Annotated in this window: 28 protein-coding genes, 1 tRNA gene and 2 pseudogenes; 17 read left to right on the top strand and 14 right to left on the bottom strand. The window is 37.9% G+C overall.

Annotated elements, in window-relative coordinates:
* Nucleotides 1-583: 583 nt before the first annotated feature.
* The 5 genes and pseudogenes from FJR38_RS01160 to FJR38_RS01140 form a co-directional block, all read right to left on the bottom strand.
* On the bottom strand, nt 584-916 hold the full coding sequence (locus tag FJR38_RS01160; protein ID WP_168493398.1) for a hypothetical protein: 333 nt from the start codon (nt 914-916) through the stop codon (nt 584-586).
* Nucleotides 917-967: 51 nt separating this feature from the next.
* Nucleotides 968-3,136, bottom strand: coding sequence for a peptidase domain-containing ABC transporter (locus tag FJR38_RS01155; protein WP_168534950.1), 2,169 nt, complete (start codon nt 3,134-3,136; stop codon nt 968-970).
* Between the two features lie 64 nt (nt 3,137-3,200).
* Nucleotides 3,201-4,710 (bottom strand): annotated as a pseudogene (locus FJR38_RS01150) (HlyD family efflux transporter periplasmic adaptor subunit).
* 829 nt (nt 4,711-5,539) lie between these two features.
* The gene (locus tag FJR38_RS01145; protein ID WP_217359962.1) at nt 5,540-5,905 is read right to left on the bottom strand and encodes a CTB family bacteriocin; all 366 of its coding nucleotides are present in this window, start codon (nt 5,903-5,905) and stop codon (nt 5,540-5,542) included.
* Between the two features lie 290 nt (nt 5,906-6,195).
* Nucleotides 6,196-6,903: a diacylglycerol/polyprenol kinase family protein gene (locus tag FJR38_RS01140; protein ID WP_168534948.1), complete on the bottom strand. Its 708-nt coding sequence runs from the start codon at nt 6,901-6,903 to the stop codon at nt 6,196-6,198.
* A gap of 52 nt (nt 6,904-6,955) precedes the next feature.
* Here FJR38_RS01140 and yidD (FJR38_RS01135) point away from each other — a divergent pair, with 52 nt between their 5' ends.
* The 3 genes from yidD (FJR38_RS01135) to FJR38_RS01125 all read left to right on the top strand — a co-directional run bounded on the left by yidD (FJR38_RS01135) (nt 6,956) and on the right by FJR38_RS01125 (nt 8,752).
* Nucleotides 6,956-7,201 carry a membrane protein insertion efficiency factor YidD gene (yidD, locus tag FJR38_RS01135; protein WP_168493404.1) on the top strand — a complete coding sequence of 82 codons (246 nt, stop codon included), beginning with the start codon at nt 6,956-6,958 and terminating at the stop codon, nt 7,199-7,201.
* Nucleotides 7,202-7,481: 280 nt separating this feature from the next.
* The gene (locus tag FJR38_RS01130; RefSeq protein ID WP_168493405.1) at nt 7,482-8,012 is read left to right on the top strand and encodes a TIGR02281 family clan AA aspartic protease; all 531 of its coding nucleotides are present in this window, start codon (nt 7,482-7,484) and stop codon (nt 8,010-8,012) included.
* A 23-nt stretch (nt 8,013-8,035) separates the two neighbouring features.
* Nucleotides 8,036-8,752 (top strand): M15 family metallopeptidase, encoded by a 717-nt coding sequence (locus FJR38_RS01125; protein ID WP_168534946.1) that lies wholly within the window; start codon nt 8,036-8,038, stop codon nt 8,750-8,752.
* On the opposite strand, the gene FJR38_RS01120 is transcribed toward FJR38_RS01125, so the two are convergent.
* A complete protein-coding gene (locus tag FJR38_RS01120; protein WP_168534944.1) occupies nt 8,713-9,294 on the bottom strand; it encodes a Uma2 family endonuclease in 582 nt (193 codons plus the stop codon). The two genes, FJR38_RS01125 and FJR38_RS01120, sit on opposite strands and share 40 nt — an antisense overlap.
* Before the next feature lie 94 nt (nt 9,295-9,388).
* On the opposite strand from FJR38_RS01120, the gene FJR38_RS01115 reads away from it, so the two are divergent.
* Nucleotides 9,389-9,473 (top strand) — tRNA-Ser (locus tag FJR38_RS01115).
* Nucleotides 9,474-9,495: 22 nt separating this feature from the next.
* Here FJR38_RS01115 and FJR38_RS01110 read toward each other — a convergent pair.
* Nucleotides 9,496-11,115, bottom strand: a complete 1,620-nt coding sequence (locus tag FJR38_RS01110; protein ID WP_168534942.1) for a serine/threonine-protein kinase — start codon at nt 11,113-11,115, stop codon at nt 9,496-9,498.
* Between the two features lie 687 nt (nt 11,116-11,802).
* Between FJR38_RS01110 and FJR38_RS28950 the strand changes: the two genes are divergently transcribed.
* Nucleotides 11,803-11,931 carry a hypothetical protein gene (locus tag FJR38_RS28950; protein WP_256366790.1) on the top strand — a complete coding sequence of 43 codons (129 nt, stop codon included), beginning with the start codon at nt 11,803-11,805 and terminating at the stop codon, nt 11,929-11,931.
* A gap of 248 nt (nt 11,932-12,179) precedes the next feature.
* Here FJR38_RS28950 and FJR38_RS01105 read toward each other — a convergent pair whose 3' ends face one another.
* The 6 genes and pseudogenes from FJR38_RS01105 to FJR38_RS01080 all read right to left on the bottom strand — a co-directional run bounded on the left by FJR38_RS01105 (nt 12,180) and on the right by FJR38_RS01080 (nt 19,185).
* Nucleotides 12,180-13,436, bottom strand: coding sequence for a glycosyltransferase (locus FJR38_RS01105; protein WP_168535579.1), 1,257 nt, complete (start codon nt 13,434-13,436; stop codon nt 12,180-12,182).
* An 89-nt stretch (nt 13,437-13,525) separates the two neighbouring features.
* Nucleotides 13,526-14,786 (bottom strand): annotated as a pseudogene (locus FJR38_RS01100) (glycosyltransferase family 2 protein).
* 211 nt (nt 14,787-14,997) lie between these two features.
* Complete coding sequence (locus FJR38_RS01095) at nt 14,998-15,456, bottom strand: DUF2141 domain-containing protein (RefSeq protein WP_168493415.1); 459 nt, start codon at nt 15,454-15,456, stop codon at nt 14,998-15,000.
* Nucleotides 15,457-15,491: 35 nt separating this feature from the next.
* Entirely contained in the window at nt 15,492-16,496 is a 1,005-nt protein-coding gene (locus FJR38_RS01090; protein ID WP_168534940.1) for an NAD(P)-dependent oxidoreductase, read from the bottom strand.
* A gap of 240 nt (nt 16,497-16,736) precedes the next feature.
* Nucleotides 16,737-17,915 carry an ABC transporter permease DevC gene (devC, locus tag FJR38_RS01085; protein WP_168493419.1) on the bottom strand — a complete coding sequence of 393 codons (1,179 nt, stop codon included), beginning with the start codon at nt 17,913-17,915 and terminating at the stop codon, nt 16,737-16,739.
* A gap of 58 nt (nt 17,916-17,973) precedes the next feature.
* A complete protein-coding gene (locus FJR38_RS01080; RefSeq protein WP_168493422.1) occupies nt 17,974-19,185 on the bottom strand; it encodes an ABC exporter membrane fusion protein in 1,212 nt (403 codons plus the stop codon).
* Nucleotides 19,186-21,619: 2,434 nt separating this feature from the next.
* Here FJR38_RS01080 and FJR38_RS01075 point away from each other — a divergent pair.
* From FJR38_RS01075 to FJR38_RS01040, 8 genes are all read left to right on the top strand, one after another.
* Complete coding sequence (locus tag FJR38_RS01075; RefSeq protein ID WP_168534938.1) at nt 21,620-26,143, top strand: type I polyketide synthase; 4,524 nt, start codon at nt 21,620-21,622, stop codon at nt 26,141-26,143.
* Nucleotides 26,118-26,969 carry a hypothetical protein gene (locus FJR38_RS29200; RefSeq protein WP_168534936.1) on the top strand — a complete coding sequence of 284 codons (852 nt, stop codon included), beginning with the start codon at nt 26,118-26,120 and terminating at the stop codon, nt 26,967-26,969. Before FJR38_RS01075 ends, FJR38_RS29200 begins: the two co-directional genes overlap by 26 nt.
* A 74-nt stretch (nt 26,970-27,043) precedes the next feature.
* Nucleotides 27,044-28,774, top strand: coding sequence for an SDR family NAD(P)-dependent oxidoreductase (locus FJR38_RS01065; protein ID WP_168534934.1), 1,731 nt, complete (start codon nt 27,044-27,046; stop codon nt 28,772-28,774).
* 199 nt (nt 28,775-28,973) lie between these two features.
* Nucleotides 28,974-30,326, top strand: coding sequence for a polyketide synthase (locus FJR38_RS01060; RefSeq protein WP_168534932.1), 1,353 nt, complete (start codon nt 28,974-28,976; stop codon nt 30,324-30,326).
* 4 nt (nt 30,327-30,330) lie between these two features.
* A complete protein-coding gene (locus FJR38_RS01055) occupies nt 30,331-33,687 on the top strand; it encodes a type I polyketide synthase (protein WP_168534930.1) in 3,357 nt (1,118 codons plus the stop codon).
* Between the two features lie 109 nt (nt 33,688-33,796).
* Nucleotides 33,797-35,467 carry a PfaD family polyunsaturated fatty acid/polyketide biosynthesis protein gene (locus FJR38_RS01050; RefSeq protein WP_168534928.1) on the top strand — a complete coding sequence of 557 codons (1,671 nt, stop codon included), beginning with the start codon at nt 33,797-33,799 and terminating at the stop codon, nt 35,465-35,467.
* A gap of 2 nt (nt 35,468-35,469) precedes the next feature.
* A complete protein-coding gene (locus FJR38_RS01045) occupies nt 35,470-36,987 on the top strand; it encodes a thioester reductase domain-containing protein (protein WP_168493440.1) in 1,518 nt (505 codons plus the stop codon).
* A 53-nt stretch (nt 36,988-37,040) separates the two neighbouring features.
* Nucleotides 37,041-37,832, top strand: a complete 792-nt coding sequence (locus FJR38_RS01040; protein WP_168534926.1) for an SDR family oxidoreductase — start codon at nt 37,041-37,043, stop codon at nt 37,830-37,832.
* A 96-nt stretch (nt 37,833-37,928) separates the two neighbouring features.
* Here the strand turns inward: FJR38_RS01040 and yidD (FJR38_RS01035) are convergent, their stop codons facing one another.
* Nucleotides 37,929-38,435: a membrane protein insertion efficiency factor YidD gene (gene yidD, locus FJR38_RS01035; protein WP_168534924.1), complete on the bottom strand. Its 507-nt coding sequence runs from the start codon at nt 38,433-38,435 to the stop codon at nt 37,929-37,931.
* 190 nt (nt 38,436-38,625) lie between these two features.
* Between yidD (FJR38_RS01035) and chlP the strand changes: the two genes are divergently transcribed.
* The 4 genes from chlP to FJR38_RS01015 all read left to right on the top strand — a co-directional run.
* Nucleotides 38,626-39,846 carry a geranylgeranyl reductase gene (gene chlP, locus FJR38_RS01030; protein ID WP_168493446.1) on the top strand — a complete coding sequence of 407 codons (1,221 nt, stop codon included), beginning with the start codon at nt 38,626-38,628 and terminating at the stop codon, nt 39,844-39,846.
* Between the two features lie 436 nt (nt 39,847-40,282).
* Nucleotides 40,283-42,121, top strand: coding sequence for a fatty acyl-AMP ligase (locus FJR38_RS01025; RefSeq protein WP_254449308.1), 1,839 nt, complete (start codon nt 40,283-40,285; stop codon nt 42,119-42,121).
* A gap of 10 nt (nt 42,122-42,131) precedes the next feature.
* Complete coding sequence (locus FJR38_RS01020; protein WP_168534922.1) at nt 42,132-43,940, top strand: acyl-CoA dehydrogenase family protein; 1,809 nt, start codon at nt 42,132-42,134, stop codon at nt 43,938-43,940.
* A partial coding sequence (locus FJR38_RS01015; protein WP_254449307.1) for an acyl carrier protein occupies nt 43,906-44,272 on the top strand: 367 nt, incomplete at its 3' end. The genes FJR38_RS01020 and FJR38_RS01015, both read left to right, overlap by 35 nt.

Here is a 44,272-nt window from a genome sequence, read left to right as displayed (position 1 = left end):
TTTGACATTCATCATCATCATCATCATCAGAGGAAGAAGAACCGTTAAATCTACCCCCATTAAATTTACCGTTTTCTTCTTCATGAGAAGGACTATAGCGCCCTCCAGTTAATATCTCTTGTTCATCTGTTGATAAGTCAACAATTAAATCCGATTGCATGACTTGATGTGACATGATCATTAACCTCATTATTGATTTATAAAGGTGAAAAACACCTTTAACTTTATTTATAAATATAAAGTCTAAATATTTAATTCACCTAAAGACATAATATCTTATGCCAAAAAATCAACCTGATTTACTACTCCATGAATATCCTCATATTTTCTACCATGCTCAATAATTCTCAATTGGGCATTAACTACAACCTAAAACAACGGTTCTAGCGACCAAAATACATAGAAATGGTGAAAATATGATAAGTAGGTAGATGCTAATCAACCCAACTATGTAACGAACTGTAAATTACCCAAAACTCTTGGGATTGCTGCGTTCCACTCCGTTCCACTCGCAATGACATAGTTATAAGTTTTCCCACCTACCTACTTACTTTACATCGAGAGGGAGTTAAAAAACAACTAACTAAGAGAATAAATATTTAAATAAAAGCATTAAATTATTATTCTGTTTGTTAGTATCAATATTATTTAATTGTCCCATTCCCAAGTTCATAGGAATAATCATGGTGATTTGGGAAAGTTTATATTTAGTATTTTCTGAACTAGAATCACCTGCTGCAAGATTTAAATTATTGTTACCTTCGGTTTCGATATCAGTTTTCTGGAAAAATAAATTTCCCTCATCTAATCCTTCCCCGAACATAGAGGATATTTGTCCACCAACGAGAGATTCTTGTTCTGCTTCAGACAGAGATATGAATAATTGAGGTTGATTGAGTTGAGTATTGTAAAACATATTGTTATGGGTTGAAATAATCAGTAAATAAAGAACTTAATAACTATTGATTTATACAGTTAAAAACTGTAGATGTTCTCCCGGTTTTGATAAAAATGTATCAGGAGTTCCTTGAATTTGTACTTGACCTTTTTCTATCAATACAATCCAATTAGCGCGATGGATAACACTCGGACGATGGGTAATTAAAATTGTGGTTTTTCCTGCACGATATTCCAAAAGACGATCTAGAACATGAGCCTCACTCATAGGATCTAGTCCGGCTGTAGCTTCATCTAAAATGAGTATAGGTGGATTTGTGAGAATTCCGCGAGCGATCGCTAATCTTTGTCTTTGTCCACCAGAAAGATTTGCTCCAAATTCTCCTAATATAGTTTGATATTTATTAGGTAATTGACTAATAAAGCCATCTGCATCAGCAATATCACAAGCTCGAACAACTTCTTCAAAAGAAATAGAAGGTGTTCCTAATTGGAAGTTTTCTAAAATTGAACGACTCCAAAAATGAGGTTCTTGGGGAACATAAACTACTTGTTGTCGTAAACAATCTAAAGCGATATCTTGCATATTAAAAAAACCGATGCGAATATTACCAGAATCTGGTTGATATAACCCACCTAATAATTTAGCTAACGTGCTTTTACCACAGCCTGATTTACCAATTAAAGCAATTACTTTTCCACCAGGAAGCTGAAGAGAAAAATCATCTAATAAATCAACCCTTCCGGGGTGATGAAACTTGAGATGGGAAAAACTAATATCTGCATGACTAGAAATTTGGGCGATGGGTTTTTGACTACCTCCTACTACTTCTGGTGTCGCATCAATAACTTCTAATAATCGAGAAACTGCGGTTTGAGAGCGAAAATATTCATCGACAAAGCCAACTAATGAGCTAATTAAAACTAAAACATTAATTTGTAAAGCATTAAAAGCTAACATTTGTCCAATACTTAAATTACCTCGAATGACTAAAATACTTCCAAATCCTAGTAAGACTACACCACCAACTGTAGATAAAAGTTTAGCCACAGTCCCGTTAATAATTGCTAATTGAATTGTACTAAAAGTCAGATTCGCTAGACGACCAAAACGACTTTGAAATTCATCCCAAAATTGAGGAGCAGCATTTGTAGTTTTGATGACCTGTGCGCCTTTAAATGTTTCTACTAAAACCCCTTGATTTTCTGCTCCTAACACTAAAAGACTGCGAGTTTTTTGTTGGAGAATGGGTAAGAAAGGCAAAGTAGATAAAGTCATTAAAGCAGCAATTAATAGAACTGCTATCGTTAATTGCCAGCTATAAAATAACATTAAGCCTAAAGAGATAACAGCAATAAAAAACTGGCTGGGTAACACAATCACAATTTGTGATACTAATTGATTAATTTCACTAATATCTCTCAATCGGCTAGTGATTTCCCCACTCCGTCGGGATTCATAATAATTTAGTGGTAATTGGAGAAGTTTTCGCCCAAATTCTAGAACTAAACCTAATTGTAATCTTTGTCCAAAATGAGAAATCATTAAAGATTGAAATACTTGTAAACCTCCACTAAATAAACTCATGACGACAACGGCAGAAACCACAACTGTCAGTAACTGTACATCACCCCGAACAAGAACATCATCTGTTAATAATTGAATCAAAACAGGAGTTCCCAAAGCTAGTAAGCCAAGAACAATATTGATCATTAAAACCTGAGTTAGTAAGCCACGATAGGGTAGAATGCGGCGAAAAAAGCGCATTATTCCACCTTTCGATTCTTCTTGAGGTTGATCAAAAAATCGCTCTGGATCTGGCTCTAATAAGAGCATTACTCCATTCCAAGCAGTAGTTAGTTCTTGTTTGGATAGATAACGAATTCCGACAGCAGGATCGGCAATCACGTATTTTCTGCCTTTTTTACCATATAAAACGACCCAATGATAGCCTTGCCAATGAATAATTGCCGGTAATGTAATTTCTGTGATTCTGTCTATAATTTCTGGGGAAGCTTTGACAGCTCTAGCATTAAAACCAAGATTTTCCGAGCCTCGTTTTAACCCTAATAAAGTTGTTCCTAGTTGTCCAGTTCCTACTGCATCACGGCTTTTATTCATACTTAAAAAGCGCCCGTAATGCTTGGTAATCGAAACGAGACAAGCTGCCCCACAGTCTTCTTCACTTAACTGTAAAGTACACTTATAATTTTGAGGACGTTTGAAGATATTGGACATAAATATTAAAGATTTACCATGAATAAAACTGGTGAGAATATTGGATTGTGCTGTTGCTTAATTCCTATAAATCCGTGATTAATCTGCCTTTTCTCAGCATAAATCTCATGACAGTTTCGCTCCGGGAAATAATATCAGCGCGTCCTTCCATACCAGATTTAAGATGACACAAGCGATCGCCTTTCCCTAGATATATATTGTCTGGTTCAATATTTACTTCGTAAGTAGATGCTTGGGGTGTACTTGTAACTAAACTGTTTTGTATTGTGGCTACAGCATCTGGTGCAACTGTTTTCACAGTTCCATTGAGAGTTCCATACTCTGGATAGGGACAAGCGGAAACTTGCATTTTAACGGCTTGATTGACTTCAACTTTGTCAATATCTTTGGCAGAAACATGAGCTTTGATCACCAAAGGAGCATCAATAGGAGCAATTTGAGCGATCGCTTCACTGAGTTGCACTACCTGTTCAGAGTTGCGGAGTTTAAGTTGCAATAGTGTCCCCGTGCTGGGAGAACGAATTACACTTTTATTCAAGTCATTTTCTAGTTGTTGTAATTCTTGACGAGTGCGAATTTGTTGTTTTTGTAGTTCTAATCTTTGCTGAAATAATATTTCTCCTTCTTTTTGTAAAGCAGCTAAAGTAGCTTTACCTCTGGACTGTTCTTGTTTAATTCTTTCCGATGCTACTGTGACATTTGCATTACTAGGATTAATCGCAATTTTTGCTTTCTGTAGGCTTATTTTAGCTAATTTTACAGCTTGTTCTTTTTCTTCTTGGAGATTTTTAGAACTAGATTTAGCTTGTTCTAATTTGGCTTCAGCCGATTTTACAGCTTGTTCTTTTTCTTCTACTAAATTCCGAGATATTGCTCCTGATTTCACTATTTCTTGCAAGCGATCGCGCTGTAATTTAGCCAAATTTAAGCTTGATTCTGCCTCTTGTATAATGACTGCCAAAACCCTCTCTGTTTGTAATCTTTTGAGTTGTTCCCGCGCTAATTTCAAAGCTACTTCCGCTTGTCTCATTTCCGCATTAGCTTGAATGCTCTGATCTTTATAGTTGCGTTCACTACCAATTAACTCAGCTTGTGCAGCTATAATACTGCGTTCATTTAAATTAGTTTGAGCAAGTATTTGAGCATTAACTTGATTGATTTGAGCATCAATTTGTCTAATTTGTAATTGATTTTGCTCAATAGTATTTTGCAGTTGTTTTTTCTGAGATTGTAATTGGGAATCATCAAGATAAGCAATTATTTCTCCCTTATTGACAAACTGATTTTCCTTCACTGCAATCTTTCTCACCGTTCCCGTCATTGCAGATTCAACTAACCGTAATTCTCCCAATGGTCGAATAGTTGCAGGAACTTTAACTGTGACATTGTAATTGAGGACAGATGTGAGACTGACAGCAATTACAAAGATACTAATCATCACCCCCCCCACCAATATTGAGCCATTTACCAATATGGGGAAGAAACTCATTAGCTTGTAGTATGGGCAGATCCTCTGGAATCGTCTCATTTAAACGATTCCAAGAATTGTTGTCTTCACGCTGTAACGAGTTCACGGCATTGCACCTTATATTAGGACTAAAATATGCTGTTCTGAGATCTAAGCGACAAATATTATGGAATAAAAAAGTAACTATCCCAGGTAGTAAGTTATCAGAAATAAAAACCAGGAAATACCTGTATTCAGATTATTCACATTGTGGAAACTACTTTGATAATGGTTTATAATTAAAGAAGGGGTAGAGAAAGTTTTGCCAAGAAAATGTAAATTAACTTTCTCAAATCTTTAACGCATAAAAAGCGTTAAGAAAATAGAGGAGAACGCTCAAACTCTCTCAAAGGCCTCACTTACGTTGAGCGAGTTATTATCATCTCCTCTAACCCCTTTTTTATATTTCAAAACAGTTAGCCCAAAATTTACAGCTATTTTCAGGGAAATGAACCACATCTTGATTAAAATTTGGTAGCAAGGAGGAAAGAAGGCAAGAGATTAATTTTCAGTGTGGTCTAAATACATGAAAATTGCTGTCATCAAAACTTTGAGCCACAAGGTTATCTTGTCTACGAGATGATGATTTGAATAGACATGATTTTCAGATTGGTTTTCATTTGCATAAATAAAGATTCCAGAGACTGATTCAATCATGCAATCATCCCATAGGCATCCAGTTAGATGAATCGGGTTTTGCATTTATTGAACATAGCAGGAAAACTCTGGAATCTACTTTTTGCCTAATTACACTAGTCAGCGCGGCAAAAATAACTAACCATTAAAAATTAATAAACAGCTTGGGAAATCTGCTTTTTTAATTTCTAATTTCGCCCTGCGGTACTAGTTTAATCCTGCATTGAAATAGGGCAACTTCTAGCCTGAGAAGCCTATATCTAGATCACTAGTCCAGACTGAGTGGCATCTCCTTGATCTATACCTATAGTAGGTAAACCTGCGGGTGTAACGACTCCTCCCGTTCCTTCGCTTGGTAACACTGCTGGTCCTAAAGATCCGATACCAAGAGGAATATCTCCACCCAAACCTAAGAAGTCTTGTGCCGCAGTTACTATGGTATTAGCACGACCGGCGGAGGTTGCAGTGCTACCTTGTGGACCAGAGGTACTTGTTCCTAATAAAGCTGATCCTCTATTACCGTAATTACTAGCAGCTAGTTCAAAGTCAGCCCCACCAGTTACTATCTCTTGTTGTTCATCAGATAATGCAATCAACAAACTGGAAGTATTCATTTGATTTGACATAATTATTAGCCTCACTTACGTAAATAGGTGTTTGACCACCTAATAATTCAACTATAAGCATTGTTGCTTAGGAATTCATAAACCTACAGGTAGAAAGTAAAGTTTACAAATTTACCTCTATAAGTAGAGACAAAATAGTTTATGCTTACTAAAATAGGAGTATTATAAAAATAATTTTATTCTAGAAAATCTGTCTAATATTTATTTTTATAGAGAAGTCGGATTATATTGATTGATAAAAATTCTCCACTCCCTAAAAAATATAGACATCTCTAATTTTCCAAGCATATTCAGTAACTAGAAAGTAGCTGCGTTAACATATAAGCACAGATAGCACTACCGATAGGAACTGTCAAATTATCTACACCTAAAAAAGAAAATGCTTCTAAAATCGTAGCTATTAAGGCGATAATTAACGAGATTATCCAAGTTTGCCAAATATTTCCTTGGGTAAGGAGTAAAATAGTTACACAAATCAAATAACTAACTAAAGTGACGGTGAAAGAACCTTCCCAGCTTTTTTGAGAACCAAAAATTATATATTTATGTTTGCCAAAGCGTTTACCAATTAAAGCCGCTAATCCATCACCCCAAGCCATAATCATAATTCCTAAAACAGCATATTGTGGTTGCTGTAAATGCCAAAAACCAGCAACTAAAACACCAATACTCACAGCATAGAAAAATGTTCCCAAACTGTGACGACCAACGCTATTAATCCCCGGAAGAATGGGGAATTTATAAGATAATAAAGTGACAATACTGGCGAAAATCGAAGCTGTAATTCCCACAAATGGGGGAATATCTAACCACCAAGCGATAACAATAACGTTACCTGTGCCAATATGCACGATTTTACGGATAATTTCTGGTTCGCTATTAGGAAAACGACTAACCACCCACGCAACGCAAATAATAAATCCTACCCAAGCCGCCGCGGGGGCAATTTGCAGCGACAATGGGTAAAGGGTTTCTAAATTGAGAAATATATTAGACAATGATCCAACAGAGGTATTTTCAAGGTTTGATACTACTTTATTAGATTTGAGTATGAAAATATTATTGATTTGGCTAATTAAAGGTTATCGCTTATTCATTTCTCCCCTATTTTCCCCCACTTGTCGCTTTCAACCAACCTGTTCTATGTATGCTATTCAAGCTATTGAACGGTTTGGGGTGTTTCGTGGTAGCTGGATGGGTATAATGAGGATTTTACGCTGTCATCCTTTTCATCCAGGTGGTTATGATCCTGTTCCAGATGTAGAAAAAAAGTCTTGTTGTGAACATGAACACTGAACACAGATTAAAGAGATTAAAGGATTGCACAGATATTTTGTAGCGGTGCAGTTTTCTTGACTAGAAGAAGTTTGATTTTGATACAAATTTATCTGCGGTTAATTCCCTCTTCGGTGTACCTCACTTTAACTTATATCTTGCAGCAGTCCCAAACAGCGGAGATGAAGCATTAGCCGCAACGAGAGAATCTATTTATTAATGAAAAGTGAGTAATGTTAACTATAAAAATCGTATCTTAGTTGTATAATAATTTATAGCCATTGAGAATAAATTCAAGATAATGCAACCTTTTAAAAATAGCTGGATTGCAGTTACGTTGGGGTTAATTGTTGTCACCATACCATCGGTAGCAAAAGCTAATGATCCTGGACTTTGTTTCATGGTGACATCTTCCGGTAAAAAGATCAATTTAGGTCAACTGTGCCAAGTCACACAACCAACTGAAACTGTTTTGCGAATACCAATTAAACGCCGTCAGGCTAAAACCCCAATCATAGATGTTAACTTTAATGGTAATCAATTTTTTGAGATGGTTTTTGATACTGGTGCAAGTGGTATCTTAATTACTCAAGAAATGGCAAAAGCTTTAAAAATTAAATCAGCAGGAACAATCAAAGTCAGCATTGCTGATGGTAGTATAATAGAATTGCAAACTGGGACAATCCCATCTGTTGGTGTCGGTAGTTTGGTTGTGAATAATCCCAAAGTTGCAGTTGCTCCTAAAGCTCAAATTGGTTTACTAGGTCAGGCTTTTTTTGAGAATTATGATATTAAAATCTTAGATAAATACATAGAATTTCATCAGCGTTGAGAAGTTAAACATTATCAATTAAAATGCGACCATATCACCAAATCCCGATTATTGAATGTGGTGAACCTTTAGTTAAGATTCCTCTGGAATTGTTTGCGGTGGAATCTCCTCACCCGTATGAAAAATTAGGTGCTGATTATGAGGGACATTCACCTTATTATCTGCGCCAAAGTGTGATTGAAAACTTGATTCAGGCGCAAAATTATTTACAATTACTACATCCTGATTGGTATATTCAGATATTCGATGCTTATCGTCCTGTAGCTGTCCAGCAGTTTATGGTAGATTACAGCTTTGGGGAAGCATTGCGAGAAAGGGGTTGGAAAGAAGAGGAATTGTTACCCCAACAACGGGAAGAAGTATGGAAAGCGGTTTATGAAATTTGGGCTGTACCCAGTTTGGATCTGAATACCCCTCCCCCTCATAGTACAGGGGCTGCGGTGGATATTACACTGGTAAATGATCTTGGGGAAGTTGTGGATATGGGTTCACCAATTGATGAAATGTGCGATCGCTCACTTCCCGAATACTATATTAATAGTCATCAACTGTACAATAGCAATCGGCAATTATTACTAGATGTCATGCTAAAAGCCGGATTTCAACGCAATCCTAGAGAATGGTGGCATTTTTCCTTTGGTGATCAAATGTGGGCTTGGTTATATAATCAATCTCATCCTGAAACTATAATGACAGCACGTTATGGCAGGTTAACAGGTTCAAAACTGATATCTTCATAGACATCTGCAACCGCAAGCTGAAAATCTACACTGGTTAGATGTATATTTTCTCCTTGTCCATAACTATAAAACACCCATTGACCTTCTGCATTACGGCGGAAAACTTCTACATTTGTCCGATTTTGACTGACTAACACATATTCTTGCAGTGATTCTAATTGTCGATAATCTGCAAATTTATCACCTCTATCAAACGCTTCTGTCGTAGGAGATAAAACTTCGATAATTAAACAGGGATAACGCAAAAAGTTATTAAAGGCCTTATCCCTCTTATCACAACTAACTATCACATCAGGATAGTAATAGGTATCAATTAATTCAATATGTGCCTTAGTATCAGCAACGTAAGCTTGACATCCACTACCACGCAGATGATTTCTCAGCATAGCAAAGACATTGCCAGTAATAATAACATGAGTATTACTTGCTCCTGCCATTGCATAAACCTGTCCCTGTCTGTATTCATGTTTGATAGGGCTGGTTTCTTCCCCTTCGAGATATTCTGTAGGGGAAATATAGTCGTAACTGGGAGTTGCAATCATGAGTATGACCTAATGTAATTTATTGGATAAATATCTACAGTTGTGCTATAATTATAGATGCTACTTGTGAATTAAAAAATTCATAATCTGTTTTGGAGAGGTGTCCGAGTGGTTGATGGTGACGCACTCGAAATGCGTTTTGGGGAAACCCAACGGGGGTTCAAATCCCCCCCTCTCCGTTAAATTCAATCAAAACCTCAATTATTCTGGCGGCTTTTCTTCCTTTTGCTGCTTAACTTCTGGTGCTGGATTTTGATTTGTTTCTATGGTGGGAACTACCACAGAAGAAGAATTCACTGGCTGAGATTCCTTGGCTGGAATAACTACAGGATTAGATTCTTGGGAAGGTGGAGGTAACACCTGATTTTGATTAGAATCTGGTACAGTTTTTTCTGGGGGAGGGGAAGCCTTCTGAGATTCTTTAGCATCACGCAAGGTATCCATTAAAGATGGTGAAGGAGTAACAATCGGTGTTGATTTCTTGACTGTGGGATTACGAGGTAAAGTAGGTTGAGAATTATTTTTAGGTGCTTGTTCTTCAGAACTACCATTACTAGTAGGAGTTGGTTCGGGAGAAACAGGAGTATTTTTCCGGATTCTTCTCAAACTAGGGACTGGTGCAGATTCGTTCAAAGAGGATTTTTGAATCTTTGGAGTTGCAGATGATGGTGATATTTCCACAACAGGTTTAGGCGGATTAGATTCGTAAATAGGTTGTTCAACAACTGGTGTCGGTAATGATTGTAAATTAGATTTTGATAATATCCGCGTCATACTAAATCCGCCCGTAGCTGCAACCAAGGCGATACTAATACTAATAGCTGCCTTCGATACACCTGCTTTTTTTCCTATGTCGGCGGCTTTCTCTCTTCGTGAAGGTGTAGAAATGGGGTGAAGAAAAGCTTTTTTATGTAAATCTTCTGCTTTTAAATCTGATAAATTAATAGTAGGTACAGCTTGAGTCTGTATAACTGGTGATGTAACCTTGAGCGCATTTGCCGGTAGTAGTTGCAACCATTCGGCTACTGTCGTGGGACGAAACTGCTGTTCTACAGCCATTCCTTTCATAACTGCTTGATTAACAGCTTCACTGAGATGGGGTTGTAGTTCACGGGGAGAAGGCATTTGTTCCCGATTCCTCCGCAGCGCCTCGCTATCGCGCAATAATGCTGGTATAGGAACTTGTGCCGTTAGCAGTGCATATAACGTTGCTGCTAAACCATAAACATCTGTAGCTGTGCTTCGTGCAGCTTGAGTTAAATACTGTTCAATAGGTGCATAACCCTCGCTGACTAAACCTGTGTGTGTCTGTTTTGCTCCGTTATTAAATTCTCTAGCAATGCCAAAATCAATTAGCACTACTTCCTGAGTTCCTTGACGCAAAATAATATTATCTGGTTTTATATCTCGGTGCAGCAAACCATTATGATGTACCACCTGCAAAGCCGCGCCTATTTGACGAATATAATGAATAGCCGTAGCTTCAGGTAGAGGTATTCCTGGTAAGACAAATGCAGCGCCTAAAGTGTCTCCAGGAACGTATTCCATCACCATATAAGGTAGATTATCCTCCTCGAAAAAGTCGCTTACTCGGACAATATGAGGATGAACACAAGCGGCTAATCTTTTGGCTTCATCTTGAAATTGGCGCTGGAACTTAGGAAAATCGGGATGTTGCCGCAACCTCTCATTAATAGTTTTCATCACTACTTCTTGTCCTAAATAGTGATGTATGGCTTTAAAGGTAACACCAAATCCGCCCCGCCCTATTTCCTGGAGGATGGTATATTTTCCATTCTGCAAAATTGTGCCTGCTAACATAGGGTTTTTTGAGTCTTAGAATGAGCAGATAATTGACTTGGTTGTAACACTCTTACCTATTATGACAACGGTTTTTGATTCTGAATAAATATTAATTGTGAAATATCACCTATAAAGTTACAGCAGATTGCAGATACATGATGTACATGATTTAAGAACAAAGCCATATACCAAGAGACATTCAAACCAGTTGAGAGTTCCCTATTCCCTGTTCTCTGCTGTAATTAGTCATCATCATAATTGATCAGGGAAAAATTCTCGCATCAGTCTGAAAACAAATATTGATGTCAAGATCAATAGTATCTTCTAATACTATTGACATGGAAATAAAGAGGAATATTACTGAATATTCTGTTCACAAATCACAAATACAAGGTGATACAAATCACATAATTTCAGTATTTTCATCACTGTACAATTCCTAGAAATCACTGAATATCAATCTTGTAAGTTTATTTTTATAAAACTTATATAAATCCTGTATAAAGTTGCACCACATAAATACTATAGAGCCAAAAATCCCTACATAAGAGACTTTTTGAGTAAGCCTTATTTATACAACTTGATATGAACATCCAAACCATCACCCACAACGAAAATTCTCACCAGGAGCTTTCAACTCCTACACTTTATTTTGTTACGTACCGTCAAAAATTTGGCAGTTGTTTTATTTATAGAAATGAAATAATGATAGGTATTTCTTTAAATGCAGTCCGTAAACTAGCTGAATTATTACTACAACCCAATGAAATAATTAGCCATATTAAAGATATTTATCCATTACTACCAGCAGGTTTCAATTTAATAGACTTCTGATCAATAATTGAAAATATAAAAACCTCAGAAGTGATAACTTCTGAGGCATAAAGAGTTTTAGGAACGATTGAGGACAATAGCCATCTTGCGATTAATTGGAGTAGGCAATTTTAAAATTAATAACAAGATAGCCAAATTTGTCAGTGTCTCAAATTAAGAACCTAAAAGCCCACAGGTCAACTACTAAAATAGTGTAGCAGGAACATTTCTATCTCAGTAGCCAAATTGGCGTTTTTTTTGGATCTGATTTAGACATCTACCTTTTGAGAGATATTCACTAATTCGTAAAGCTTATCTTCAAACTTTTGCGTACAAGCTGACCAATCAAATTCCAGAATAGAAGGACGAGCTTGCTCAGTAATTTTGGCTTTGAGTTCAGGATTTTTAAGAATTGTAATCACATTTTCAGCAAAATCTTGAGGGTTATTCGGTTTAGATAAAAAGCCATTCACACCAGAAGATACTTGTTCAGTTGTGGAAGGTGCAAAAGCCGCTACTACAGGAGTTCCAGAAGCAAGAGCTTCGTTAGTTGTGGTACAGAAGTTTTCTGTAACTGAAGGGTTAACAAATATATCTGCTCTCGCAAACCAACCTAATAGTTCTTTACCATGAGATTCACCCCAAATAGTCACACCATGAGGGAACTTCTCAGCACGACGGCGAATTTCTGCATCTAAAGGACCACTACCAACAATTACTAAGTGAACATCAGGAATTTGAGCAGCAATTAGGGGATAGATATCTAAAAGTTGGGTAACATTTTTTTCGGCGGTAATGCGTCCTACAAAGAGAATAGTTGGCCGTTTATCATCCGGAATTGGATCATAACAAATATTGCGGGGATGAAATTTCTCGCAATCAATTCCTTGATAGGGTACATATTCGCAGCGTTGACATTGTAACTTTTTGTATTTCGCTAATTGTTCACGTGATGGAAATAAATTTACATCATAGGTTTCGCTAAATTGTTTAATAACAAATGGCAATATAGGACTGATTAAATTGAAGAAAATATCTCCCAGATAATATCGGATATAGGCGATAATATCAGTATGGAAAACTGATATAATTGGTGTTTTTGTTTGCTTTGCATATTCAGATCCAACAGAACGCCCATAACCTTGTAAGAAAAAAGCATACAAACCTTTCATTTGTGCTGCTTCTTCGACAATAATTACATCAGGCTGGAATTCCTTCAGTAATTTAGTATCATTCCAATGACGATGGTTTAAGGGTTGGGGTAAAGATTTATATAAAATTAGTGGTTCTGTAGGAAATGCAAAAGCAGAAAAATTAGGAAAAGGTTGTAGTTCACTAAGTCCCGACATGGGACGATTACCAACTTGTGGAGGATATTGATTATTAATTTCTGGGTGAACTAAAAAAACTTCATGTCCTTGTTTTAATAACCAGTGAACTCGCTGATGAACTGCAACAGAAACTCCTGTCAAAAATGGAGCATACAATCCAGTAAATAAGGCAATACGGAGAGGTTTATTTTTCATGGTGATATTGTTGACGCTATGGGTTTTAATAATTTTTTGCATGGGAACTGGGATGTTTTTGCGGCTGAATCTAAAATTTTCCCATTCCATTAAAGAGAAGCTTTTGGATCAATTGGTTGATCTAACCATTGATAAGGACGATATTCTACTAGACGGATATTTTCACGCCCTTGAACTCGATAAGTAAGTCCACGCCATGTAATGGTTGATGTCCATAAAGAAGATAGCATTACTAACCCATAAACCCACTGTGTTAAAGGGATAGCAATTAACATTTTGATAATTGTAAAAGGTGATAGTTTTGGGAGTTGTTCACCTTGATGAGAAAGGACTTTATGTACTCCTAATTCCATCAATAACATCAACAATAGTAAGCCCATTGTGTAGGAAACATAGGAAGCCAATAATAAAGCAGCAGCATACCATTGAGCCTGAAATAATAGCTGAAAAATGACGATGATCACTACATTGGGAATGAGGATGCTAGAAAATGCTTCACTAACTATAGCTAACCATTGGGGATGATAAAGTCTAGAACCAAGAATTAAGCGTTTGAGAGATTCTAGTAAATTTTGTAAATTACTTTCTTCCCGATTTAGCATTAATAAAGAAGGAACAAACTTAATCTGTAACTTATGTTGTTTGAGGAGTTTATGGAGGAGCATATCATCTGTTAAAACTTCTCCCCATTTATCCAAAAGTTCTATGCGGTTTAATACTTCTGTTTTGATAGCTAAAGTTCCACCCCAGGGAATTTGGAATAGAAACATTTGCACTACAGTAGAAACATTACCGGAGTAGCGAACTAATGAACCCCAATAATTACCTGTGGGAAGATACCAACGATTTCCTGTTGTGAGTCCAACTTTAGCATCCATGAGAGGAGTAACTAATTCTCGCAACCAATGAGGATGAACTATGGTATCAGCATCAATAAAAGCTATGACTTGATAAGCATTATCCAAATCGGAGACAGCTTGTAATAAAGCACTGCATTTGAGACTACAATTATGACGAACTGCTCTTAATGTGCTAATTTGGACGTTAGTTGCACCCAGTTCATTAATTGTTTCTGTGACAATTTTAAAAGCTGGATCTTCCTTACTATCAATAATCAGCTTTAAATCATATTGGGGGGTAGTTTTGTTTTAAAAGCGATCGCACACAATTAGGCAAAAATGGATCAGCACCCCGTAAACAAAGAATCACCGCAGTTTTAGGTAACTGTTCATCTGGTAATAACTTTGGTTTATGTGAATGCAAATACCATAGAAATACTAGCGTTAAACACGCCTGAATAATCAACCAACTCAGCAAAGACTGAGATAGAAATATCATTAAATCTGGCATTATCTCTGAATTGCTATAAGTCGGTAAGTAGGTTGGCGTTAAAAATTGTCGTGATGACAAGGGAACACTTCGACAAGCTCAGTGCATCGCAGGGAACAGGGAACAGGAAGAAGAAAGTGGGCGATTTTACTTTTCTTCGCACATTTTGGTTATCTCCTGTCCAACTACTTAATTTGTAATTACTACCCAATTCCTAATCCCCTAACTAAAATTAGGGATCAAGAGAATACTTCATGAAGATATTAATGCTAGTATTCTTGTTCACCTTAAAACTAACATTCTTGAAAGGAGGTGTACCAGTGCTAATGGAAACAGTAGGATTTTTAGAAAGTCCAAAACCCTCTTTAGGAATGCCAAAAAAATCTTTATTGAGTTTGCGATCGCCATTTTGATCATCAACTACAGCTACAGCATAAGTACCAGGTTTTAATCCAGTAAATACTTTCTTCACAGAACTACCTGTAATCTTAGTACAGCCACTTTTAACTTCACTTTTATCACTGTTAGGAAATCCTTTTTCAGAGTTAAAAACTCTCATACAAATTTCTCCAGTTTTGTTACGAATGCCGTTAACAACAACACTTAAAGATGTTGTCTGTTCAGCATTTGCTACATTAGTAAAGCTGAGACTTAATAAAGTAGCCATGAACAAATTTACAACTTTCACCATTAGTAAATACTTCCTTATTGTGAATGTAATTTGATTTATTTCATCAATTTCTGAATGTCAGTTTTTTGCAACCATTCATGAGTTCGACGCATTCCTTCTTGCAAATCAACCTTGGCTTGATAATTTAAAACACTTTCCGCTTTGGCGATAGAATAAGCATAAGGACGACTCATAAAATCAACTGATTCTGGGAGAATATCAGCTTTTTTCCGAAATAGTTTTTGTCCTTGTAATCGCACCCGCAGAAACAATTTCATTTCCTCTTTAGGTAAAGACATTGGTGCTGGTAAACCTTCCAACGAGGCTAAATGAATAAAATACTCCTTCCAGGAAGTTTCTTTACCATCGGTAATATTGAAAATCTCCCCATAAGCTGATTTTCCTATAGCTAAAAAGATGGCATCAATTAAATTATCTACATATAAATGATTCATCACACCTTTACCATCATTAGCATAGGCAAATAATTTCTGTCGCATCATGTGAACTGGGCGCACTATCCAAGGAATACTTCCCGGACCATAAACATCTCCAGCCCGAAGCACTATTACTCCAAAATCCGGGGCATTATTAAGTTTTAAAACCTCGATTTCTGCCTCAATTTTTGTTTGACAATAGGCATTATTCTCGCCAGAAAGTACACCTGATTCTGTAACATTTTCCGGGTAATCAAACCCATATACTAAAGCAGTAGAAAGATGTACAAATGTTTTTACACCAGCTTGTTTAGCAGCCTTGGCAATATTAACAGTACCACCAACATTTATTTCCCGGAAATGTTTAATATCACCAGCTTCTTCGGCAATTTGAGCATTGTGTAAAACTATATCTACTCCCTGACAAGCTTTCGAGCAAATTACAGGATCAGTAATATTACCAACGATAATTTCAATACCTAAATTCTGCGCTGTTTTATCCTTAACTTGGGAACTTTGTAGTCCTCTAACCTTCATTCCTTGAGCGATCGCTAACTCGGCTGCACGCAAACCAACAAATTCATCAATTCCAGTAATTAGCAGAGTTTTGTTTTGGAAGTTCATGTTGCGAAATAAATAAGTATTTTCTGGAAAATGCCAACAATCACACAAGTTGGTAAGATAATTTTAGTGTTGTTGATTACACTAAACTTCTATCTTTGGTTAGTGTTAATTTTCAAGGATATCTTGAAAATTCAGCAGTCTTAATCATAATAGAAATTACGAAATTGTCATTCTAGATGTTGCTTATCTGGTGCATCAAATATCGAAAATCTATTAATTGCATTGGTTTTACCTAAATTGCTAGAAAATATCAGCCGGATCAGCAGAACGCAATTTATTAATAGCTAGAGATCCCGAAGTGATGCAAATTAAAACAGTAGATGTCAAGACAATTAAAGCATTGTTGCTAGTCATAATTATTGGTAATTTAGTTACTTTCATAGCAAAATCATATAAAATTAAGGAAATTATAAAGCCTGGTATATAAGCGAATATTGCTAATACTATGGCTTGCTGAAAAACTACATTTAATAAATATCCATTGGCATAACCAATAGCTTTTAAAGTTGCATAGGCAATAAATTGAGTAGCAATATTGCTATACAAAATCTGGTAAACAATGACCACACCAACAACAGAAGCCATAATTAACATCAAATTGAGGATAAAACCAATTGGTGTTCTTGCTGACCAATATTGTTTTTCAAAATCAATAAAACCCTGACGAGTAAATATCTCTACATCTTCTGGTAAATTTGCTTTTAAGTTGGCTAGAATCTGTTTTGTATCAACGCCTGGTTTGAGTTTAATGACACCAATATCTATCTTGTCAACTGGGCGACTATTAGGATTAATTCTGAGAAAAGTTGAGTCACTCACAATTAAATTACCATCAACACCAAAGGAAGGTCCTAAACTAAATAAACCACCAATTCTTACCCGATAACCCTTAACAGCATCAAAGGGAAAAATTTCAATAGTCTGTGCAGTATTTCCTTGATTAAATAATTCTGCTATTGGACCAAATTCTGGACGGGAATCCCGATCAAATATCATGACATCAGGGATTTTGAGTTTATCTAAATTTTGCTTAACTTCGGGAATATCCAACACTGATTTTGCTGGATCAAAACCAATGACATATATAGAATATTTCTCACCACTGATGGGATTTTTCAATTTTGCAAATTGCATATAAATTGCACTGACTGAATCCACACCATCAAAACCTAGAGTCTGGTATAAACGAGTGCGAGAAAAACTTTGAATTGCTGTCAAAGATTTATATTGAGAACTAACTAAAAATAAATCACCGTGTAATCTTTGATGTACTGCTGTTGCACTAGAATAAAGTGCATCTTGAAAACCAAGTTGAATAAACATGAGCAGGACAATAAAACCAATTCCGGCTACAGCAATAACAAACCTCAGCTTTTGTTGGACAAGCTGTAGCCATGCTAAAGGAATTTTGATATTCATATATTTTTAGGTGTTAGTTGTCAGTGGTCAGTTGTTTAAAATAACTAATAACTAATCACTAAATTTGAATGGCAACATCTACTTGTAAATTAGTTAATCGAGATACTTTTTGACTATCGCTAGGACTATCAATAGATATTTTCACCGCAATTACTTTCCGGTCGGTATCAGAATTGGGATTAACACTAAAGATATTTTGTTTGTCAACTTGCCAACCAATTTCACGCACAGTTCCTTGCAATTTACCAGGAAATGTTGTGCTAGTAATGATAGCTTTTTGACCAATTTTGACTTTTTGAATATCAGTTTGATAGACTTCTGCCAGCACTTGCATTTGTGATGTATTACCAATTTCGGCAAAGCCAGAAGTAGCAATTACTTCTCCATTTCTGGCATGAATTCGCAAAATTGTCCCATCTATAGTAGATGTAATGTAAGTTAAATCATGGTCGGCTTTGGCTTGTTGAATTGCGGTTTCTGCACTTTTAACTTCACTTTTTGCTAACTCCACATCAACAACTCGTACTTCTTTAATGCTGTTAAGTTTGGATTTGCCTTCTTTAAGTTGATCCTGGAGAGTATCTTGAGTCCTTTTGAGAGTAGCCTCAGCCTCTTGGAGTTGCTGTTGTGTCGTTTTTAATGCTAAAGCTTTAGTATCAACAACAGAGGCAGAAACAGCACCATCTTTAAATAATTGCTGATACCGATTGCTCTCTTTCTGGGCATTTTCCACTTCAGCCCGAATGCGATTAATTGATGCTAATTGAACCGCAATTTCGCCTTTTAATTGGGAATTCAACCGAGTAATTGCGGCTTTTTGAGCATTGATATCGCCAATTTTAGCTCCAGCTTGTACCTGTGCAAGTTTAGATTTAGCAACTAACAATTTATCAAATGCTTGCTGAATAGCTGCTTTAGAACGATCATGGTCTTCTAGATAAGCTAATACTTGTCCTTTTTTGACATTATCTCCTTCTTTCACTAACAGGTTTTCTACTCGGACACCATTGATAGAATTAGGAGCAGATAAATAAGTAATTTTGTCTTTTGGTTGTAACCTTCCTAAAGCAGTGATAGCGACTTTAACAGGAGTGGGTTGAGAGGTACTCACTGGAGAAATAGAACGAGATTGAGTATGAGAATTTATCCTCAATTGATAAAAACTGTATAAAGATACTAATCCTGCCGCTAAAGTTAGAGAAGTTGCTAAAATTATCTTCCACTTTAGTCCAGAGAGTTTGAATAATTGGCGTTCTTTGTTTACTGCCATATTTTTATTCCAATGGTGTTATGCCAGAAAATACTCGTAATGGTTATATTAGTTGCAAGAATTCAGCCCTTAGCTGATGTCTAACCGCAGACTATACCAACAGCTATTAGCTCAGAATTTCTTTGTTGTTTTTTTACTCAATACCAGAAATTTTTACTGTGAATGGGTATTGGTTTACCGCTGAATACTTCCAAAAAAAGGGAACAGATAAGAAAAAGAAACTCAGTCAAAAAAAAGATGTTTTTTGAGATGTGTAGCACGAAAAAAACAGTGTCATTATTTCAATCTCATGTTTGAGTTAAACATGAGTCTTTTCTGTTCCCTCTGAATATCCGTAAACTTATCCTTTGTTGCTTTCATAGAAGGATAGGTTTCATTATTTATGTATGAATTGTTGCCAGCCTTTGAGCCGTTATAAATACCCACATTAGTGCTAGAATTAATAGGGCTTTTACTTTTGAGCATCTATGATTAACGCCACGCCATGCTATCAGTTCTATCTTGAATTGGCATTTAATTAAGTAGCCTAAAATACGATACCCCTATAGAGAAATAGAAATCTCAAATCCCCAATCAATGATGATAATAAATTAGGTAGAATTGCTAAACTCACTCTCAATTATCTCAAATAAATCCTATCTTGTCAACTCATTTTGAGTTATTAAACTAAGGTGAGACTTGATTTACTAATCTAGTAGCGCCAAGCGAAATTAAAAATTAATAATTAAAAACTTAAAAAGCAGATAATACAAGCTGCTTGCAAATTTTTAATGGTTGATTGACTGACGCTATTGTGTACTAGTTAATCACTCCTTTATTTTCAATACTTATACTCATAAATCAATTTTAAAATCTGTAATTGCTTTAGCAAAACCACGGACAATCAAGGACAAGTGTCCATATTTCATCACAATTGATATAGATACAGGTTAGTGATCAACATTGAAAAAATTAATGTTTGGTTTATAAATAACTAATTGCCTATAAAAGGTGAGTTATCTTATAAATTCATCAAAAATATAGGCTTGATTATGATAGTTTGCTGAAAAAAGACATGATTATGTTCAAATACTTCCTGTGTGTATTTATTGATTAGTAACTTAGGAGACAATTTATAGAGAAAGCTGATATCCTCAAGCTATTATTGATATCTCAACCGTAAATATCAGGTAGGTTTGATAGAGAAATCTAGTTTTAGATGATACTTGTCTACTTGGTTTATATTAAAAAAGGAGATAATTGCAGCTAGATTTTTCCTCAAAAATTACTAGAAATGAACTATTCCATTTTCATAAGTTGTGCTAGTCTTTTTATTAATTCAATATTTCTAAATCAAAAGGAAACTATTGATTTGATTGCAGGTAAAAAGAAGAAATACTAAAATCAACCAATTTATAACAGCAGAATTGCTGAAAAAAACAAAATCCATAGCTTGAGAAACTTAGGTTTTTGATCTTTATCAGTTACAAGCTGCTATACAATTCCCAAAAAGGTTAAGTATTTTTTCATTGTTCATAAATTCTGAAATGGATTGATGATATTTCTGTAACGGGTTTTGCAGCTTTTCTGGGTTAAATCAGCTAGAATAGATAAGCCTAGTACATAGCCACATCACTAAAATACCCATTACACAAATCGTCAAAAACTTGACTCAACCAAATTATTTCAGAATTCAAACTTCAGCCTGTATGGACTAGGATTTTAAACTAGCTAAGTAGAAAAGACAGAACAATTCAAAGTTTGTAGTGAGGACTTTAGTCCTAATTTAAGGGCTGTTCGCGTAGCGTTCCCGCAGGGTAGCCCTTACTACCAAATTATCTCAAGATTTTTACATTAGTTAATCTACTTTGATTTATTCTCGTCTACTTACTTATGGCATTTATCAACATACAAAATGTTGTCATTAATACTAATTACATTGCCATAAAGCAAATAGAGTATTTAACTGGTAAAGGGAAAGTAAAGATTGTATCTTCAGTTCAAGTAGATAATTTTACCAGTTAGGACAACAATGTAATCAACAAATTTGCAATATCAAGAGTCTAGTATTTATTCACAAACACAAGGTTCTAAAATTGCTTCAAAACAGTCAAAACACCAACAATTTAGAGACAAAAATCAGGCAGTATATATCCTGTGGTGTTGATTTAGAGTCAAGCATTGAGTTTTACCTGCTTGCGAGTAAACAGTCAGACAACAAAAGTCAGAATTTTTAGTTATAGCAACAGAAAAGGTGGTTAGGACATCAACTAATCCTCAAATTTAGACAATAAAAGGCTTCTAGCACTGTCACCTGTCACCTGTTCCCTGTCACCTGCTATAGATTCTGGACTCAATTTATCTGCAATATGTTGTAGCTTTGATTATTCAGAAGTGAGAAAAATTACTGTAGCTGCACCCACCATTCACGGTACTCACAATTAATCTATGTCCTATGTCTGCTAATTCAATTAATCCTGCCTTGGCGGAATTAGAAGCCCAAATTAATAGTTGTGAACAGGCTTTGCTTAGGTTTATAGAGGAAAAAAAAATGAACATAACTAACGCCACACCATCAGAAAATTCCATGTCAACTAACACAATTAACAGAAAACTGCACACTACCCCTATAGCAATTATTGGTATGGCATCCTTAATGCCTCAATCCAGAACTTTACGGGATTACTGGCGCAATATCGTTAATAAAATTGACTGTATTACTGATGTTCCTTCTACTCATTGGAGTGTAGAAGACTATTACGATCCTAATCCCCGCACACCAGAAGATAAAACATATTGTAAACGTGGTGGTTTTATTCCCGAAGTTGATTTTAACCCCATGGAATTTGGGATTCCTCCCAGCATTTTAGAAGTTACAGATGTTTCTCAACTATTAAGTTTAGTAGTTGCTAAAGAAGCAATGGAAGATGCTGGTTATGGTGATTCTCGTGAATTTAGCCGTGAGAATATCGGGGTAATTTTGGGTGTAGCAATGGGCAAACAATTGGGAATGCCATTAGCTGCCAGATTAGAATATCCAATTTGGGAAAAAGTTCTGAAAAGTAGTGGTTTATCTGACGAAGACACCAAAAAAATCGTTGATAAAATCAAATCTGCTTATGTGAAATGGGATGAAAATGCCTTCCCTGGGATGTTAGCAAATGTGGTTGCTGGCAGAATTGCTAACCGCTTCAATTTTGGGGGAACAAACTGTGTAGTTGACGCAGCTTGTGCTAGTTCATTCGGGGCATTAAAAATGGCCATTAGTGAATTAGTTGAACATCGTAGTGATATGATGCTAACTGGTGGAGTTGATACCGACAACACCATCATGGCTTATATTTCCTTCAGTAAAACTCCAGCGGTTACTCCCAGCGAGAACGTGAAACCATTTGATGCTAAATCTGATGGAATGATGTTAGGTGAAGGCATTGGCATGATTCTCCTGAAACGCTTAGAAGATGCCCAAAAAGATGGGGATAAAATCTATGCAGTAATTAAGGGAATTGGTACTTCTAGCGATGGGCGTTACAAGAGTATTTATGCACCCAGAAAAGAAGGACAAGTTAAAGCTTTAGCAAGGGCTTATGATGATGCTGGATTTTCTCCTGCAACTGTGGGTTTAATGGAAGCACATGGTACAGGAACAATGGCAGGAGATCCGATAGAATTTAGTTCTTTAAGGGATTTCTTTGGTCAATATGATACCCAAAAACAACATATTGCTTTGGGTAGTGTAAAATCTCAAATTGGACATACAAAAGCCGCAGCAGGTACAGCTAGTTTAATTAAAACTGCCCTGGCATTGCATCACAAAATATTACCAGCAACCATCAATATTAACGAACCAAATCCCAAATTAGATATTGAAAATTCATCCTTTTATCTCAACACACAAACCAGACCTTGGATAAAGGCAGAAGGTGAAACTCCTAGACGTGCGGGTGTAAGTGCTTTTGGTTTTGGTGGCACAAATTACCACGTTGTTTTAGAAGAATACGAACCAGAACAACAAAGTTCTTATCGGTTACATGGTGCTGCGGGTGAATTGTTATTATTTGGTGCTACTCACGCTGAATTAATTAGTAAGTTAGAAGCAACTTTTCATAATTTGCAAGCTAACGATGGGGAAAGATACTATTCTCAATTACTGTTAGAGTGTCAATCTTTAGCTATTCCGAAAACTGCGGCTAGAATTGGGTTTGTAGCGGAAAGTTTACAAGAAGCTTGTAAGTTGCTGCAAGTTAGTATTGATTTACTAAAAAATAAGCCTTCCGTCACAGCTTGGGAACATCCTCAAGGGATTTATTACCGTTCTTGCGGGATAGATTTAGGTGGAAAAGTTGTGGCTTTATTCTCTGGACAAGGTTCTCAATACCTGGAAATGGGCAGAGAAGCGGTGATGAATTTCCCCATGTTACGATCGCTGTATGGGAAAATGGACAAGTTGTTCAAGCAAGATAATTTGCAACCAGTTTCTGAAATTGTTTTCCCTCATTCCAGTTTTGATGAAGCTGAGAAAAAAGCCCAAATTGCTGCTTTGCAAAGAACCGAATATGCACAACCAGGAATTGGAGTATTTAGTGCAGGGTTGTATTCTATTTTGCAGCAAGCTGGGTTTAAAGCAGATTTTACTGCGGGACATAGTTTTGGTGAATTAACGGCGTTGTGGGCGGCTGGAGTATTGAGTGAAGATGATTATTTGTTCCTAGTGAAAGCTAGAGGACAAGCCATGGCTGCACCAAAAGATCCAGATCATGATGCTGGAACAATGTTAGCGGTGAAGGAAGATATCAGCAAAATTGAGCCAGTGCTGAAGCAATTTCCGAAAGTAAGTATTGCTAACTTTAATTCTCCTACACAGATCGTTTTAGCAGGTCCGACAGCAGAAATTCACAAAATCCGCGATCGCTTTCAACAACTAGGATATGGTGCGGTTTTATTACCCGTGTCTGCGGCGTTCCATACACCATTAATAGCATTTGCTCAGAAATCCTTTGCGATCGCTACCAAATCTGTAACTTTCCAAAATCCCCAAATTCCCGTTTTCAGCAACGTCACCGGCAAACATTATCCCCAAGATACAGCAGCGATTCAAAAGAACTTAGAAAGCCATTTAGCTAGTTCCGTGCTGTTTAAGCAAGAAATTGAAAACATCTATGCCGCTGGTGGTTACTGCTTTGTAGAATTTGGACCCAAACGGGTGTTGAGTAACTTAGTCAAAGATATCTTAGGCGATCGCCCCCATCTTACCGTATCTCTGAATCCCAGTACACAGAAAAATAGCGATCGCTCACTCAGAGAAGCCGTAGTTCAGTTGCGTGTCATCGGCATGAATCTTAGCAACCTTGACCCCTACCAACTCCAGCCCGTATTACCACCCATTGCCACCAAAAAGACCCTCAGCGTCAAATTAACCGGCATCAACTACATTTCTGAAAAAACTAAAAACGCCTTTACTCAAAGCTTGCAGAACGGACATCAAGTAGCCATAACAGGCACGAGTCCCACCATCTCAGAACTGCCCGCACCCAAGATTCCAGAAATTGAGAATTCTGTAATTGCCAAAATTCCCACAACTAACGGACATAACGGTAACGGTAACGGCCACGGACATAAAAAAACCACCCCATTACAGCCCCAGATGACTCCTGCAACCATTACAAAACAAGCCCCAGAATTTTTAGGGCAGCAACCCGGAGGGAAGATGCAAACACCAGATAAACTTGTAGATTGCCAACAAATTCTCACCAGCTTAGAACAACTCCTCAACCAGTTCCAGCAAAACCAAAGCGAGAATTTACAAATTCACGGCACATATCTCAACCATCAGATGGAATATGCAAAAACCTTCTTCCAACTGATGCAACAGCAAAACGCCTTATTTGCTAATGCTAAATCTTCCGCTGATGCTGCTCAAATTAAGCAAATAGTAATGGAAACATTAGAGCGGAGCATGATGCAGTTTCATTCCCAACAAGGTGATACTCTTCGCATTCATGAACAATATCTGCGGGAACAGGTGGAATATAGCAAAAACTTTTTCCAACTCATCCAACAAGAATATTCTCAACTGATCTCTGATACCCAAGCAGCAACAACTTCTATCCCTGTAACTGCTCCTGAAGAAGCACCAGTAGCTCCTACAGTTAACATTATCGCCCCCCAGCCATTACCAGTAATTGAGCCAACCGTTCAATTCCTAGAAGCACCTGTTTCCACTGTAGTTAAAGTTGCAGAACCTGTAATTACTGCACCAGTAGCAGTTCCCACTCCTCAGCCCCTAGTTGCATTCACACCAGAACCCGCACCCGTAAGCAACAGCGTTAATCTGGATGACTTAGCTAACAACCTATTAAGCATCACCAGCGAAAAAACTGGTTATCCTATCGAAATGCTAGAACTCGATATGGATATGGAAGCCGACTTAGGCATTGATTCCATCAAACGAGTCGAAATTCTAGGAGGATTGCAAGAGTTATACCCTAACTTACCCAAACCCAACCTCGAAGAACTGGCAGAAAAACGCACCATTGGTCAAGTTGTCGAATATCTGCAAAAGCAGGTGACAGGTGACAGTTTAGAAGGTGACAGGTTACAGGTGACAGGTGACAGTGTAGAAGGTGACAGGTTACAGGTTACAGGTGACAGTGTAAAGGTTACAGAGGAAGTAATACCAGAACCGGTTACAGAAGCAGTCCCCAGTAACGAATATGCTGATTTAGCCCAAACCCTGTTAAACATCACCAGTGAAAAAACAGGTTATCCAGTCGAAATGCTGGAACTGGACATGGACATGGAAGCCGACTTAGGCATAGATTCCATCAAACGGGTAGAAATACTGGGAGGAATGCAGGAAGCATATCCCGACTTACCCAAACCAAATATAGAAGAATTAGGCGACCTCCGCACAATTGGACAAATCGTTAACTACCTCCAAACACTGGTGGGAGGTGAAAAAAAAAACGCCGTACTTTGATGTTGACTCGGTAACAACCACCGTAGGGGCGCAGGGCCTGCGCCCTCTTACTCCCCTCCCAGAACTGGTTGATTTAACCCCACCACCAATAGTAGACTCCAATTTTCCCCGTCGTCCAGTTAAGCTAAAAACCTTACCCAGACCGGATTTCTGGGAAGCACAACTACCAGAAGGACACATTGGTTTAATTACTGATGATGGTTCTTTAACTACCACCAAACTAGCCCACACGCTGATTGAACAAGGTTGGAAAGTTGTAGTTTTGAGTTTTCCCCAATCATTAGTTCCCGAAAAATTGCCATTACCAGTAGGTGTTACCCGCATTACCTTGGCAAACATGAGTGAACAACATCTGCAATTATTATTGCAAAGTATCATTACTCAACATGGACCGATTGGGGCATTCATTCACCTACATCCTCAATTTACTTCTGAAAAACCTGGAGATATTTCCTATCCAGAAGCAGAAAAGGCGATCATTAAACAAGTGTTTTTAATGGCTAAACATCTGAAAACAACTTTGAATAATGCCGCATCTTTAGCAGGAAGAACCAGCTTTTGTACAGTCGCACATCTTGATGGTGCATTTGGGTTAGAAGGTAAGCAAAACTTTAGTGCGATCGCTGCTGGTTTATTTGGTTTAACAAAGAGTTTACGCTGGGAATGGCCACAGGTATTTTTCCGAGCAATTGACCTCAATCCCACATTAGATCCTCATCAATCCGCACAATATATTCTGGCTGAATTGCACGATTCTAATAGATATATTGGTGAAGTTGGTTATGGTGATCAAGGACGAGTAACACTGGTTGCTAAAGCTGAGTAATTTATATAGTGATAATTGGCAATTATTAATTGTCAATTGTCAATTATCAATTGTCAATTTTTAGGTGAGGTTTTATGACTGCAACAGTTCAAGTTAGTCCATCATCTGTTTTTGTAGTCAGTGGTGGCGGCAAGGGAATCACTGCTCAATGCACTATTAAATTAGCTCAACATCAACCTTGTAAATTTATTCTTTTAGGTCGTTCTGAAATTACTCCAGAACCAGAATATACTCGTGATTGTTTAGAAGATTCAGCCTTGAAAAAACGCATCATGGAAAAATTGATTTCTCAAGGAGAGAAACCAACACCCATGATGGTACAAAAGATATTTAATCAAATTAATTCTAGTAGAGAAATTCAGAAGACATTAGCCGCTATTGAAGCCGCCGGAGGAACAGCAGAATATATCAGTGTTGATGTTACTGATCCTGTGAAATTGAAAGCAAAACTCCAGGAAATTTCTCAAAAACTTGGTCAAATTACCGGGATTATTCATGGTGCTGGTAACTTAGCAGATAAGTTAATTGAAAAGAAAACATCCGAAGATTTTGAAAAAGTTTACACAGCAAAAGTTCAGGGTTTAGAAAATATTTTAAGTTGTGTAAATCCCCAGCAATTGCAACATTTAGTATTGTTTTCCTCAGTGACTGGGTTTTATGGAAATATTGGTCAAAGTGATTATGCGATCGCTAATGAAATTCTCACCAAATCAGCCCACTTAATCAAACAACATCACCCCCATTGTCATGTAGTGGCAATTAATTGGGGAGGTTGGGATAGTGGCATGGTGACACCACAATTAAAAAAAGCATTTGCCGAAAGAGGAATTGATATTATTCCCGTCGAAGTTGGCACACAAATGTTAGTTAATGAACTTCATCCAGCCTATCAAAATCATTCACAAGTAGTGATTGGTAGCCCCATGAAACTATCACCCCCTCCTATAGGTACAGAACTGCGTAGCTATCGGATTCGCCGCCGCATGACATTAGCAGAAAATCCCTTTTTGCATGATCATACAATTGCAGGTTCACCCGTATTACCAGCTACCTGTGCTAAATCTTGGATGGTAAATGGTTGTGAAGAAATCTATCCAGGTTATAGATATTTAAGTTGTAAAGAATTCAAAGTTTTGAAAGGAATTACCTTTAACTCAACTTTGGCTAATGAACATATTTTAGAAATCCAAGAAATTACCAAAAACGATGGTGATTTTGTAGAATTTCAAACCAAAATCTTGAGCAAAACGCCCGAAGGTAGAACCCATTATCATTTTAGTTCTCTGATTAAACTGGTAAAAAATATGCCAGAAGCACCCATTTATGAAGCAATGGATCTCAGAGAAGATCATATCGTCACCAAAACAGGTAAAGATTTTTATCAAAATGGCGATTTATCCTTATTTCACGGACCAGCTTTCCAAGAAATAACCAGAGTTTTAAATATTAGCCCAGAAAAACTGACAGCCGAATGTTGTTGGCAAGAAATCACCGCCCAACAACAAGGACAATTTCCCGTAAAATGGCACAATCCTTATATAATTGATTTGAGTACCCAAACACTTTGGTTATGGTTAAATCACTTCCATCAAGAAGTTTGTTTACCAGGACAATTAACATACTCAGAACAATTTTTAGCAGTTCCATTCAACGTCCCATTTTATGTTTCCTGTGAAATCAACTCCAAAACAGATACTGGTGCAAACGTCAACTTCATCATTCACAATCGTGAAGGAAAAATCTACTCACGTATCTTAGGAGCAAAAGCCGTAATTTGGCCAATGAAAATGTTAAATAAAAAGTAAAAACCTACAATTTTCTTTCTTTCTTTCTTCCTTCTTCCTTCTTCCTTCGTGTCCTTCGCTCCTTCGTGGTTAATTTCTCTTAATTATCTTCCTGCATCCATAAATCCGTAAACATTGGGGAATCGCGTAAATCCTAAATAACATAGGGAACAGAGCAAATTATATCTCTTTCCCTCATCCCCCAATGAGGATTTCAAAAGTGGAAAAAATAGCTATCATCGGGTTATCTTGCCTATTTCCCGATGCTAATAATCCTGAAGAATTTTGGCAGAATCTCACCGAAGAAAAAGATTCAACATCATCTATAACCGTAGCGGATTTGGGAATAGATCCCGCTATATTCTACGATGCTAACAAAGGTAAACCGGAAAAATTCTACTTTCTCAAAGGTGGATTCATCCGTAACTTTAAGTTTGATGCCAATGAGTATAACTTACCTCCGGCATTTGTTCAAAGCTTAGATAATACCTTTAAATGGTCATTATATGCTGCGAAACAAGCCATTCTTCAAAGTGGTTATTGGGGAAATAAAACTGCACTTGCAAAATGTGGAGTAATTTTAGGAACACTGGGATTTCCCACAAAAGCTTCCAATCAATTATTTGCTCCTATTTATCAGCAAAATATTGAGCCTGCCATTGGTGAACTTTTGCAGGAAAAAGACTTTCATTTAGGTGGTTCATTAACCTCCCAGAAAGTATCTCCATACAATGCGATGGTTTCCGGTTTACCCGCTGCCATAGTTTCCCGTGCATTCTCCCTTTCTGCAACTCATTTTTGTATAGATGCTGCTTGTTCCTCATCTTTTTACGCCATTAAATTAGCATCCCATTATCTGCAATCAGGTAAAGCTGATTTGATGTTAGCTGGTGCTATTAGTTGCTCAGATCCGTTATTTGTGAGAATGTTATTTTCTGGTATTCAAGGATATCCAGATAATGGTATTAGTCGCCCTCTTGATCAATCATCACGCGGGTTAATTACCTCCGAAGGCATAGGAATGGTAATGCTCAAAAGATACAGTGATGCTGTTAGAGATGGAGACAAAATTCTCGCAACAATCTGTGGTAATGGTCTATCTAATGATGGCAAAGGCAAGCATCTTCTTAGTCCTAATCCTCAAGGTCAAACTCTCGCATATCAAAGAGCTTATTCTGAAGCTGAACTAAACCCCAAAACAATTGATTATTTAGAGTGTCATGCTACCGGCACTCTATTGGGAGATACCACTGAATGCAACTCCATTGAAAGCTTTTTTAGTCCATATCAAGCCACTCCTTTAGTAGGTTCAACTAAAGCAAATGTTGGTCATTTACTCGTTGCTGCGGGCATGGTGGGAATAACCAAGACAATTTTAAGTATGTCTCATGGCGTTATTCCTCCTACTTTAAATGTGACTCAACCAATCGGTTCTGAAAATAATGTTGTCTCTCCTCAAAACATTGTCAGAACTCCTACTAAATGGCCGAATCAAGAAACTAAAAAAGTAGCTTTAAGTGCATTTGGTTTTGGTGGAACAAACTCTCACATCATTTTAGAACAGGGGAAGTAAGCAAATGAATATTAAGCAAAATTTGACCGCAAAGATGGCAATTGTGGGCATGGATGCCTTTTTTGGTGGATGTGAAGAATTAGATGCTTTCGAGAGCAGCATTTATGACGGAAAACAGCATTTTATCCCCCTACCTGAATCAAGATGGCATGGCATTAATGAACAGGAAACTTTACTGCGAGAGTATGGTTTAGAAGCGGGAAAAGCACCACAAGGAGCTTATATTCATAATTTTGATGTTGATACTTTAGCCTACAAAATTCCCCCCAACGAAGTTGAAAAAATCAATCCTCAACAACTCTTATTATTAAAAGTTGCTGACCGCGCCCTCAAAGATGCCAACATTTCACCGAATAGCAATGTAGCTGTGATTATCGCGGCAGAAACTGAATTATCTGTACACCAGCTACAACAAAGATGGAATTCATCTTGGCAAATCAGAGATGGTTTGAATGGGGCTGAAATTGCTTTATTACCAGCAAAAATCACCCAATTAGAAAGCGTTGTCCAAGATAGTATTCATCATCAAGTTGAACTTAGTGAATATCTCAGTTATGTTGGCAACATTATGGCCAGCCGGATTTCTTCTATCTGGAATTTCTCTGGACCATCTTTTACTATTAGTGCCGTCGAAACTGCCGCTTTTAAAGCTTTAGAATTAGCGCAAATGCTACTATCTACCAATGAAGTAGATGCTGTAGTTGTTGGTGCTGTTGACTTAGCAGGAGGTGTAGAAAATGTATTACTGCGAAGTCAATTTGGAAAAATTAATACAGGCATTAATACCTTAAGTTTTGATGAAAATGCCAATGGTTGGAATGTGGGAGAAGGAGCAGGTGCAGTTGTCCTCAAACGTCATGATATAGCGTTAGCAAATAACCAGCGTATCTATGCAGTAATTGATGGTATTAGCATCGGTCAAGCTCCTTCTATGGCTGTAGATAGCGATACCATTACCCAAGTATGTCAACAGGCTTTTCAACAAGCAGGTATTGAACCCACAAAAGTCAACTATTTAGAAGTCTGCGCTAGTGGTATTCCCACAGAAGACGAAGCCGAAATTAACGGTATCCTCCAAGCTTATCCCCCAGTTGGAGACGGTTTACACTGTGCTATAGGCAGCGTCAAAGCTAATATTGGTCATGCCTTTGTGGCTTCAGGAATTGCCAGTTTAATTAAAACTGCACTGAGTATTTACCACAGATATATTCCCGGAACTCCCAATTGGTCTGGTGTCAAAACACCGCAAGTATGGGAAGGTAGTCCCTTCTACGTCGCTACTGAGTCTAGACCTTGGTTTTTGCAAAAAGAGGCCAAATCTCGAATTTCCGCGATTAATAGTATTGGTTGTGACGGGTCTTTTGCCCATGTGATCTTATCAGAAGAAACCCAACAACCAGAACGCATTAGCAAATATTTAGAATCAAGACCTTTGCATTTAGTACCCATTGCAGCAGATGATCAATCTAGCTTATTAGCAGCATTGGATAATTTGCAACAAACTGTTGAAAATACTGATTCTCTCAAGGATATTGCTAGTCAAACCTTTGTGAAATTTCAGCAAAATTCTCAGACCAAATATACACTCTCTCTCATTGGCCGCAACCAAAAAGAATTACTCAAAGAAATTAATTCAGCCAAAAAAGGTGTAACTAATGCCTTTACAAATGGTAAAGATTGGCAAACTCCTATAGGTAGTTATTTCACACCTAAACCGCTGGGTAAAGATGGAGAAATCGCCTATATTTATCCCGCTGCTGTTAATACTTATCTGGGTATTGGTCGGAGTCTTTTTCGACTATTTCCTAAAGTCTTAGATGATGTCATTATCAAAAGTCTTGACGAACGGGCTGCGGATGTTGAAAAATTGGTATTTCCTAGAAGTTTGAGTAAATTGTCAACTCGACAATTAGAAACTCTAGAAAAGAAATTATTGTCTGATTCTCTGGCAATGTTTGAAGCAGAAGTGCTTTTCACAAGATTAATCTCGACAATTATCACCGATGATTTTCAAATTAAACCTAAATATATCTTTGGATATAGCTTAGGTGAAACTAGCATGATGGTTGCTCAAGGAGTATGGAGCAATTTTTATGAAGTCAGTCACACCTTTAATTCATCAGCTTTATTTGGAGATAGGTTATCTGGTCAAAAAAATGCTGTCCGTGAGTATTGGGGACTACCAAAAACTTCTACAACTCCAGAAAATAATTTGTGGAGTAACTACGTTCTCATGGCTAGTCCAGCCCAGGTAAGAGAATGCTTAAAAGCTGAAAATCATGTCTACTTAACCCAGATTAATACACCAGAAGAAGTATTAATTGCTGGTGAGCCAGCAGCTTGTGAGCGAGTAATTAAAACCCTTGGTTGCAATGCTTTTCCTGCTCCTTTTGATCATGTGATTCATTGTCCAGCAATGCAATCAGAGTCTCAAGAATTGGAAAAATTATACACTTTACCAGCACAAAACATCCCCGGCATTAAATTTTACTCGGCGGCGGAATATCAATCAATTGCACTTGATAGTCAAGTAATTGCTCACAATATTGCCAAAGGTTTATGTCAACAACTCGACTTTCCCCGCTTACTTAATCGTGTCTACGCTGACGGAGCAAAAATATTTATCGAAGCTGGTGCTGGTGGTATTTGTTCTCGCTGGATAGATAAAAATCTTGGTAATCAAGAACATCTAACTGTATCCCTAAACCGACGCGGTACAGATGATCATAGTTCCCTAATTAAAGCATTAGCAAAACTCTTGAGTCATCAGGTAAATTTAAATCTAGCTCCTTTGTATAACTTATCCTCAGAAAATACACAACGCAAACAAGCTGCACTGAGGAAAGTTACTTTAGGTGGTAATTCTATGACTTCTGCAATTTTGAGTGCAGAAAATCGGCAGCTTTTCACTAATAATAAGCAGCAAACTATCCCTAACTATCAAGAGTATAGAATTATCAATTCTCTACAGACAGCAGACAAAATAGCACCTAGTGAAATTTTTTCTCAGCCCCAACTAGAAAAAAATCCCATGAAAACTATCATGGAGAACGGTTTGAAACTTCCAGAAAAACTAAAATCTTCTGAGTCAACTGGGACTTCTGAGCCAATTCTACCCCTCACCTATAATCAATCGGTTATAGCAGAGAACAGCACTAGTATAAATCAAGAATCTGGTGAAATAATTAGCATGAATGATTTAAAAATTCCTCAGTATCAAAAATTGAGTGTCAATAATGCCAAATTAACTAAAGCACACTCAAGTTTTTTAGAAGCTAGACAGGAATTTAGTCAACAAATGAGCGAAATTATGCAATTGCAATTAGCTTGCGCTCAAAACTTACTAAACGAAGAAAAATAATTAAAAGTCACACAGAGACGTAGAAATATCAACCCTCTTTTTCTATATCTCTGTGTGAGGTAAATTCTTCATTTCACATCCTTTGCTTATAATTTGAGGAATAACTACCTTGACAACTATCGAGACGGTACTAAATAAACATGATAATGAACTTGGTTTTTGTACATTAATTAATCATCAAAACCAAGTTTGGAAAGGTTCATTAGATTGTGTTAGTTTTGATAAAAGTACCATCAAAGATAAATTACTAACATTAGATCAACCTTGCCATATTATTAGAGTCGGTGGAAAAATTGGTGTAACTAATGATGGTTACTTAACACCTACTGTTCATAGTTCATCAGCACAAGCTGAACTTTTGATATCAGTTCCACCTATTCACTTACAACAACTTGGGGACTTTAATTTTCTCACTACTCATGGTGTGAAATATGCCTATATGACAGGGGCAATGGCTGGTGGTATTGCTTCCGAAGAAATGGTAATTGCACTAGGAAAAGAGAAAATTCTCAGTTCTTTTGGTGCTGGTGGTTTACTTCCAGACCGTTTAGAAACTGCCATTAATACCATTCAACAAGCTTTACCTAATAGTCCCTATGCTTTCAATTTAATTCACAGTCCCAATGAACCAGCCATTGAACGCCGTGCTGTAGATTTATACCTCAAATATGGAGTCAGAACGGTTGAAGCATCTGCATTTTTAGACTTAACACCTAACATTGTTTATTATCGTGTTGCTGGTTTAAGTTTAAATTCAGCTAACCAAATTGAAATCAAAAATAAGGTCATTGCCAAAATTTCTCGTCGGGAAGTTGCAACTAAATTTTTGCAACCAGCACCCGCTAGAATTCTCAAAGAATTAATTCAGCAAGGATTAATTACGGAATTACAAGCTAATTTGGCTAGTAAAGTTCCTATGGCTGATGATATCACCGTTGAAGCTGATTCTGGTGGACATACAGATAATCGTCCTTTAGTATGTTTATTACCTTCAATTATTGCGCTCAGAGATGAAATTCAAGCACAATATAATTATTCTATTCCGATTAGAATAGGAGTAGCTGGAGGAATTGGCACTCCAGAATCAGCTTTAGCTGGTTTTATGATGGGTGCTGCTTATATAGTTACTGGTTCAATTAATCAATCTTGTGTTGAATCTGGTGCTTGTGAACATACTAAAAAATTGTTAGCGCAAGCAGAAATGGCGGATATGATTATGGCTCCTGCTGCGGATATGTTTGAAATGGGAGTCAAATTACAGGTTCTCAAACGGGGGACAATGTTCCCTATGCGAGCGCAAAAATTGTATGAATTATACCGCACTTACGACTCTATTGAAGACATTCCAGTAGCGGAAAAAGAAAAATTAGAAAGACAAATTTTCCGCAAAAGTATTGCCGAAGTTTGGGAAGGAACAGCCACTTATTTATCCCAGAAAAATCCGGAGAAATTAGGGAAAGCTGTTAATAATCCAAAACTAAAAATGGCTTTAATTTTCCGATGGTATTTAGGATTATCTTCTCGCTGGTCTAGCACTGGTGAAAAAGGTCGGGAAGTTGATTATCAAATTTGGTGTGGTCCTGCTATGGGTGGCTTCAATGACTGGGTGCGTGGTTCTTATTTAGCTGAACCGCATCATCGTCATGTAGTGGATATCGCCGATCAAATTATGAATGGTACGGTGTTTTTATACCGCATTCAAAGTTTAAAAATTCAGGGTTTGCAAATGCCTACTAATTACGGTCAATATCACCCAGTTCCTTCTGCATTGGAGATGTAAAAATGAATTTAAAACAGTCTTATACTGCTGAAGATATTAAAGCTTTTTTAGTATCTAACTTGGCAGAAGTTATTGATGTTTTACCATCAGAAATTGATGTTGATGAAAATTTAGAAAATTATGGTTTGGATTCTGCCCAAGCCATGATTATCATCAGTAAATTAGAGCAGTTACTAGGATTTAAACCATCTCCGATTCTGCTATGGCATTATCCCAGTATTTCTGCACTTTCTCAGCGGTTAGCAGACGAATTCACTGAAGATGGTCAAGTTAAAGATGCTCATATCAACACAGGTTCTAGTGTTAATATTGCTCCTCCTTTTCTCGATTTAGCTGCTGAAGCTGTTCTTGACCCCACTATTCAACCTATTGGTGGTTCTACTGCTTTTGTAACTGACCCCAAAAATATATTTTTAACTGGGGGGACAGGTTATTTAGGTGCTTTTATTATCAAGGAATTACTAGCAGCAACTCAGGCAAATATTTATTGTTTAGTGCGTGCTGCTGATGTGGTAGAAGGTAAGAGCAAATTAGAAAAGAATTTGCAACAATATGCACTTTGGGACGAAAAATATAGCGATCGCCTTATTCCCATTGTTGGTGATTTAGCACAGCCTTTTTTGGGTATTAATTCAGGACAATTCCAAAATTTAGCGGCTAATATTGATACTATTTATCATAGTGCTGCTTTACTGAACTATGTGTATCCTTACTCAGCTTTAAAAACAGCCAATGTTTTAGGGACACAAGAGGTTTTGCGTTTAGCTTGTCAAACTAAAGTTAAGCCAGTTCATTATGTTTCTAGCGTTGCTGTTTTTGAGTCAACTGCCTATGCTGGTCAGTTAGTTAAAGAACAAGATGATTTTAATGATTGGCAAGGAATTTTTCTCGGTTACTCTCAAACTAAATGGGTATCGGAAAAGTTAGTAAAAATTGCTGGTAGTAGAGGTTTACCTATCAGTATTTATCGGCCTCCTTTAATTTCTGGAGATAGCACCACAGGAATTTGTAATACCCACGATTTTATCAATTTAATGATTAAGGGTTGTCTACAAATGGGATCTTTCCCTGATGTAGATTATATGCTAGATATGTCTCCTGTTGATTACGTCAGCAAATCTGTTGTTTATCTTTCTCTACAAGAAAAATCTGTAGGTAAAGCTTTTCACTTACAACATCCTCAACCTGCTTCTTTAAAATCTTTAGTTGATTGGGTGAGTTCTTTCGGATTTTCACTGAAGATGATTCCTTATGAGGAATGGCAAGCAGAGTTAATTAATAATGTCACTTCTCAAGATAATCCTTTATATACTCTGCGTCCATTTTTGCTAGAACGTTGGTCTGATGAACAAATCACTATTCCTGATTTGTATTTGCAAGCAAGAAGACCAATTATTAGTTGTGAAGAAACCCTAGAAGCACTCAAAGGCAGTTCAATTGTTTGTCCTCCTATTGATTCTCAATTGTTGATGACTTACACATCTTATTTAGTGCAAACTGGTTTTTTAAGTCTTGTCTAATGGTTTTGGCACGGTATTTCCGTGCCGATTCCTGTTAACTCACTTTTTCTAAAATGAACATAAAATGTCAAGGGACTGCACTAATTACGGGTTCAGCTAGTGGGATAGGTTATCAATTAGCTCGGATTTTCGCTGCTGAAAATTATAATCTTGTTTTAGTAGATAGGGACGGAATTAAGCTCTTAGATATAGCTGCTGATTTTCAAAAAGAGTTCGGTATTTCTGTTATCAATATTATCAAAGATTTATCTATACCTACATCTCCTCAAGAAATTTTTACGGAGTTACAGCAAGCTGGAGTTAAGGTTGATATTTTAGTTAATAATGCAGGTTTTGGCAATCATGGATTGTTTCATGAAACCGATTTAAATAATGAGCTAGAAATGCTACAAGTCAATTTAGTTTGCCTGACTCATTTAACTAAGTTATTTTTGAGAGAAATGGTTAAAGAAGGTGATGGAAAAATATTAAATGTTTCCTCTACTGCTGCTTTTCAACCTGGTCCTTTAATGGCGGTTTATTTTGCAACTAAGGCTTATGTGTTATCTTTTTCAGAAGCGATCGCTAATGAATTGGAAGGTACAGGTGTGACTGTAACTGTTCTTTGTCCAGGTTCAACTACATCTGCATTTCATGAAAGAACAGGAATGGCATATTCTAAGCTGCTTAAAGATAAAAAGATGATGGATGCGGAAACTGTAGCACAGATTGGTTATGATGCTTTGATGCGAAAGAAGACTATTGTTATTCCTGGTTTTATTAATAAACTAATGTCTAAATGTATTAGATTTATACCCAGAAAAATAGTTACAAAAATTGTCAGAAATATGCAGGAAGATAAGTAATTGGAAAGTCAGGAAGCTAGAGAAAAATCTACTGGATTTTTAAGTTAAATTGTGTAATTCTTTTCCAGATAATTTCCTGTTTGTAATTTGGATTACTTACCAACTACATCCTCCACAATCTAGCAAACTACAATCAGCAGCACCACAATCTAAAGAACTACAATCAGGAGCGTTACAATCGGCAATAGAAAAATCAGAAGCTATATCTAATAATTCACCACAATCACAACTCAAATCGGCACAATCAAGACAGTAAATACTATTATTGTTGAAAAATGAGAAGTTTTGAGGAGTTTTTATTGGTGCTTTTTTAATATTTTCTGTTTCTTCATTTTCTTCAGGTAATTCTGGGTTTTCAATTTGCGATCGCCAAATTTGATTTGCCTGTTTGCAAGCTTGAAATCTTGCTTGGGACTTGACAAAAGCCGCTTTTAACCCATCATCAGCTATTACCCGCTTCACATATTGGGAACAGGATTCTCCACCATGTAACACACGATGGGCGCACCTAAAGCCTTTGTGGGGAGAAATGTATCTTTGATATCCTGTAATTGCTTTAATACTTATCTTTCGAGCAAAACTATCAAATTCAGAAGTTTGCATATTTAATAATTACTTATTCTTCTAGTTATCATTGATTAATCTTTACTCATAAAACCCAAAATATGTAGTTTTTATGTCAAAATGTTAAGGAATATTGCATTTCTATCAAAACCTGAAGCTAAAGAGGGATTTCAGCTAAAAGTCCGTGATAGGATGCTTTGGGAAAATATTGATAATTGGGAGAAAACCTTTGACACTACGGGTTGCTGTTGTTGGTTCTGGCCCAGCGGGTTCATGCGCTGCTGAAACACTAGCTAAAGCTGGGATTGAAACGTATTTGTTTGAGCGGAAGTTAGACAACGCCAAACCTTGTGGGGGTGCTATTCCCCTATGTATGGTGAATGAATTTGACTTACCTCCAGAAATTATTGACCGTCGTGTACGGAAGATGAAAATGATTTCTCCCTCAAATCGTGAGGTTGATATCAATTTAATAAATGAAGATGAATATATAGGAATGTGCCGCCGAGAAGTTCTGGATGGTTTCTTGAGAGACCGGGCGGCAAAATTAGGTGCAAATTTAATTAACGCCACTGTTCATAAAGTTGATATTCCCTCCAGCAATACCGACCCCTACACAATCCATTATGTTGACCATAGCGGAGAAGGGGTGCAGGGAGTTACTAAAACCCTCAAGGTAGATTTGATTGTTGGTGCAGATGGGGCAAATTCCCGGATTGCTAAGGATATGGATGCTGGGGATTACAATTATGCGATCGCTTTCCAAGAACGCATTCGTCTTCCCCAAGACAAAATGGACTATTACAACGACTTGGCCGAAATGTACGTTGGTGATGACGTTTCTACCGACTTCTACGCTTGGGTATTCCCCAAATACGATCACGTAGCAGTAGGTACTGGCACAATGCACATTAATAAAGCCAGTATTAAACAATTACAAGCAGGCATTCGCAACCGTGCTTCTGAAAAACTAGCCGGTGGTGAAATTATCAAAGTAGAAGCCCACCCCATTCCTGAACATCCCCGTCCTCGTCGCGTTGTCGGACGTATCGCCTTGGTCGGAGATGCTGCTGGTTATGTTACTAAGTCCTCTGGTGAAGGTATTTACTTTGCTGCGAAGTCCGGACGGATGTGTGCAGAAACCATTGTGGAAACTTCTAACAATGGAGCGCGTATTCCTACTGAAGCCGATCTAAAAGTTTACCTGAAGCGTTGGGATAAGAAATACGGACTCACCTACAAGGTATTAGATATTCTTCAAAATGTCTTCTATCGTTCCGATGCTACCCGTGAAGCATTTGTAGAAATGTGTGATGACATGGATGTACAGAAATTAACTTTTGATAGTTACCTGTATAAAACTGTAGTTCCAGCTAACCCCTTTACCCAACTCAAAATTACTGCCAAAACCATTGGTAGCTTAATTCGTGGTAACGCTCTAGCACCCTAATTCAATGTAACAAAGAGACGTTCTGGACGAACGTCTCTACAATTTTTTGCCGCTTCGAGATTTACCTTCAGCACTGATAAAGCTAAAAATTATATCACAAAAACGTAAAAATTTTTCCCTTACAAAATAAACTTCATCGAAAATTTATTTTTCGGTCATACATAAATACCCTGATAACCAAGAGAAATGCTTGTCAAATAGGACTTACGCACAGTAAATACCCTAGCCCAGGAATGGCTAGTAGGAATTAAATTTATTTTTTTAGTGAAAATACCGATAAATTAATTCAGTCAACCGCTATCTATGTCATGATTAAGTAAGATTAGTATAGAGAAAGTTTTATAAAGCAGATAGCTATACAGTATTACTCCGTACAGACGAAATATGTATAGTTTCAGGAATTTTTAGATTCCCCTAGTCTTTCGGAAGTAGCCAAATGACTCAAGACCTCGCTACCCAAACTTTGCCAATGACAAACATCTCCACCTTAGTCGAACTACTACGCTGGCGAGCTACCCAGGACATGGAAAAGCTTGCTTATATGTTTCTCGTGGATGGGAAAAAAGCAGGAGCAAGTCTAACATATCAAGAACTTGACCGCCAAGCCCGTGCCATAGGTGCTGTGTTACAGAAACATAACGCCAAAGGACAGCGGACATTATTGCTTTACCCGCAAGGATTGGATGTGATCGCCGCTTTTTTGGGTAGTCTTTATGGTGGAGCGATCGCCATACCAGTACCACCACCTGATGCTGGCAGGTTAAAACGGGCATTACCAAGGCTAAGAGCAATTGTGAAAGATGCAAATGCTGCCTTTGCTTTGACAACTCAACGTTTTTTAACAATTCTGCAAGAAGCGGAATTAGATTTTCCAGAGTTCCAACAGATAAAGTGGATCACTACTGAAGATATTGACTTGGAACTAGCAGATCAGTGGCAAGATCCGCAAATTACACCAGATACACTCGCGTATTTACAATATACATCGGGTTCGACTTCCACACCGAAAGGGGTGATGATCAGCCACCACAACATCATGCACCATTGTCACTACTTACAAAAAGCCTGTGGTTATGATGAGCAGAGTGTTTCCATCACTTGGATGCCTTACTTCCATGATTATGGACTAGTAGAAGGATTGACTGTACCACTCTACAACGGTCATCCTTGTTACGTCATGTCCCCCCTAGCCTTTATTAAACAGCCAGTACGCTGGCTTCAGGCTATCTCTCGCTATCGCGGAACCCATAGTCAAGCACCTAACTTTGCTTATGAGCAGTGTGTCGGACGTATTACCGAATTGCAAATGCAAAGTCTGGATCTCAGCAGTTGGGTAGCAGCAGGTAACGCCGCAGAACCCATTAATCCCAGAGTGTTAGAGGAATTCTTTGAGAAATTTGTAACTTGTGGATTCCGCTGGGAAACCTTCGCGCCGGCTTATGGATTGGCCGAAAATACGTTACTGGTGTCAACTAGTCCGAAAGAAGAACCACCGGTACTCTGTTTAGTCAAAACATCGGAAATTGAGAAAAACAAAATTGTTGAAGCCACCGCTTGGGGTGATGGTGTCAGGGCTATTCCGGGATGTGGTCAACTGGTGTGTGACACCAAAGTAGCGATCGTTAATCCTGACACCTTAAGTCGTTGTCTTCCTGATGAAGTGGGTGAGATTTGGGTAGCTGACCCCAGTGTGGCTGATGGTTACTGGAATCGTCCAGAAGAAAGTGAAAGTACCTTCCGCGCTCGTATAGCCAATACCAACGAGGGTCCATTCCTACGAACAGGAGACTTAGGTTTCATCAAGGATGGTGAGTTGTTCATTACTGGCCGGATCAAAGATTTGATCATTATTAGAGGCACTAATCACTATCCTCAAGACCTAGAATGGACAGTGCAGGAAATACATCCTTGTTTACGCCCTGACTATGGTGCAGCCTTTTCCATCGTGGTGGATGCAGTGGAGCGACTAGTGATCGTCCAGGAAGTCAAACGCAATCCGGAAGAGTTTGTAGCCGATGAGGTAATTAACAGAATTCGGCAAGCGATCGCCGAAATTCATGAACTCCAAGCCTATGCGATCGTCTTAGTCAAGCCAGGTAACGTCCTCAAAACATCCAGTGGCAAGATTCAGCGCCGAGCTTGTAAAGCCAGCTTCCTTGCTGGTGAATTGGGAGTTTTAGCCGATTGGAGCGAAAACCCTAAATTTTGCGCCAGTTACCAAAAGTTATCAGAGGAAGTTGATTCCTTGCTGGATCAAGTGCAAGTTACCCACTAAGGAGAAGACCATGCAGCCACTCAAACAATTTTGGGTCGCCGAAGCACTAGAACGGGAATTAGGCGACCCTGGCAATCCAGACAATATCATGTCCTTCAAACAGGTAATAGACCTGGATGAAAAGGAAGAATTTCCTCACGAAATCATTAACTGGCTATACAACTGGAAACTCCAACACTACTACATCCCCACAGAATGCGGTGGTGAATTTACCAGCTTTGACGAGTTTATCTCCTTTGTGCGGGTACTTTCACGGCGAGATCAAACCGCAGCGATCGCCTTCACTACTATGTTTTGGTCATACTTAGTATGGATGGCAGGAACAGACGAACAAAAGCAAACCCTATCCAGCTTCATGAAAGATGCTAACGGGGCTATGTGCCTAGCCTATTCAGAAAAAGCACATGGTAGTGACTTACTCGCTGGTGATATGCAAGCCAGAAAAGTTCCCGGAGGCTACATCCTCAACGGAGAGAAATGGCCAATTAACCGCGCCACCATCTCAGGAGTTGCTTTCGTACTAGCCAGAACCGACGAAGCAGGAGGGGCTAGAAGCCTTTCCCTATTCATGGTAGAAAAGAGCAAAATTGACCCAGATCACTTTAGCAACCTCCCTAAAATCCTGACTCACGGGGTGCGTGGTTCGGATATGAGTGGCATTTGCTTCGAGAACTGCTTTATCCCGGAATTCATGCGCTTAGGAACAGAAGGACTGGGACTAGAACTAGCCCTCAAAGGCTTCCAAATTACCAGAGCCTTATGTGCCGCCTTTTCCCAAGGAGCAGCAGATACAGCCCTGCGTACTACCCTCAAATTTGCCATAGAACGTAAACTATATGGCAAAACAGTCTTCGATATGCCCCAACCTCAACGCACTCTCACCGATGGGTTTCTGGATATCCTTATTTGTGACTGTGCCACAATTGGGGTCGCTCGTGGATTTAACACCATGCCAGAGCAAATAAGCGTTTGGTCAGCAGTGGTGAAATATTTTGTCACCACCACTCTGGAAACAGTAGTCAACAATGTATCCGTTGTTCTAGGTTCACGCTTTTATATGCGGGATGCACACGACTGGGGCATTTTCCAGAAAGTGCTGCGGGATAACTCCATCATCAGTATGTTTGATGGCAGCAGCGTTGTTAATCTTCATGCGCTATTACTGCAACTACGGCAGTTAACCAAATCTCGCATTAGAAACGCTGGTAAAAGTCTAGAACCTTTGGAAGCACGTCTAGCCACAACTTTTGACCTCACACAAACTTTACCCCCCTTCGACGGCAAAAAGCTGGAATTGGTCAATCGGGGTGGAGATGATGTTTTGCAAGGGCTAGAACTGGCATTGACATCGCTGCAAAACCTAAAAGCAGACTCTCACCTCGACCCAGATATTTTGTACCAAATCATCACCCTAAGTGAGATAGTACGGGAGGAGCTAAACAGTTTTGATGAGCAGATTACAGCTTCTACCTTCCAGTTTGGTCATGAGCAATCGCCAGAAGTATTTGATCTAGCGAAACAATACTGTGTCATGCACGTAGCGGCAGCTTGTCTGCATACGTGGCTTCATAACCGCAATCATCTGGGAGACTTCTTTGCTAATGGAGAGTGGTTAGCACTTAGTTTGCGGAAGCTAATGCTGACATTTCGCCCCGCTAAAGCATTGCCTGGACGGATTGATGATCGGGCCGTTACCCAAGAGTTAATCCGCTTGTACAACCAAGACAAGATGTTTTCCATAGTTCCTTTCCAACTAGCAAAATCTACACAACAGGAAACTACTAATGATGCAAGTCCAAAACTCCAACTCCAATCCTAATGCTATGAATGCTGTTGATACTATCCAAGGGTGGTTGGTTAACCAGATTGCTACACAACTGGGAATCAAAGCTCAAACAATCAAAGTCACTGAACCTTTAACCCGCTATGGTTTAGACTCCATTGATTCAGTCACAATCGTTGGTGATATGGAAGATTGGTTAGAGGCAGAACTTCCTTCCACATTACTTTGGGACTATCCAACTATTGAAAAGGCTGCTCAATACTTAGTTAATGAACTGAGTGTATTACCTTCAGAAACTACTGTCGCTGAACCAGTAGCCGCTACTAGCAAACCTAAAGAAGCAGCAGCTAACCAAGGTAAAGGCTGGG

The organism is Anabaena sp. UHCC 0253 (assembly GCF_009712085.1).
In the GTDB taxonomy this organism is placed as follows: Bacteria; Cyanobacteriota; Cyanobacteriia; order Cyanobacteriales; family Nostocaceae; genus Dolichospermum.
This window is presented reverse-complemented; position numbering and strand designations above follow the sequence as displayed.

Bases quoted from the DNA above. Each gene is read 5' to 3' on its own strand.
- FJR38_RS01160 (WP_168493398.1), bottom strand. From the start codon at position 916: ATGTTTTACAATACTCAACTCAATCAACCTCAATTATTCATATCTCTG.
- FJR38_RS01155 (WP_168534950.1), bottom strand. From the start codon at position 3,136: ATGTCCAATATCTTCAAACGTCCTCAAAATTATAAGTGTACTTTACAG.
- FJR38_RS01145 (WP_217359962.1), bottom strand. From the start codon at position 5,905: ATGTCAAATCAAATGAATACTTCCAGTTTGTTGATTGCATTATCTGAT.
- yidD (WP_168493404.1), top strand. From the start codon at position 6,956: ATGAAAATATTATTGATTTGGCTAATTAAAGGTTATCGCTTATTCATT.
- FJR38_RS01130 (WP_168493405.1), top strand. From the start codon at position 7,482: ATGCAACCTTTTAAAAATAGCTGGATTGCAGTTACGTTGGGGTTAATT.
- FJR38_RS01125 (WP_168534946.1), top strand. From the start codon at position 8,036: ATGCGACCATATCACCAAATCCCGATTATTGAATGTGGTGAACCTTTA.
- FJR38_RS01120 (WP_168534944.1), bottom strand. From the start codon at position 9,294: ATGATTGCAACTCCCAGTTACGACTATATTTCCCCTACAGAATATCTC.
- FJR38_RS01110 (WP_168534942.1), bottom strand. From the start codon at position 11,115: ATGTTAGCAGGCACAATTTTGCAGAATGGAAAATATACCATCCTCCAG.
- FJR38_RS28950 (WP_256366790.1), top strand. From the start codon at position 11,803: ATGATAGGTATTTCTTTAAATGCAGTCCGTAAACTAGCTGAATTATTA.
- FJR38_RS01105 (WP_168535579.1), bottom strand. From the start codon at position 13,436: ATGAAAAATAAACCTCTCCGTATTGCCTTATTTACTGGATTGTATGCT.
- FJR38_RS01095 (WP_168493415.1), bottom strand. From the start codon at position 15,456: ATGGTGAAAGTTGTAAATTTGTTCATGGCTACTTTATTAAGTCTCAGC.
- FJR38_RS01090 (WP_168534940.1), bottom strand. From the start codon at position 16,496: ATGAACTTCCAAAACAAAACTCTGCTAATTACTGGAATTGATGAATTT.
- devC (WP_168493419.1), bottom strand. From the start codon at position 17,915: ATGAATATCAAAATTCCTTTAGCATGGCTACAGCTTGTCCAACAAAAG.
- FJR38_RS01080 (WP_168493422.1), bottom strand. From the start codon at position 19,185: ATGGCAGTAAACAAAGAACGCCAATTATTCAAACTCTCTGGACTAAAG.
- FJR38_RS01075 (WP_168534938.1), top strand. From the start codon at position 21,620: ATGTCTGCTAATTCAATTAATCCTGCCTTGGCGGAATTAGAAGCCCAA.
- FJR38_RS01065 (WP_168534934.1), top strand. From the start codon at position 27,044: ATGACTGCAACAGTTCAAGTTAGTCCATCATCTGTTTTTGTAGTCAGT.
- FJR38_RS01055 (WP_168534930.1), top strand. From the start codon at position 30,331: ATGAATATTAAGCAAAATTTGACCGCAAAGATGGCAATTGTGGGCATG.
- FJR38_RS01045 (WP_168493440.1), top strand. From the start codon at position 35,470: ATGAATTTAAAACAGTCTTATACTGCTGAAGATATTAAAGCTTTTTTA.
- FJR38_RS01040 (WP_168534926.1), top strand. From the start codon at position 37,041: ATGAACATAAAATGTCAAGGGACTGCACTAATTACGGGTTCAGCTAGT.
- yidD (WP_168534924.1), bottom strand. From the start codon at position 38,435: ATGCAAACTTCTGAATTTGATAGTTTTGCTCGAAAGATAAGTATTAAA.
- FJR38_RS01025 (WP_254449308.1), top strand. From the start codon at position 40,283: ATGACTCAAGACCTCGCTACCCAAACTTTGCCAATGACAAACATCTCC.
- FJR38_RS01020 (WP_168534922.1), top strand. From the start codon at position 42,132: ATGCAGCCACTCAAACAATTTTGGGTCGCCGAAGCACTAGAACGGGAA.